The sequence below is a fragment of the Nocardia sp. NPDC056000 genome (genome assembly GCF_042269265.1).
GTDB lineage: Bacteria > Actinomycetota > Actinomycetes > Mycobacteriales > Mycobacteriaceae > Nocardia.
Map to the genome: position 1 here is coordinate 88,644 of NZ_JBHJXS010000013.1, position 57,087 is coordinate 145,730.

Below are 57,087 nucleotides of genomic sequence, written 5' to 3' on the forward strand. Positions count from 1 at the left end.
CCCCATACTCAGCCTCCGGGGGCCCCCCCCAACCTCTGTGGGGGCCCCCCCCACCACTGTATCCAATCCGCAGTGATATCCGTCCGCGCTAACTGCCGACCGGATGCAGGCCGTGGGCCGCCGCGACTTCCGGCGAGTACAGCTCCCCCGCATCGGCGGTGAGCCCCTGCGCCAGACCGTGATCGGCATCGCAGGCCGCGCGCCACCCGCGATCCGCGATGGCGTGCACATACGGCAGCGTGGCATTGGTGAGCGCCACCGTGGCGGTGTGCGGTACCGCGCCGGGCATATTCGCGACGCAGTAGAACAGTGAATTCGCCACCGGGAAGGTGGGTTTCGCATGGGTGGTGGGATGTGAGCTCTGGAAGCATCCGCCCTGATCGATGGCGATATCCACCAATACCGAACCGGGCCGCATGAGCGCGACGAGGCTGTCCGGCACCAGCTTCGGCGCGCGAGCGCCCGGCACCAGCACCGAACCGATCACCAGATCGGCGGCGGGAACGGCCTTTTCGACCTCGGCGGCATTGGAGCCGATGGTGGTGATCCGCCCGGCGAAGCGCGCGTCGAGCTCACGCAATCGCGCGATATTGGTGTCCAGCACCGTGACTCGCGCCCCCATGCCGACCGCGACGCTCGCGGCATTGACCCCGGCGACCCCGCCGCCCAGTACCACCACATCGGCGGGCCGCACCCCGGGAACCCCGCCGAGCAGCACCCCTTCCCCGCCCTGCGGTGCCATCAGCTGATACGCCCCGACCTGGGTGCCGAGTTTGCCCGCGACCTCGCTCATGGGCGCGAGCAGGGGCAGCGACCCGTCCGCCGCGCGCACCGTCTCATAGGCGATGGCGGTGATTCCGGAGTTCAGAATCGCCTCGGTGCATTCCCGCGACGCCGCCAGATGCAGGAAGGTGAACAGCGTCTGCCCGCGCCGCATGCGCGAATACTCCTGGGCGATCGGCTCTTTCACCTTCAGGATGAGATCGGCGGCCGCCCAGATCTCATCCGCGGTTGGCAGGGTGCGCGCACCGAACCCGAGGTAATCGGCGTCCGGGAAACCGGAGCCGATTCCGGCCCCGGTTTCGATCAGCACCTCGTGTCCGCCGCGCACCAGCTCCCCGGCTCCGGCCGGGGTCAGCGCCACCCGGAATTCCTGCTCCTTGACTTCCTTCGGTACCCCGATTCGCATACCGCCATCGTGTCGCACGTACGGCCTCACCTGCGTGAACGCCACGAAGCGAATCGGCTAGCGGGCGGCCAGGGTGAGGGTTTCGCCCGGGGTGGGAATCCGGAGCTGATCCGCGCGGCCCGCGTAGGCGAAATTGCGGGCGAGGTAGTCCAGCGATTCGGAGAAGTGACCCCAGCCCTCACCGTGCACCGGCACGATGACCGCATCGCCGAGCGCCTTGGCGGCACGAACCGCACTGCGCCCGTTGAGGGTGACATCGCTGTCCCCGAAGCGATCCACATTGGCCGCGCCCACGAACAGGATCGCCGTATCGATCCGCCCGATGCGATCGGCGATCTGCTGCACCAGGTCCACCGACGCGTTGTCGCCGGAGACGTAGACGGTGGGCAGACCCTCACCCTGGAGGACGAATCCGGTCACGACCCCGGAGAACGCTTCCGCGCCTTCGGGCCCGTGCAGTGCGGGCACACCGGTCACGGTGACGTCGCCGATCCGCACCGATTCCCAATTCGCCAGTCCCTGAACGCCTTCCAGGCGTCCGGCGGCATCGTTGGTGGACAGCACCCGCGCCACGGTGCCGAGGAATTCGCGCCCGGAGTTGTCCAGGTTGTCGGCGTGCTGATCGTGCGAGAGCAGCACCACGTCCACCGGCCCGACCTGCTCGACGGGGATGGCGGGACCGGTGAGCTTGTGCAGCGTGATCGGCCCGGGGTAGTCGCCGGGCGCGTCGAACGTCGGATCGGTCAACCAGGTGAGGTTGCCGTAGCGCAACCGCACGGTGGGTCCACCGATGTGCAGGATGTCGATGGTGGCGGTGGTGTTTTCGATCGTGTTCGTCATGAGAACGAGCTTGCTCCGCATGGACAGAGCACAACAGTGGCCCGGAGGCCGCTTATCGATAAGATCGGGCCATGCGTTCCGTTGCGGTGCTGGCGTTCGAGGGCATCAGCCCGTTCCACCTGTCGGTGCCGACCCTGGTGTTCGGCCGGGTCGGCGCGGGCGGCGACTCGTCGTACCGGGTGGACGTCTGCGCGGAACAACCCGGAATCCTCTCCACCCCAGCGGGTTTCGACATCATCGTGCAGCACGGCCTGGACACCCTGGAGCGTGCGGAGACGATCATCGTGCCGAGCTGGGAGCGGGATCGGCAGTTGACGGATCCGACCCGGGACGCGCTGCGCCGCGCGCACGCCAATGGCTCCCGCATCGTCGGCCTGTGCCTGGGCGCGTGGGCCATCGCCGCGAGCGGTCTGGCCGACGGCCGGGAGATCACCACGCACTGGTCCGCCGCCGACGAATTGGCCCGCGCCTATCCGGCCGTGCGGGTGCGCGCGGACAGCCTGTGGTCCGATCACGGTGATCTGATCACCTCCGCCGGCGTGGCCGCGGCCCTGGACTGCTGCCTGCATCTGGTGCGCACCGATCTCGGCAGCCGCCGGGCCACCGAACTGGCCCGCGCCCTGGTGCTGGCCCCGCACCGCAGCGGTTCCCAGGCCCAGTACATTCCGGTGGCCGTGCCCGAGGCGATGGATGACGATCCGCTCGAGCACGCCATGGTCTGGGCGCGAACACATCTCGACGAGCCGGTCGACCTGGACACCTGGGCCCGCACCGCCCTCATGTCCCGCCGCACCTTCACCCGCCGCTTCCGCGATCGCACCGGTTCCAGCCCGCAGCAGTGGTTGCTGCAACAGCGCCTGGACCGTGCCCGCCTGTTGCTGGAGTCCACCGACGACACCATGGATCGCATTGCCGCGGAGTCCGGTCTGGGCACCGCGGTCAATCTGCGCCACCATTTCCATCGCCAGTTGGGCACCAGCCCGGCGACCCACCGGACACAGTTCCGGCGGGCGGCGGTAGCTTCCTGATCATGAAGATTCAGCTCGGCGATAACGCGCCCCAGATCGACGAGAGCGCGTGGATCGCGCCCAATGCCACCGTGATCGGCCGGGTGAAGCTGGAAGCCGATGTGAGCGTGTGGTACTCGGCCGTGCTGCGCGGCGATCTCGAGGACATCTCCGTCGGCAAGGGTTCGAATATCCAGGACGGCTCGGTGCTGCATGCCGATCCCGGCTTCCCGTGCACGGTCGGGGCGGGGGTTTCGGTGGGGCACAATGCGATTCTGCACGGCTGCACCGTTGGCGATGATGTGCTGGTCGGCATGGGTGCGACGGTGCTCAACGGCGCGGTGATCGGCGCGGGCAGCCTGATCGCGGCGAACGCGCTGATTCCCGAGGGTGCGCAGATCCCGCCCGGGTCGTTGGTGGCGGGTGTGCCGGGCAAGGTGCGGCGTGAATTGGGTGAGGCCGAGCTGGATCGCATTCGGCTGAATGCGGCCGTGTACCTGCACAACACGAGCCTGCACCGCAACGGTCAAGAGGTGTGACTACAGGGGGTGTGTGATACCCCCCACACTGAACAAGCGACCATATGGCCCGCTGTTAGCATTCGTCGAAGCGTTCCCGGCGGCCCGGGCTGTGCCGCCGCTTGCCGGGTGCGTGCTGTGCGCTAGCAGGAGGTTTCATACGGTGTTGTACGAGCAGAACGGTATACACCGACGGCCGATCAGCGTGGCCGATATCGCGGCCCAGCCGGGTGGCATCGAGGCATTACAGCGGCGAGTACACGAATTGCGTTCCAATGGAATCGATTTCGCCGCCAATGCGATCGAGCGCGAGATGAGCGCACTGAACGTCCAGTGACTGGACAGTAGGTTCACGGCGAGCGCCCGGTTGGCGTACCGCGATGCGATAATGCGGGTTGATCTTTCCCGCCACAGCCGTGGTCCCCGCAATGTCGCGGATGCCAACCGAATCGACTGGAGACTCGATGCCGTCCGTGCCCGCCATCCTGCAACGCATTCTGGAAAAGCCGCGGGCAGAAGGCGAACAGCTGCTGGAGAGCGCGCTCTCGGCCTTCCTGGATTTCGGCATCAAGCGAACCAGTATGGGCGAGATAGCGCGTCGCGCGGGCATCAGCCCGGCGACGCTGTACCGCCGCTTCGAATCCAAGAACGATCTGGTGGAGGCGGTGAGCGTGCGCGAGGCGCAGCAGTTCATCGCCGAGATAGATCAGCGGGTACGCGAGGTCTCGCACAATGGCCAGGCCGGTGAGGAACAGCTGGTCGAGATTTTCGTCGCCTTCATCACCAATCTGGCCAATAACAAACTGCTGCAACGCCTGCTGCGCACCGAACCCGATGTGATCCTGCCTCGGCTCACCACCGAGGCCGGGCCGGTGCTGGCGGTCGGGCGCACCTATCTGGCCGAGAAGCTGCGCGGGCTACAGGAATCGGGCAGTGTCCCGGATTTCGACGCCGATCTGGTCGCCGAAGTCCTTGCCCGCCTGGGCCAGTCGCTGGCGCTCACCCCGGACGGGCTCATCCCGCTCGGCGATGAGCGCGCCGCGCGCGAGTTCGCACGGCGCACCATCCTGCCGATGATCGGCGTACAACCCGCCTGAAATCACCCGGCCCGCACCGGTTTCGCGGTGGATCTGCCCGCGAACCGGCGCATGATCGGCACATCCACCAGGTGGTAGAGCAGCGCGCCCAGCGCGAGCGAGACCACCAGGCTCAGCAGTGAGAATCCGGCCCAGCCGAGGATGCCGAACCGCTTGCCGCCGATGAGATATCGGGTGATCACCACCATCACCGGCAACTGCACCAGGTAGAACGCGAAGGTGATGTTTCCCAGCCATACCAGCCGGGGATGCGAGGTGATCCCCTTGATGCCGTGCATATCCCGCGCGCCGAGGGTGGCGACCACCGCGGTCATGGGTGCGAGCATGAGCGCGGACATCTTGTAGTTGACCGGCACCACCCAGGTGGCGGCGTAGGAGAGCGCCAGCACCAGCAGCGGCACCGTCAATCTCGTAGTGCGCCAGCGTCCTTCGAGCACCATGCGCGCGGCCAGCACGCCCAGGTAGAACTCCGGCAGTCGCGAGGCCGGGAAGGTGTAGCTCAGCCAGTACGACGGTGAGACCGGGATATCGGGCTGGGCGAACCAGGCGGGTGAGGAGTGCAGTTCGTAGTACGGCGAGGTGTCACCCGGAACCAGCCGGGGCACAAAGATATTCGCGATCCCCTTGGGCCCGTCGGCCCACAGGTAGCACGCGGTGTGCAGCGCCAGCACGAACAGCACCAGCAGGCCCATCGCGAGCAGCAGTCGCCGCGAGGGAATCCGCCGGATCAGCGGCAGCGCCAGCGGGAAGCTCAGATAGAACAGCACCTCGGCCGCCAGCGACCAGGACGGCACATTGAGCCCGCCGACCATGGTCCACTTGGGCACCCAGGTGTGGATCAGCAGCAGATTCGGCGCCCACACCACCAGTCGATGCAGCGGAACCCCCGCCGCCACAATGAATGCCGCCGCCCCCAGCAGATGCGTGGGGTAGATCTTCAGCACCCGTCGCCGGTAGAACCCGCGCACCGAATTCCCGGGCCGGAACGACCAGTAGATGATGAACCCGGACAGTACGAAGAAGAAGGTGACGCCCGCCGCGCCCAGCTGCATCGGAAACCATTGGTGGATGGTCCGGAACAGTTCGGACTTCTGGAACGGATATACCGGCAGGAATACCAGCGCGTGCACGGTGAATACGGCGCAGGCCGCCCACCAGCGCGCACCGGTCAGCGATGGCAGCGCCGGGCGCTCCCGATTCGCCCGGGCCGCAACGGTTTCCGATGCGTCACCGGACGTCGCGGCCGGTGGCTGCGCCGCGCTGGCCGATGGTGGTGCGGACGCCGCCCGGGCGACCACGTCCTCCGCGCCCGCGGCGAGTTCCGGTGAGGTGGTCATCGGCCGTACCTCTCGTAGACCGCGTTCGCGACGACCGCGTCACCGTGGGCGGAGGGATGGAACGGCAGGCCGCCGATATCGGTGCGATAGTCCAGCACCCCGTTCAACCACGGGTCGGCCGAACACAATCCGTGGCCCAGTGTCGGGGTGCGGGTGTCGAGGAAGTCGATGCCCAGCAGGGCGGCCGCTTCGCGCTGTGCCCGATCGATGCGATCGAGGTATTCGATGGCGGCCTCGCCGCGCGGCTGTATGAAGGGTGCGACGCCGAAGAGGTTGATGCACAACGTGTTCTGCCCGGAGGGGAACAGTTCCGGATAGCCGACCAGCACGATGCGCGCGTTCGGCGCGTAGTACTTGATGTAGGTGACCACATTGCTGATGCGCTGGGCGAAGACGGCGCCCGAGACGCCGCGGTAGTCGGTCATCCGGCCCTGTTCGGCCGCTTCCGGACCACACCCGTCGATCAGATTGAGAATGCATTTCTGCAGCGACCACCACATGATCATGTCGGTGTCGCCCCAGCGATCGTTGAGCCCGATCTGCATGGTCACCAGTTTGGTGCGCGGCCCGAAAGCCCCTGCCTTATCGGCTTTTTGGGCCTCCATGGCGAGGGTGTAGCCGGGTGGGGTGTCGATCGAGGCCCCCGGACAGGATGCGTCCAGATAGTCGGCGGGCCGCATGAGCCCGACCAACTGCTGTGGCCAGGAGGTATCGCTGTGCACGCATTTGGCCTCCTCGGAGAGGAAGTCCCATTTATTGGCGGTGTATGAATCACCGAGTACCACAAGCTCTTTGCCCTCGGGCGCGGGATCGGCCGTCGCGAACCCGGTCCCGGTGACGACGGCGGTTGCCGCCATGGCGACGGCGCACAGCCAGCGCCCACTCCTGCCGAACAATTCCAGCTCCCTCAGTATCCGGCGCGCGGTTCGAACCCGGGCACGGCCAGGGTGGGGGGCGCGGGCTTCTCGACGGTTTGGGCGGGCAACTGCTGCACCGGTTTCGGCGCGGGCGCGACGGGTTCGGGCGCGGGCGGCTGCGCGGGTACGACGGGTTGCGCGACCGGCGCTTCGGTCGGCGCGGGCGCGGGCACGGCGGTACTCGCGGGTGCCGCGGTGCTCGCGGCCGCCGCGCTGGTCACCGGCGCCGCGCTGGTCACCGGGGCCACCGCGGTCGAGGTTTCCCCGGCCGATTCGCCCGAATCGGCGCTGCCGCCGCAGGCGACCGCCCCGCCGATCACTGTGAACGCACCGATCACGGCCGCGATCGCGCGGAGGGTTGATCGGACTGGGGCATGAGACTTCATGGCAGACCCTCGAATCATGAACTGAAGTGTTCGCTATTCACTTGCGCGGAAGTGTACAAACCCCCCGACCCCACCCCACCCCGATTCGCCCAAACCCCGCGCCCCCAGTTCCGTGGGCATCGCCACCAAGGCCGTGTACTCGATCCTTTTCCGTCCCGAGCCGAGGTCCTCGGGCCAGCCGGAGGCCGCGGTGCGCGATGCGATGGCCGCGCCCTAACTCCGTTCGATGGTCTCGGGCTCGCAGGGCTCGGACACCGCATTCGCGGCGTTCCGGTGTTGCCGCCACTTCCAGTAGCCGAACGCGAGTAGTGCCAGGACCGGGATGATGATGGCGAGGCCGGAGTCGATTTCCCTGGCGATCACCGTGAATGACTGTCCTACCAGGTAGCCCGCCAGCACCAGGGCCGCTCCCCACAGCAGCGCGCCCGCGAAACTGGCGGCGAGGAAGCGTGTGTACGGCATCGCGGACATGCCGACCAATTGCGGGAGCATGGTCCGGAAGAAGGCGCTGAACCGGCCCAGGACGATTGCCCAGCCGCCGCGGCGTTGCAGGAAATCTCCCGCCCTGTCGAAATTCTTGCGATAGCGGCGCAGGATCTCCCACTCCAATACCCGCGCGCCGTAGATCTTTCCGATGGTGAATCCGATACTCGCGCCGACCACCGCCGACAGCACCACCAATGCCAGCGTGACGCCCAGATTCAAATGTCCCTGGCTCGCGGCCACCCCGGCCAGAATGGCGGCGGTATCGCCGGGCACCAGCAGCCCGAATACCATCGCCTCCTCGGCGAATACCAGCAGCCCGATCACCAGGTAGGTCCACACCGGTGAGAATCCGAGTATTCGCTGCACGAGCGAGTCCATGCCACGACGCTATCGGTCCGCCCACTCCGATTCGGTAGGACACTCCTCCACCACTGAAAGACGCCGGTAGCGGATCCCTACTTCCCCTACCGGCGTCCTCTTGTCAGCGGCTGACGCCGCGGCAAGTCAGATATTGCCTACCGTTGCGGCGGCGCTACCCGTTGCACCGGCGGCAATGGCGCTACCGGAGCAGAGCCCCGCGAACAGAAGTGCCAGGAGCATTACGAAACCTTTCGAGCAGTGCGTGAATTTCGGAGTGTCTGATGAGGACTCTCGAAAAGTACTGCCCCGCAAGCGAACATCCGATACCCTGAGCGATTCTCCCGGTAACCTCCATGACGATCCCCAGTAATCTCTCAGGCCCCGGTTCGTCGATTCTGTGCTAGGTCGAGAACGGCGAACCCGCACCCTCGGCGCGGGTGCCGCTCTTGCGGCCGGTCGCGGCGAGCGGCAGCGCGATATCCTCGAGCGAGCGGCCTTCCGCGTCCACCGCCAGCGCCCGGGCCACCAGCCCGCCCGTGATCATGACCGCGGCGCCCAGCAGATAACCGATGGCCAGGCGGCCCGGATAGGAGCCGTCACCGATCAGCGCACCGTAGATGACCGGGCCGAGCGCGCCGAAACACTGTGCGATGGCGAAGAATACGGCGATCGCCTTGGCGCGCACCTCGAGCGGGAAGATCTCGCTCACGGTGAGGTAGGCGGCGCTGGCGCCGGCGGAGGCGAAGAAGAAGATGACGCACCAGCAGATGGTCTGGGTGATGGCGTTGAGGACGTCGGCGTAGAACAGTCCCGCCGAAATGGCCAGCAGCACGCCCGAGAGCAGATAGGTGCCCGAGATCATGGCGCGTCTGCCGATGGTGTCGAAGAGGTGTCCGATGGTCAACGGCCCCAAGAGATTTCCCACCGCGAAGGCGATCAGGTAGATCGGGGTGGATTCGGACGGGACACCGTAGAACTTGCCGAGTACCAGCGTGTAGGTGAAGAAGATCGAGTTGTACAGGAAGGACTGGCTGATCATCAGCGTGGCCCCGAGAATGGCGCGGCGCGGATATTCGCTGAACAGCACCCGGGTCAGCGCGACGAAGCCGATCTGGGTGGCCGGTTTGACCTCCATGGCCTTGGATTCGTCCACTGCCGGAAGCGTTTTCCCGGCGGCCTCGACCTCGTGTTCGATTTCGGCGATGGATTTCTCGGCGGCTTCCGCGCGGCCGTGCATGATCTGCCAGCGCGGGCTTTCCGGCAGATGCCGCCGCACCAGCAGAATCACCAATCCGAGTACCGGGCCGATCAGGAATCCCAGCCGCCAGCCCAGTGACAGGCTCATATGGTTGAGCAGAATGTAGGTGCCGATGGTGCCGATAATCGCTCCGGCCCAATAGGTTCCATTGACGGCGATATCGACCCGGCCGCGATATCGCGCCGGAATCAATTCGTCGATGGCGGAATTGATGGCCGCGTATTCACCGCCGATGCCCATTCCGGCGATGAAGCGCGTCAAGTACAGGAACGCCACCCAGCCCGCCCCGTTGCCCAGGGTGAAGGCGGTGAGCCCGCTGCCGATCAGATAGATCGCGAGGGTCACCATGAAGAGATTGCGCCGCCCCAGCCGATCGGACAGATGCCCGAACAGCAACGCCCCCACCACTTCTCCGGCGAGGTATATCGTCGCGATCAAACCGACCGCCGCCGAGGACATATTGAGCGTTTCGGGTTTGGTCAGCGTATCGGCGACCGCGCTGGCGACGGTGATCTCCAGCCCGTCCAGCACCCACGCCACGCCGAGCGCCACCACCAGCCGGGTATGAAACCTGGACCACGGCAACCGGTCTATCCGCGCCGGTACCAGTGTCCGCACCACCCCGTCCGCCACCTGAGCCATCCCGACCTCCAAGTCCGAACCCCGCAGAATCCCGACTACCCGGCCCAGGCCAGCGCAAACACCACACTGTCAATGACCGCACACCCGGGTGATCAGTAGCAGGCCAGACCTTACAGCCGTGACCGCCGACAACCCGGCAATCCCGCTGCGGCGGATGCGAACCGGTCAGTCGCGGGCGCGCACCTCGAGGATTTGCAGAGCGCGGCCGATCGGCCCCTGTTCGTCGTGCAGCACGGTGGAGCACATGCCGACGCCGTCCGGTCCGATGGAGGTGGCGACCGACAGTCCGATCCACTCGCTCACCGGGAGACGGAACAGATCCACGGTGAGATCGGTGTTGAGGAAGGTGTACTTCGCCGGATCGAGTTGCGCGCCAATACCATTGGCGAGATCGGCGACCGCGAACACGGTGCCCAGCGGCGTCACCGGCTCACCGTCGACGACCGCGCTGTGCGAGCGCACCCAAACATGGCGCGCCCCACCGGAATCCGGCAGCGCGCGAATATCGACGGTCCGTACATAGCCCACATCCCAGCCCGCCGGAATGTCCCAGCCGATCTGCGCGGCGGGCGGAATCGGCGGTAGCGGGGCGTCTGCGGTCAGCGCGACGCTCGCGGTATCGGTGGTCGCGATGCGCCAGGCGCTCGCCTTGGCGACCACCCGCCGGGTGCCGTCGGGCAGCAGCGCCGCGAGCTCGGCGGCCACCAGTTCGATGCGCTTGCCGGGCCGCTCCACCCAGGCCCGCACATCGATCTCCGCGACCGGAATCGGCCCGAGGATTTCCATGGTCAGCCGGGTGACCCGCATACCCTCGCGGGACGCGCACCGCTCCACCGCCCGAGCCAGCAGGGCCGAGGGCGGCGCACCGTGCTGCATGGTGTGCGCCCAGACGCTCACCGTGGATTCGGTGGCCAGGTACCGTTCGTACCCGCCCTCGACGGCTCCGACCGGTACGAAGTACGCGGGTGTTGCCACTCGATCGCCGGTCTCCGCCGCATCGGTCCGGGTCGTCTCGCTCACTTGGCTCACCGAGCCAAACTACCAACCCGTTCGATTCGCTAATCACCCCTGGCGGTCGGGCGCGGGCGCACCCGTGATCTCAGTCCAGCGGTTTGGGTGTGCCGCGCTGTTCGGCGGCGGTTTCCAGGTAAGCGCCGAGCTCGGATTGCAGTACGCGATCCAGGGCCTGCGCGAGGCTGGTCTGCACCGCGGTGACACCCAATTCACGCAGGTGGTTGAGCATCTTGGTGAGCGCGGCGACCTCGGCGTCGGTATCGGGCAGCCAGCCGGGACCGTGGTCGGCGACGATCTGATCCTTCGCCGAGACGACCATGAGCCGGGCGATGTCCTCCACGCGCTTGACCACCGCGGCGTAGACGTCGATCAATCCGGTGAGCCCGTACCCGTAGCCGTGCAGTGCGGCGAAGGTCGCCAGCAGTTCGGGCTGGGTGAATTCGATGGTTTCCTCGTGCAGCCGGGCCAGCCCGACTTCGGCGAGGCGGTCCAGTTCCTCGGCGGTGACGGGCGCGGTATCGCCCTCGCCGAGGAAACTGTCCATGAGTTCGCGCGGAACCTCCAGGGGCTCTTCGGGTTTGCCCCAGGTGGCGGTGACGGCCTGCTGGAGTCCGAGCACTTCGGACAGATCCTTGCCGGTCTCCCAGCTGGTGATGAAATCGCCGATGTGCGCGGTGGTGAACCCGCGTTGCAGCAGCGCGTCGATGATCTTGAGCCGCGCCAGATGCGAATCGTCGTAGATCAGGGCGCGGCCCGCTCGCCGCGTGGGCGTGGTGAGCAGGCCGCGTTCCTGATAGGCGCGCACATTGCGGCTGGTGGTCCCGGCGGCGCGGGCGAGATCATCGATGCGGTAGTCCGCCATCCTGGTCTCGCCCTCCCCGTTTCCCGATAGCCGGTCCATGTCGTGTCGACATTAGCCGAGCGAGACGGCGATTCCACGGTCGGCACCCGGGGCGCGCGCGGCGTCCCTGGGGGTGAGGACGTAATCGCCGAGTTCGACGCGGGCGAGCTGTCGCACGTACTGGGTGCCGAAGCCCGGATACATGGTGGCGTTGAAGCCGTCCTCGGTGAGATACCAGCTGCTGCAACCGGAATTCCAGGTGGTGGACTCCAATCGCCGCTGAATCCCCGCGTTGTACGCGTCCTGCCGATCGCGCCGCACCTCGAGCATGCGCAGATCGCGGTCGAGCAGCAGGCCGATGGCATCGGTCAGATATTCGATCTGCGCCTCCATGTAGACCAGCGCCGAATTGTGCCCCGGCCCGGAGTTGGGGCCGAAGGTCAGGAACAGATTCGGATAGCCCTCGACCGCCACGCTCTTGAAAGCGTATGCGCCCCTGCTCCATTCGTCCCCGAGCACGCGTCCGTCGCGGCCGGTGATCGGAATCGGCGCACCCGCCTTGGAGATATCGAATCCGGTGGCGAAGACGATGGCGTCGAATTGGTGCTCGATGCCCTCGGCGGTGCGAATCCCCTTCGGGGACAGCTGCGCGATGGGCCAGGTGACCAGCTTGCAGTTGTCCTTCTGCAAGGCCGGGTAGTAGTCATTGCTGATCAGCAGTCGCTTGCAGCCCGCCCGGAAATCCGGGGTGAGCTGACGCCGCATCCACGGATCACTCACCTGGGATCGCAAGTGCAGCAGTGCGACCCGCTCCACCACCCGGGTGAGCGGGGTATTCCACACCACGCCCAGCGCCACCGATTCATGGCCCCAGAACCAGGCGTCGCGCGCCAGCTTCTGTGTGATCGGGGCCTGCCGGTACAGCTGCCGGGTCACCGCATTGGTGCGCCGATTCACCCGCGGCAGCACCCAGCCGGGCGTGCGCTGGAAGACCTTCACCGAGGCGGCCTTGTCCACCAGCTCCGGAATGATCTGCACCGCACTGGCTCCGGTGCCGACGACGGCGACCTTCTTTCCGGTGAAGTCGTAGTCGTGATCCCAGCGCGCGCTGTGGATCTTGTGACCCTCATAGTCGTCGATGCCCGGGATATTCGGCAGGCTGGCATTGGAGAGCGGGCCCGAGGCCACGACCACGCTGCGCGCCTTCACCTTTCGCCGCCCCTTGGTGAACGACAGTTCCCACAGCCCGGTCATCTCGTCGAATTCCAGACCGGTGACGGTGTGCTCGAACCGAATGCTGGGTCCGATGCCGAACTCCGCCACCATGGATTCGATATAGCCGAGGATCTCACCGCTGCCGGAGTAGGTGTGCGACCAATCCGGGTTGGGCGCGAACGCGTACGAGTACAGCCGCGACGGAATATCGCACGCCGCACCGGGATAGGTGTTGTCCCGCCAGGTGCCGCCCACCCGGGTATCCCGCTCGAAGATCGCGAAATCCGTGATCCCCTTCTGCCGCAACCTGATAGCCGCGCCGATACCCGCGAATCCGGCACCGATGATCGCCACATCCAGTGGCTTGCTCGCCGCGCTCATGCGACGGGCTCGTAGGTGAGTTCCTTGGACCAGGTCGGCTGGGCTCCGAGGAAGCGTTCGGGAATGCGCGAGGTCACCTTGACCATCGCATCGGCGAACAGGTGGTACGGATGGTCGCGGTTGATCACCCAGTTGGCGTGCATTTTCACGATTCGGTACATGGGCACGCGATTGGCGATCGGCGCGCGCTCACCGACCGAGCGGAAGCGGCGCATGGCGGCGTACAGCTTCTCCTCGTCCACGCCCATTTCGACGATATTGTCGCGCATCTTGTTCAGCAGCGGCACATAGCTGAGCACGCCGACGATGAACGACGGTTTGGCCCAGCCGCCCACCAGATCGATGGCGAGCTTGCGCGCGGTGGAATGCCCGAGCAACTCCATCACCGCGTAATCGGTTGCCAGATGCCGGGATTCGTCGGCATTGATCTTCTTGAAGACCTCCTGCGCGACCGGATCGTCGATTTCATCGGTGATGAACTTGATCAGCGCGCCGTCCAGGGCGACCTCGAGCATGGGAATCACGGTGCCCAGGAACGAGAGCGACATATCGTCGGCATGCTTGTCCAGGAAGTCGATCACCAGCTTGACATTGATATTCGGCTCCGGGATCTCGTCCCCGTCGAGCATGCCCCACCGGCGCATCAGCGCCAGTTCGGCATTGGCGTGCCGCTGCTCCTCGGCATGGAAGTACTTGTAGATCTGCTTGAGCGTCTCGGTCGGGGCCTTCTGCGCCATGGCCGCGAATCCGCGTGCGCCGACATTCTCGATCCACATGAGATCGGCCATGAACGGTTTGAGTTTGGCGTGCAGCTCGGGCTCGATGAGCTCGGCTCCCGGTGCGTCCCATTCGATATCGGCCAGCGCCCACTGCTTGGACGCGATCTTGCCGAGCATATTGTCGAAGTCGAAAGGCATGTCAGACTCCTGTCTTCACGGGTGCGGCGACCGAATCGTTCTGCGGCAGAACGCGGTTCAGTACGCCGAGGGCATGGGTGTATACGGCCGGGAAGGTGCGCTTGAGCAGCCAGACCGCGTGCGCGTCCAGCTGCGGCAGCACATAGAGGCGGCCGTGATCGTGGGCGTCGAGGGTGGTGCGGGCGACGCGTTCGGGCGAGAAACCGGTCCAGCGCATCAGCTCGTCCGCGAGTCGTGAAGAGGCCGAACCGATTCGGCCGTCCCGCACCACATTGGTCTTGACGAAGGTCGGGCACAGTACGGTGACCGCGATACCGCTACCGGAGAGTTCGGCGGCCAGGGTTTCGGACAGGGACATGACCCCGGCCTTGGACACGTTGTAGACGGCCATCCCCGGCGCGGCGGCGAAGCCCGCGGCGGAGGCGACATTGATGATGCCGCCGTGCCCGGCGGTGCGCAGCAGCGGTGCGAAGACCTCGCAGCCGTGCACCACACCCCACAGGTTGATGCCGAGCGCCCATTCCCAGTCGTCGAATCCGATGCCGCCCACCGGCTTTCCGCCGATACCGACACCGGCGTTATTGATCACCAGGGTGGGCGGTCCGCCGAAGACCAGTTGGGCGTGGGTGGCCAGACTCTCCACATCCTCGCGCCGGGACACATCGCAGAACACCGCGTGCGCGGCGCGGCCGTGCGTGCGCCGAATCAATTCGACCGTCTCGTCGGCGCGATCCTTGTCGATATCGGCGCAGAGCACTTCACCACCGCGAGAGGCGATTTCGAGCGCGAAGGCGCGCCCGATACCGCTGCCCGCGCCGGTGACCACGGCCTTGGCATCGTGTGTGCGGCGCGGGCCGAAGACCGGCAGCACACCGTCGAGGATTCCCATGATCAGCTCGCTTTCGCCTGGAGTCGCGCCTGTTCCAGCGCGGCGTGAATGAACTGCCGGGTGCGCCGCAGCGCGTCCGCCGCCTCGGGCACCAGCAGCGGCAGCGCCTGGAAGACGTGAATGCGACCCGGCCAGAGTTCGAGTTCGCAGCTCACCCCGGCGGCCGTGGCCATGGCGTGCAGATGCCGCGCGTCATCGGCGAGCATCTCCCCCGCACTGGATTGCACCAGCAGCGGCGGCAGTTTCGCACCGTCCGGGATGGTCAACCGCAGACGCGGCGAATCCTGCCGCTGCCCTTCGGTATAGAGCTCGATCAGACGGCGGCCCACCGGTGCGGGTGCCATGGGATCCGCGAGCTTGCGATCCCGGACCTCGGCGAGGGTCAGCGTGAGATCCATGACCGGGGAGTACATGAAAACGCCCGCGGGCTGCGCGATTTCGCCGCGCAGATTCTGCAGCAGCAGATCCAGCGCCAGATGTCCGCCCGCCGAATCCCCGCCGATCACCAGATCCTGTGCGCGGTAACCATTGTCGAGCAGCCACCGGTATCCGGCCTCGACATCGTCGGCCGCGGCCGGGAACCGATGTTCGGGCGCGAGCCGGTAGTCGATCAGAAAGACCGGCAGCCCGGTGATTTTCGACAGCCGCGAGGCCAGCCCGCGATGTGTGCGCGCCGAGCACACCACATAGCCGCTGCCGTGAATGTAGTAGATGGCCCTATCGCCCTGGGTAACCCCGGCCGCGCGGACCCATTCGCCGCGCACCGCGCCCGATCGCACCGGGGTGACTCGGGTGCCCGGCAATACCGGCCCGAAGGCCGCCATCACCCCGGCGATCAGTCCGCGTCCCGCCGCGATGCCCACCCGATTGGGTGGCAGCAGTCCATTGATCCGTCGCAGGCCGACCACCGACGCCGATGCCGCCAGCCGCGCTTGTCGCGAGGCCGCCACGGGTACCACCGCCGATCCGAAGGTCGCCATTGACCCTGTTCTCGTCATGTCGCAAGAATCATCCACCAATGCGCCAGTTGTCAATGGCACATTCGGAACAGGCTTTTATCGACTTGGAAACAACCAGCTCAGGGCATAGAAAAAGCGGAGCCCGGGTCGGGAAGACCCGGGCTCCGCTCTCGACTAGACGGGCTTTACGCCTCGATTTCGCTGCGGTCACCGCTCCACAGCGTGTGGAACTTGCCGGGGCCGTCGATGCGCTCGTAGGTGTGCGCACCGAAGAAGTCACGCTGACCCTGGGTCAGCGCGGCCGGGAGACGCTCGGCGCGCAGCGCGTCGTAGTACGACAGCGAGGACGCGAACGCCGGAACCGGAATGCCGAGCAGGGTCGCGGTGGCGACCACCCGCCGCCAGCTGTCGATGGCCGTCTCGATGGCCTCGCGGAAGTACGGGGCCAGGATCAGGCTCGGCAGCTCCGGGTTCTCGTCGTACGCCTCCTTGATGCGGTTCAGGAAGCGGGCGCGAATGATGCAGCCGCCGCGCCAGATGGTGGCCAGATCGCCGGGATGCAGATCCCAATTGTATTCGGCGCTACCGGCTTCGATCTGATCGAAGCCCTGCGCGTACGCCACGATCTTGGAGGCGTACAGCGCCTGCCGGATGGCCTCGGTGAATTCGGCTACGTCCGTGGGCTTTTCGGCGAGCTGACCCGAGGCCAGGCCGACGGCGGCCTTGCGCTGGGCGCGCGAGCCGGACAGCGCGCGGGCGAACACCGCCTCGGCGATACCGGTGACGGGCACACCGAGATCCAGGGCGGACTTGACCGTCCAGCGGCCGGTGCCCTTCTGCTCGGCGGCATCGACGATGACGTCCACGAGCGGCTTACCGGTCTTGGCGTCGACCTGGTTGAGCACCTCGGCGGTGATCTCCACCAGGTAGCTCTCCAGTTCACCGGAGTTCCAGTCGGTGAACACATCCGCGATCTGCTTGGCATCGAAGCCGAGGGCGTCGCGGAACAGGTTGTACGCCTCGCCGATGAGCTGCATATCGGCGTATTCGATGCCGTTGTGCACCATCTTGACGAAGTGACCGGAGCCGTCCGGTCCGATATGGGTGCAGCACGGCGTGCCATCGACCTGTGCCGCAATGGATTCCAGCATCGGGCCGAGCGATTCGTAGGATTCCTTCGGCCCGCCGGGCATGATGGCCGGACCGTTCAGCGCGCCCTCCTCACCACCGGAGATGCCCGCGCCGACGAAGTTCAGCCCGCGCGCGGCCATGGCCGCCTCGCGCCGAATGGTGTCGGTGTACAGCGCGTTACCGCCGTCGATGATGATGTCGCCGGGCTCCATGGCCGCGGCCAGTTCCTCGATGACGGCATCGGTGGGGTCGCCCGCCTTGACCATGATGAGCACGCGGCGCGGCTTCTCCAGGGCGGCGACGAATTCCTCGACGGTCTCGGTGCGCACGAAATCGCCGTCGCCGCCGTGCGCCTCGAGCAGGGCGTCGGTCTTGCCGATGCTGCGGTTGTGCAGAGCGACCGTGTAGCCGTTGCGTGCGAAGTTGCGGGCGATATTGCTACCCATGACCGCGAGTCCGGTGACGCCGATCTGGGCGCGCGCTGTAGAGGTCGCCATGAAACAGCCTCTCTCCATTCGACAGATGTAGTTGCGTGGCCGCACGAACCGGGTTCGTCGGCGGCACCCCGAAAACGTGCGGAACGCCTGACCTTTTCTACCGCACGCCCGATTCGCCATTCAGCGCGGATACGGGCGACCGCGCCGAGGGTCAGCCCGGCGCGGGCAGCTCGAAGCCGACTTCCGCTCCGCCGCCGGGATTGTCGGCCGCGAAGACGGTGCCGCCGTGCGCGGTGACGATGTCGTGCACGATGGCCAGGCCCAGTCCGGAGCCGGGGGTGGCCCGGGTGCGATCGGCCCGGTAGAAGCGGTCGAACACCGCGCGCTGGGCGGCCGGATCGATACCGGGACCGTGATCGCGCACACTCACCCGGGTGCGATGAATCACCAGTTCGACATCGGTATCGGCCGGGCTGTACTTGGTGGCGTTGTCGAGCAGATTGTCGACGCAGCGGGCCAGGGCGTGAGGTCCCGCGGTCACCGTGGCCGGATCGTCCAGGCGCACGGTGATGGTGCGCTCGGTGCGGCGGCGGAAGCGCTGTGCGCACTCCTCGGCGAGTTCGGCGAGACTCACCTCGCTCGCGGGTTCGGCGGTGTGCTGATCGGTGGCCAGTTCCACGAGTTCGGCGACGAGCGCGTCCAGCGCCTTGGCCTCCTGGACGAGGGTGGTGAGCACCTTGGCCTCATCCTCGGGACCGAGCCGGCCGCGGGCGCGCTGGAGCAGTTCGGCGCTGCCGCGCACCGAGGTCAGCGGTGTGCGCAGTTCATGACTGGCGTCCTCGACCAGCCGCTGCTGCTGTGCGCGTGAGACGCGCAGTGCGGCGAGCATGGAATTGAAGTTCCGGGTGAGCTCACCGACCTCGTCGTGGCCCGCGTCGGGAAGCACGGTGGACAGATCCCGGGTGGTCGTAATCCTTTGCGTCGCATCGGCGAGACGGCGCATGGGACGCAGTATGCGGCCGATGGCCAGCCAGCTGATCAGCGCCGCCGCCACGACCGCTATCGAGGTGAGCGAGGCTGTGCTCCACAGGAACTCGTTGTCGACGCGGGTGACCTCGTCATAGTTCTGGCCCACCATGACCGCACCGCCACCGGCTCGGCCGTGGGTGAGCACCCCGTAGGTGGTATCGCCGATATCGACATTGGTCTCATTGCTGCCCTTGCCCGCGCGGGCGATCTCCCGATCCAAGTCATTGACCGGCAAGGGATTCCGCCCCGGGGTGAGCGGCTTGACGGTCCCGTCCGGGAGCAGCAGCTGTTCGGTCATATCCGGCCGCTCGGGCAGTTCCGCACCCGAATCCAGCAGGGCCAGCACCACATCCGCCCGATCGGCGAGTCCGCGATCGACCTGCGCCGCGACCAGCGGTGACACACTGCGGTACGCCATGACCAGGGTGGTCAGAATGGCGGCCACCGTCACGATGACCGCCACCAGGGTGAGCCGGGCCCGCAACATCACGCGGTCTTGACGGTGTAGCCGACATTGCGGACGGTCTGGATGAGCCGGGGCTCGCCGCCCTCCTCGGTCTTGCGGCGCAGGTAGCCGATATACACATCCAGCGAACGGGATTCGGTGTCGAAGTCGAAACCCCAGATGTGCTCGTAGATCTGGCCGCGGGACAGCACCACCCGCTGATTGCGCAGCAGTAGTTCCAGCACATCGAATTCGGTGCGGGTCAGATCGAGAAGTCGTGTCCCCCGGTGCACTTCGCGCGTCGCGGGATCGAGGGTCAGATCGGCGGCGGTGAGCAACGCGGACGCGGGCTCATCGGGTGCGCTGCGGCGCAGCAGCGCCCGCAGCCGGGCCAGCAGTTCCTCGGTGTCGAACGGTTTGGCCAGATAGTCGTCGGCTCCGGCGTCCAGGCCCGCGACCCGGTCGCCGACCTGATGCCGTGCGGTGAGCACCAGGATCGGCAGCCGGTCGCCCTTGCGGCGCAGTGCCCGGCACAGGGAGAGCCCGTCCATGCGGGGCATCGCCACATCCACCACCGCCAGATCGGGGCGATCGGCCTCCAGCGTCGCGAGCGCGGTCAGGCCGTCGTCGGCCAGCAGCACCCGGTAGCCCTCGAACCGCAGGAGCTGGTCCAGGGTGCTGCGTACATTCGGATCGTCCTCGACCACGAGCACCGTCGCGCTAGTCATCGGCTCAGTCTGGTCGGCGGTGGTCGCGGTCATGGATTCCGGCCTGTCAGTTCGTGACCGGGGCCACGGCGATGGGCGGGACCGCCGCGATGCAGGCGGTGTCGCCGGGCTTGCCGTTGCGGACGAAATCGGCGATCACACCGACCACGCAGCCGCTGGGCTCCAGGTCCGGGACGTGCCCGGTGTTCGGCACCGAGATGAAGGTGGCGTCGGCGAACTTGGCTGCCACGAGCTTGCCGTTGGCATCCGGGGTGATGGCGTCGAGATCACCGGAGATGACCAGGACGGGCACATTCGGCAGGGCGGTGCGCACCTGATCGGGGCGCTGGTGATCCTTGATACCGGGCCAGTTGATGCACGCGTCACCGCCGTCGCGCTGTCCGGCGGCGAAGCCCTGCGGGCTGAACGCGCCGAACGCACCGGGGGTACCCGCCTGGGCAAGTGCATCGCGGTACTGCTGTTCGCGCTGCGGCAGCGCGGCGTCCCGGGACCACAGCGGCGCGTAGTCGTTGCAGGCCACGGTGATGTAGAGGCCGATGTTCTCGTAGCCGTCCTCGGCCGTGGTCAGTTTGGTGAATTCGATGAGGCCGCTGTCATCGCCGCGCACGGCCGCGTGCAGGGCGGCGGGCAGCATGCCCAGCGGGGTCATGGCCTGCGGGTCCGCGCCGATATTGCTGGTGGCGGATTCGAACACCAGGCTGGCGAGCTTGGCCTCGTCGAGCTGGATGACGCCCTTGCCCTGGACGGTGAGCGGCTTGTCCCGCAGGCGAGCGGCCACGGCGGTCAGGTCGTTGACGGCGGTATTGCCGTCGCACACCCGGCTGCGCTCGCAGATGCGTTGCAGTGCAAGGGAAACCGCCTGGGCATTGGGCCGCTGCATCGAATCGGTGTCATGCGGGTACGCACCCGAGAGCACCATCGACTGCACATGCTCGGGATGCCGCTGGGCGTAGATCGGCAGCAGGTACGTGCCGTAGGAGATGCCGTACGGAATCACCTTGTCGATGCCGAGCTGCGCACGGACCGCGTCGAAGTCGTCGACGGTCGCGGCCGAGGTGTAGCCCTCCGCCTTCGGGCCGAGCTCCTGGGCACAGCGCGCGACCGCCTGCCGCTGTTGTTCACGGGTGCCCAGCTGGTATTCGTCCTCGCTCACACCGCATTTCACCGGATTGGACACTCCGGTTCCGCGCGGGTCGATCAGCAATACGTCGTACTGATTCAGCAGTCCGGCCGCCACCTTGGACGCGTCCTCGGCATGCCCGATCATCGGCACGCCCGGCCCGCCCGGGTTCGGCAGGATGGTGCCCGCCGCCGCACCGCCCGCGCTGTGCTTGATGCGGGCGTACCCGACATCGATGGTGCCCAGATCGGGTTTGCCCTCGACCAGCGGTCGTTGCACCACACCGCAATCCACCGCGTAGCCCTCGACGGTCGGGCACCACGGCGTGGCCGCGGTGGCTTCCCGCGCATCGCCGCAGCCGGTGACCAATCCGGCCAGTACGGCCGCTGCCAGCCCGAATCCCATTATCGATCGCACTCCGGCGCGCATACCGGGCTCCCTCCGCACTCTCACCCGGTGTGTCCGGGCGACTGAGGTAATCGTGCGGGCCCTCCCGCAAAGCCTTTTCAAACAAACGTCAAAGCGAGGTAAGAATCCACGGCGGGTGACGCGTAGCCTGTGAACGTGCCTCTCGACCACGGTGATCCCGGTGACGCCCCCTCGACTCCTCCGCCGCTGACGGCGGTGCTGAACGAACAGCGGCCGTCCCCGGCCGAGGAGACCAGAAGCGTTGTGGCGGCGACGAATACCGCGACCTTGGCCTCCCTGAGCAGCGATGGCGGGCCGTGGGCGTCCTTCGTCACCTACGGGCTGCTCGACGGGCAGCCGGTGCTGTGCGTATCGCGCCTGGCCGAGCACGGGCGCAATCTCGCCGGTGATCCGCGCGCCAGCCTGTCGATCGTGACGCCCGATCTGCCGACCGATCCGCTGGCCGGTTCCCGGGTGACCCTGGCGGGCCGGGTCGAACAGCCGACGGGCGAGGAGGCCGCCGCCGCACGTGAAGCACATCTGGCCGCCGTGCCGTCGGCCAAGTACTACATAGACTTCAGCGATTTCACCGTCTGGGTGCTGCGCGTGGAGCGGGTGCGCTGGGTCGGCGGTTACGGTCGCATGGATTCCGCGAGCAGCGCGGACTACGCCGCCGCGCGCCCCGATCCGATTGTGTCCGTTGCCGGTCGGGCCATCACGCATCTCAACGACGATCACGCGGACGCGCTGCTGGATATGGCCAAGGCGCGCGGCGGCTATCCCGATGCCACCGCCGCGGTCTGCGAGCGCGCCGACCGCTACGGCCTCGATCTGCGCGTCACCACCCCGCGCGGCATCGCGGTGACCCGCGTCGGCTACGTCGCGCCCATCGATACGATCGGTGAACTGCGTTCGGCGACAGTCGAATTGACGCGGCTGTCGCGCGAGGGGTGATCAGCTCAGATCGTTGATGCAGTAACCCTCCGGGCCGATGGTGGTCTTGAACAGCATCGGCTGGGTGACCCCGGACGAATTCGTCACCGGCACAGTGACATCGACATCGGAGATGCCGGTGGGCTGGGTGCTGAACTCACCGAATCCGGTGGTGCCGGTGAGCCTTCCGGGATTGTTCGACAGCACCGATCCGGGGCACACCAGCGGGTACTTGCCCTCGATATCGTTCACGTCGACCGGTTTGCCGACCCAGCGGGACAGGTAGCGCTGCACGGTATATCGCGCATCGGCCTCATTGAAGGTGTTGACGGTGCCGTTCGCGGCGACGCGCGGGCAGGCGTAGCCGGAGCCGATCTCACTGCGCTTGGCGCTGACGGTCAGCGCCGGTCCGGTCCAGATCGCGGCGAATTGCCCGTCGACGCCCGGCTGCGCGACCGCCGCGAGGATTCCGTCCTTGTCGGCGTACATATTTCGCGCGTTCTGCGGTTCGATGGTCCAGCATTTGCGCACCAGCTGATCCATATCGCCCGCCAGCAGGTTCCGAATGAACGGCCGCAAGGCCCTGGCCGCGGCCTGATAGCCGGGAACCTCGCCGATCGTCACCTCCGGATCGGCCGCGACGCTCGACTGCACCGATGAGGCGGACGAATTCTGTTGCGGTAGTGCGGCTATCGACTGCGAGGTCTGCGAGGAATGTCCTGAATGCTCATCCGATCCCCCGCAACCGGTCAGCAGCGCGGCCAGCGCGACGGCGGCCAGCCCGAACGAACCCAACGCTCCGCGTGTGCTCATCTCCCAGATGCTAATGCTTCGTCACCGACCGCGATGGGGGCATCGGGACCAAGAGCCATGCCGAATTGTGGACGGCCGTCCGGGGCGAAGGCCATCGGCTGGGCACGCACGCTCCGGCCCGCCCAGCCGGTGCCGGGATCGAGCCGGGCGTGATAGGTGATCCACTGCCGGTCACCGACGGTGAAGAAACCGTTGTGCCCGGGCGCGATCGAGCCGGGGCCGCCGGGCAGGATGGGACCGCCGGATTTGGTCCACGCGGCCGGATTCATCGGATCGCCGCCCGCGGCCAGGCGCAGCAGCCCAAGCCGGTAGCTGTCATCGAAACTGGCGTTGGCGGAGAAGGTTACGTAGAGGGTGCCGTCCGGAGCGAACAGCGGCTGCGGCGCTTCATTGATGAGCAGATTCGCGTCATTGGGGATGGTCTCCCAGTCGGCGGTGGGGGTCGAGATCACCACGGATTCACCGATGGGCGTCAGCGGATCCGACATACGGATGGCGCAGATCTGCTGTACGAGTTCGTTTTCCGGGTCCAGGCAGGACCACAGGAAATAGCCCTGCTTCTTATAGGGCAGGTAGACCCCGTCGATGGCGACCCCGCCGGGCAGATCCATGGGGCCGAGGTAGTCGTACGGACCGGCCGGATCATCGCCGGCCGAGCGCAGCGCGTACATCCGGTGCGACTGATGGCTGTCGTTCTCCTGGCCCGCGTAGTAGATCCACCAGCGATCGCCGATGTGCTGCAATTCGGGAGCCCAGATCTTGGTGCACGCGGGGGCCGGACAATCCGGATGCCGCCATACCACCGCCGGTTCGGCGTCACCCAATCCGCCGAGGGTGTCCGAGCTGCGGATGACGATATTGTCGCCGTTGTAGAAATCGCCCTGCACCAGGTGGAATCGCCCCTGGTAGTAGGCGATGCTCGGATCCGCGCCCGCACCCAGGATGGGATTGGTGAACTCCTCGCGATGCGGACCGTAGGCCGCAGCATGGGTCGGCGATAACACCGGGCCGAGGATCGCGACGCAGATCAGTCCCGCCATTGCCCGCCAGCCCGCCACGACCACCTCCAGCACCTATGAAGAATCCAGTTTCCGGCTTCGCGGTGGCAAGATCGGTGATTCCCGGACAGTCCGGCGTTTCGCCCAGGAGGATTCATGACGGTCGACGGCCCGCGCATCGTTGTCGTCATGGGCGTATCCGGGTCCGGTAAGTCGACCGTGGCCGCAAAGCTGGCGGACACCCTGGGCTGGGAATTGCTCGAGGGTGATGATCTGCATCCGGCGGCCAATATCGCGAAGATGGCGGCCGGTCATCCGCTCGACGACGCCGACCGGCAACCGTGGCTGGAGGCCATCGCCGCGTGGATGTCCGAGCGGATCGCAGCGGGGCGTTCGGGTGTGGTCACCTGTTCGGCGCTCAAGCATTCGTACCGGGACACCCTGCGCGGTGCGATCATCGATCATCCGGAAGGCCGGGTCACCTTCCTGCTGCTGTCCGGCACCCGGGAACTGCTCGAAGAGCGCATGACCGCGCGCACCGGCCACTTCATGCCACCCGGCCTGCTCGACTCCCAGCTCGCGACCTTGGAGCTCCCCGGCCCGGACGAGGACTTCGTCACCGTCGAAATCGGCCCGCCCCCAGCGGAAGTCGCGGACGCGGCGCTGGCGGCCCTGCGAAAATAGCTGGGCAGCACCCGGTTTTCGCCGATACAGTGCCCGAATGACACGTTTGAATCAGATTGTCGCCGTGGAGAAAGGGATCAAGTCCCGAACCTTTTCCGAGCTCACCGAGGCACATCACCAGCTGGGCAAGAATCCGCTGCTGAGCGGAATCTCGCGGACCTACCGCCCCAAGGATGAGGAAGGCGAGCAGTTGCCGCCGGAATCGACTCGCGTGCAGGTGAAGTCGGAAGAGGTGCTCAAGACCACGGCGGAGATTCTGACCAAACTCTTCGATGTCGTCGCCACCAAGGATTGGGCGAACTGCACGGCCACCGCCGATGTGGTGGTGGACGGCCGCACCCTGGTCAAGGACGCCCCGGTAACCTATCTGCTCTTCCTGGAGAAGCAGCTGGTCGACCTGCACACCTTCGTGCGCAAACTCCCCGTGCTGGACGCGGCCGAATCGTGGGAGTACGACACCGCCGCCGACTGCTACGCCACCGAACCGGTGAATACCGTGCGCACCAAGAAGATTCCGCGCAACCACGTGAAAGCCGAAGCGACGGAGAAGCATCCGGCGCAGGTCGAGGTGTATCACGAGGATGTGGTGGTGGGTTACTGGCGCACCATCAAGTTCTCCGGCGCGCTGCCCGCCAAGCGCGTCAACGATCTCACCGAACGCGTCGAAAAGCTGCAGCACGCGGTGAAATTCGCGCGCGAGGAGGCCAATAACGCCGAGATCACCCAGCGCAAGCCGGGTGCGGAGGTCTTCGGATATTTGTTTGGCTGACCGGCCGTAGCCCGCTAGTGTCGGTGGTGCGCAAGAGCGCAAGCTGAATCAGAAGTTCAATGTGACTGGCACACCGGCACAGTGGGGGTTCGAATCCTCCTCCCGCCACTCGCGGCGGGATAGCCCAATCGGCAGAGGCACCGCGCCATCAAACTCACGTTATCGCTCCAGTTTCAGCATTTCCGCCGAACGTCGAATCGAAGGAACGGACCGGGATCCAGAGGTTGCGGGTTCAACTCCCGCCGGCTCAGCCACCAATGGGCCGTAGCTCAATCGCAGAGCGCTGGACAATTTCAAGCTCATTCCGTTCTTAAACGTGTCGATGTGTCGCAAATCGGCGGACACCGAGGCCCCGGGGCAGGCTAGTCCCCGGGGCTTCCCCATATCCGGAGTAGGTTGCCGCCGGTACATCTCACCGCCCGAGACTTAGGTTTGCCTTACCTTATGGCCGTGTGTAACCTCGGCGCGGCAATGATGAACATAGACACTTCGGATAATCAGTCGATCGCCATCATCGGTATCGGAGTTCGCGTACCGCTGGCACGCACCGCTCCCGCTCTGTGGGACAACCTGATCGCGGGCGCCACCGCCATTCGGCGCTTCAGCGCCGCGGAGCTCACCGCCGCCGGGGTGCCCCGGGCGCAGTTCGAGCACCCGAGTTATGTCCCCTACGGCACCGAACTCGCGGGCATCGCGGACTTCGACGCGGAGTTCTTCGGCTTCTCCCCGCGCGAGGCCAAGGTCACCGATCCGCAGCAGCGCATCTTCCTGCAGACCGCCTGGGAGGCCATGGAGGACGCGGGCGTGACGCCCGCGCGCACGCCCCGCATCGGGGTGTTCGCCGCCACCACCATGAGCACCTATATGCTGCGGAATCTCCAGCGCAACAGCGAATTCCGGCCCGATGGCCTGGATTACCAGACGCTCATCGGCAATGACAAGGATTTCATCGCCACCCGGGTGGCATTCAAACTCGGTCTCACCGGACCGGCGCTGACGGTCCAATCCGCCTGTTCCAGTTCGCTGGTCGCGATTCATCAGGCGGTGCGGTCATTGCGCGCCGGGGAAAGCGATGTCGCACTGGCCGGTGGCGTCAGCATCGTCACTCCGCAGCTCGCCGGATATCACTACGAAGAGGGCGGGATTCATTCCCGCGACGGACAGTGCAGGCCCTTCGACAAGGACGCCTCCGGCACCGTACGCGGCAATGGCTGCGGAATCATTGTGCTCAAACGGCTTTCGGACGCGGTGGCGGACGGGGATCGCATTCACGCGGTGCTGGCCGGATCGGCGATCAATAACGACGGCTCGGACAAGATGGGCTTCACCGCACCCGGCATCGCGGGACAGGCGGCCGTGATCGGGGCCGCGCTCACCGACGCCGGAATCGCGGCGAGCGAGATCGGATACGTCGAAACCCACGGCACCGGAACGGCATTGGGTGATCCGCTGGAGTTCCGGGCGCTGTCGCGGGCACACACCGCCGCCGGTGGGCCCGCACCGGACTGCCTGCTCGGCAGCATCAAGGCCAACCTCGGGCACCTGGATGTGGCGGCGGGCGTACTGGGCGTGATCAAGACCGCCCTCATCCTGAGCAATCAGACGGTGCCGCCGCAGCTCGGCTTCGAGACTGCCAATCCGCATGTGCCGCTGGGGCGTTCGGCCTACGACATCAACACCGAGCCGGTGGCACGCGAGTTGCGCGCCGCCGCGGTGAGCTCCTTCGGCCTCGGCGGCACCAATGCGCACTGTGTCCTCACCCCCGCGCCACAACTCGCCGAACGGCCCGAACCCGAAGCGCGGCCCTACCGGATCACGGTGACCGCGCGCGATCGGAATGCGCTGACGCGGCTGTGCGAAGTACTCGCCGGTGCACTGCGCGGCCGGTCGATCCGCATCGACGACCTCGCCCACACCCTGGCCGAGGGACGCACCGCCTTCGCCGAAAAGCTGGAATTCGCGGCGCATTCCAGCGCCGAAGCGGCGGACATCCTGGATCGCCACCGCGGCGATTCGGCCCCGGCCAACCCGAATCTCGCCGATCTCCCCGCCGCGCGCGGTCGCAAGATCAGCCTGCCCGGCTATCCATTCGACGCCACCCCGCACTGGGTCGACCCGGATCCGGCTACCTCCGACGGCGTCGCGTCCGCCGCCGAATCCGCATCTGCTGCGGCCACGTCGGCTTCCGCCCTCGCCGGGGCGGCCGTCGATCCGGACCGGCTGGCGGCATTCGTGCTGGAGACCGCGCGGCAGCTGCTGGGTGACGAGGCACTGCAACTCGATTCGGATTTCTACGCCTCGGGCGGCCAGTCCATGACCCTGGTGCGACTGGTCAGCACGGTGCGCGACACCTACGAACTCCCGCTGGGGCTCGAAGGATTCGAGCGACTGCGCACCATCGAGCAACTGGTACAGCACATTCGGCTGGTATTCGAGAACCCGGGTCAGGCCGCTCCCGCCGTTGTCACCATCACCCCGGGCGACGGACCCGCGCTGTTCCTGGTGCCGCCCGCCGGTGGCACCAACTTCTGCTACCAGGCGCTGGCCACCCATCTGCCCGGTACGCATCCGATCATCGCCTTCACCGCCGCACCGGCCACCGATGAGCTGACGGTGCGAGAGTTGGCCGCCCGCAATATCTCCGAGATGCGCCGCATTCAACCCGAGGGCCCGTACCGGGTCGGCGGCTACTCCTTCGGCGGCAATGTCGCCTTCGAGATGGCCATTCAATTGGAGGCGGCGGGCCACGAGGTCGCCGATGTGGTCATCTTCGATTCGAATCCGCCGGAGGCCTACGTCGGCGGCGGCTTCGACGACAGCGAATTCTTCAAGGCCCTGGTGCAGATGGTCACCACCGCGTTCCCGGGCATCGAGGTGAGCGATGACCAGATCCCGACCTCGATGGCGGAACTGCCCGCGCTCATGCGGCAGTATCCCGAGGTCGCCGCGTTCACCGAACACGATGCCATTCGCTTCGCGCACCTGTGGCGGCAGAACCACGATTCGATCAAACGGCATTACCCGGATCGCAAATACGGTGGCACGCTGACGATTCTGCGCGCCACCACGGCATTCGTGGCCGATCAGGAGACGCTGCGCATCCGGCAGGTCGGCAAGGACGTCTGGCGCGGGCACGCCACCGGGGCCGTGCGCATGGTCGACGTACCCGGCAACCACTACACCATTTTCACCGATGCCACCCTGATCCCGCAGGTCGCGGCGGCACTACAGCCGCTGCTCGGCTGAGCCAGGAGATATCCGAATGACCGTGCGCGGCCGCCGCCTGTCCCCCACCCAGCACACCCTGTACTCGCAACAGCGATTGTTCCCGGAGGATCCCGCCTACAACGTGGGATTCCTGTACCGGGTGAGCGGGGACCTCGATTCCGAGCAACTGCGCCGGGCCGGGGAATTGATGGCGGCGCGCGCCGTCCCGCTCAACGAGTACTTCGTCGAACGGGACGGGACGGTCAGCGCGGAATACGATCCGGACAACCACTACCGGGTCGAATTGGATCGCCGAACCGGTGACGCCGCAGCACAATTGACGGCGGAGATCTCGGCGGAGCTGGATCGGCCGATCCCGATGGATCGGTGGCCGCTGTATTCGGCGCGCATGGTCCAGGACGACACCTCGACCTACGTGGTGCTCATCGCCTCGCATATGGTCGCCGACGCGCTCACCTTCTACAACCTCATCACCGATCTCGGAAAGCTCTACGGGGACCTGGATTTCGTACCGCCGGGCGGGGAACTGCTACCGCTGCCACCGGCCACCGATCCGGAACGGGCACGGACCGCCGTCACCTACTTCCGTTCGAATTTCGGTGCGCTGGAGACTCTTTCGACACCGGACTGGGAAGCCGACCGGCAGCGGGACGGACAGCTCCCCGGCGAGCACGTGACCATGTACCTCGGCCCCGAGCTGAGCGCAGGCGTACACGCGGCGACCAAAGAACTGAAGGCGGGCAAGGTCGCGTTCTTCCTGGCCGTACATCTGCTGGTACTCGGCTGCCTCACCGCCTCATCCCGCGTGACGACCGCGTTTCCACTCGCGAACCGGCGTCGGGATCGAAAACTGCTGCGGGCGTACGGATATCATGTCAATACGCTGCCGCTCTCCATCGACCTCGACGAGTACGAGACCTTCGATCAACTGTGCGCGGGCGTACAGGAGCGGATCGACGCCCTGGTCGCATTCGAGGACATCAGCCTCGGCGCGCACGCTCGGGAGATCTTCGACCATCCGGCGGCCGCCGTATCCCGCCCATCCAGCAGCTTCACCTTCTACCGGCAGAAACTGTCGCTGCGCATCCCCGGCTGCGAATTCACCCCCATTCCCCTCCCGCGCGCACGCCTCATCTGTCCCTTCGTGGCGAATGTGGAACAGCATGATCGGGGCTACACCTACTACATCCAATCCAGCTCCCGGGTAGCGGATTCGCGCCCGCAGGATGTGCTGCGCGCGGTACTCACCCATATCGCCGGACAGCCGCGCACGCGGCTCGACGCGGTGCCGTGGCTCGGTGCGCGCGAACTCGCGGAACTGCGCGAACAAGCCGGTACCCGGGTGGAACCTCCGGCACACCAGACGATTACGCACGCCTTCGAGGAACAGGCGCGGCGGACCCCGGAGGCCGTCGCGGTCTCCTACGAGGGCGTCACGCTCACCTATGCCGAGCTGAATCACCGGGCCGACCGCCTGGCGGCATGGATCGACGCCGAACTCCCCGGCGGTTTCACCGGCATCGCCATGCAGCGCTCACCGGAGCTGATCACCACGATTCTTGCGGTACTCAAGGCCGGTCGCGCCTACGTCCCGATCGACCCCTCCGCACCCGCGCAACGCGTGGAAGCCATTGCGTCGCAGTTCGATTCACTACACGTGCTGACCGACTCGACCGACCTACCCGCGGTCGCCGCACTGCGCTGCCACGATGTCCACGCGGCCGGACGCGCCGCAGCGGCCAACCCCGCACCCGCCCAACCGACGACCGTGCGAACCGCGGCCTCGCGCACCGGGGCCGGTCAGGGGCGCGCGAATTCCGCCGCGAGTCCGGCGTACGTCATCTTCACCTCGGGATCCACCGGGACGCCCAAGGGTGTCGTGGTGACCCATGCGAATGTGCTGCGCCTGTTCACCGCGACCGCCCGGGAGATCGACTTCGGCGCGGATGACGTGTGGTCGCTCTTCCATTCGTACGCCTTCGATTTCGCGGTCTGGGAGATGTTCGGCGCGCTGCTGCACGGTGGCAGGCTGGAGATCGTCCCGGAGTGGACCCGGCGCTCACCCGCCGATTTCGCGGTCTTCCTGGCCGAGCGCGGGGTCACCGTGCTCAGTCAGACGCCGTCGGCCTTCCGCACGCTGAGCGCCGCGCTCACGCCCGCGCTCGCGGACGAACTGGCCGTGCGCACCGTCGTATTCGGCGGTGAGGCACTGCGATTCGAGACCCTCGCGCCTTGGGTCGAGCGGTACGGGCACCGCGCCGAACTGATCAATATGTACGGCATCACCGAGACAACCGTGCACGCCACCGCGCATCGCGTCACACCGGGTGATCTGAAGTCCCAGCGGCCCAGCGTGATCGGCCGCGCCCTGGACGATCTGCGCATCACCCTGGTCGATACCGCACTCCGCCCGGTCCCGGACGGGGTGGCCGGTGAGATCCTGATCGCCGGTCCCGGCGTCTCGAACGGCTACCTGAACCAGCCGGAGCTGACCGCCGAGCGTTTCCCACGCCCGCCGTTCGCCGACGAGATCCACTACCGCTCCGGGGATCTGGCCCGCCGCGAGGCCGACGGCACGCTCATCTACCTGGGCCGGATGGATCGCCAGATCCAACTGCGCGGCGTGCGAATCGAACTGGGCGAGGTCGAGGCAGCGCTGCTGGCCCACCCGGCCGTCCGGGAATGCGCCGTGCGCCTGGATGAGCGGCGGCCCGACACCCCCGAGCTGGTCGCATTCCTCACCGAATCCACCGCGACCGATGCGGAACTGCGCCTGCACCTGCGCGATCGACTGCCCGCCGCCATGCGGCCGACCCGATTCGTGCGCACGGAACAGCTGCCGCTGACCGTCAACGGCAAGCTGGACGACGCCCGGCTGCCCTGGCCGGAACTGATCGAGCCGGACAACAACGCCACCGAGATCACCGCCGCCGCGCCGTCCACTCCTGCCGAAATGGTGCGCAATGCCTGGTCGAAGGTGCTGGGCCGCACCGATTTCAGTGATGCCGAATCCTTCTTCGACGCGGGCGGCACCTCGATCCAACTGGTCCAGCTCCTGGAGGAGCTGCGCGCCGGTTGCCCGAACCCGGAACACCTCGAGATGGTCGACCTGTTCGAGTTCACCACGGTGCAGGCGCAAGCCGCGCATCTGGCCACGCTCCTCTGACCTGCGCGAACAACTGATTCCACGCAAACCTGCGGCAAAACGAGAACACGTTCTATATGCTGACGCGTGATCGGCCGGGTACGAGCCGAAGCTGTGACCGGCAGGCCCCGCCGCCGGTGCGCGCCGCGACATGCGGCGCGCTTATTTCCTGAATAGCGCATAAGGCGCTGAATAATGCCTTTTCATGCCTTTGTTCAGCTTTCCGAAAGACCGATCAACGAAGTGACATGACATATTTTCACTAGTTTTCCAGAAACCCTGGACGAGCGTCCAGCTGTCCGGTTTACTCATCCTTCAGGCGGCCTGTCACGGCAATTCGAGACGGGCCGCTCATCGATGAGGATATTGGTTCCGGGATGTGCCGGAACCGCTGGAAGGAAACATGCTTCAGACTTCACGATTGGCCGCCGGAATTGCGGCCTCCACCTTGATCGTCGCCGGTGCGGGCGTTGCCCTTGGCACCGGAGTGGCCACCGCCGATACCGCTACCTGCTCGGTGACCAGCCATGACACCAAGAAGGACATCAGCACCGTCGGCATCACGCATGTGTACGACAAGACGGCCAGCGCGGAACAGATCGGCGTCGGTACGACCGTCACCTACACCATTGTGGTCGGTACGACCAGTATCGGTAACCCGTACGTAAATACCATTACCGATTACCCGCCCACCGGTTTCGCCGCTCCTGTCAAGACCACGATTACCGCGTACCACGCGATCGGCGGTCAGAAGGAAGAAACCGTCACGCCCGAGCCGAATGCGGGCGGCTGGAAGGTGACCAGCACCGGCTGGTTCGTCAATTCCGGTAACCCGGTCACCATGAAGATCACCTACAACGTCCCGGCCAGCGTCAAGCAGGGCCAGATGATCACCAGCGGTGGCATCGGCGTGGCCGGCACGGTCGGTGTCGGCGCCAACTTCCCGAACCTGACCGCGTGCTTCACCGCGCGGGCGGCGAATCCGGGCGAGTCGGTGCAGGGCAGCCTGAGCAATAACGGTCTCGGTTCGTCCGACGGCCAGCTCAGCTCGACCGGTTCGGTCACCGACATCCTGTCCGGTGTGCTGAAGAACGTCATTCCGGGCAGCTGATTGCTCCCCGGCCGCGGCCGGTGCGGTGCGACCGCACCGGCCACGGTCCGGGTACCATCCGGAATCACGTTATCCGCCAATCTTTTTCGAGGACGAAGTTCTTGCTCGCGCGTAAATCAGCGGTACTCTTCGCCGCTTCCGCAGTCGCCCTGTCCTTGTTGTCGGGCCTGCCGGGCCCGGTTGCCGTGGCGCAGCCCGAACCGGCCGTCTCGCATTTGGACCACATCGACCGGCCCGGACAGCGCCAGCAGGTCTTCTACGTCTATTCCGCGGCCATGGATCGCATTATCCCGCTGCAGATCCTGACCGCTTTCGATCAGAGCGAACCGCGCCCCACCCTGTATCTGCTCAATGGCGCGGGCGGCGGCGAGGATCTCGCCAGCTGGTACAACCAGACCGATATCGTGCAGTTCCTCGGTGAGAAGAACGTGAATGTGGTGACCCCTTCGGTCGGCGCGTTCTCGTATTACACCGATTGGCAGCGCGATGATCCCAAGCTCGGCCGCAATAAGTGGGAAACCTTTCTGACCCGCGAACTCCCGCCGATCATCGATGCGCAACTGGGCGCCTCCGGCGTGAATGCGATTGCCGGAGTGTCGATGTCCGCGACCTCGGTGCTGTACATGGCGGGCGCGGCCCCCGATCTCTATCGCGCGGTCGGCTCCTTCAGCGGTTGCGCCTCCACCCTCGATTCGGCCGGGCGCACCTATATCGATCTGGTGCTGGCCCGCGCGGGCGCGAGCCCGAAGAACATGTGGGGCGAGAACGGCGATCCGGCCTGGCGCGATCATGACGCCGTGCTGAACGCGGAACGCCTGCGCGGCAAGGCGATCTACCTCTCCAGTGCCACCGGACTGCCCGGTGAGGCCGAGCAGATCCTGCCGCCGTATTCGGTCGGGCAGGTCATGACCAAGGCCAATCAGATGGTGCTGGGCGGACTCATCGAGGCCGCCACCAATACCTGCACGCACCAATTGGCCGACCGGCTGGCCGAACTCGGCATTCCGGCCCAGCTCGAATACCGCGCCGCCGGATCACACACCTGGCATTACTGGGAACAGGATCTGCACAAGTCCTGGCCCATGTTCGCCGCCGCGCTCGGCATCTCCTGAGCGCCGGTCCATTTCGCGGCGCTAGTCGAAGACCCGGCCGGTGAGCTGACCGCCCGACCGCTCCCGCACCAGACAGAGCTGTCGCGGCCGCGCGGTGAAGGTCTGCTCATCGCCGGGATACAGCGCCAGCGTCATCAGATCGGCGTGCTCGCGGGTACTGCGGCGGGCGAATTCGGCCGCGCAATCGGTTCCGGAGCGGATCGACATCAGGCTCGCCCCCGGCCACGCGATGGACGCGTCGAAGGTGTGGATGACCTCGGCCCGATGCGATTCCCGGCACGGCACCACCGTGATCCGGTCGGCGCTCGTGTACGCCTGGGTCACCGAATCCTTGGACTGCGGCGCGGGATTCGCCATCGGCGGCAGCTGATCGACGCAGTATCCGGTGCGCAATTCATCGACCGGCAGCGATTGCGACCGCACCACATCGGCGGGTGCGCTGCCCGAACCGTCCTGGCGAATCACCCACACCACGATCCCGGCGAGTATCGCCAGGGTCAGGACCGTCACCACCGCTATGAGCACGCCACGCGGCGACATCCGAGCGGACTCCATCGAACCTCCCGGTAGAGCGGTTGCCGATGAGATTTTGACACGACTGAGCGAATATCACGCGACTTGATGGCAATCAAACAGCAAGCGCCGTCCGGACTGGCTGGTTTCTTGGTATGTTCGCCCCGGCGCGCCCACCGCAGGCCGACCTTCGTCATCGTCGGCCGATCTCAGCCCGCAGCGGCGAGCGCATATGCCGAAGTGTTGCCGCCCCAGGTTCAGCGGGGCTGAACTGCCAACAACGTACGGTCCGAGCAAGGAGTGATGCGCCTTGTCCTTTGGAACAACACGAACTTTCAAGACGGCCTGTGCCGCCGTGGCCGCGGTCCTGGCCACCGCGACGGGGGTGCTGCTCAGCGGTGCGCCACAGGCGGCCGCGGCGCCCGGCGGCTGCCCGGATCTGAATGTCATTGCCGTACCCGGCACCTGGGAGACCACGCGGGACGATTCGGAACCCACCGGAATGCTGACCATGGTCACCCGCGGGCTACCCGGCAATGTGAAGACCAGCTACGTCGGCTACGCCGCCACCGCGCTGCCGTGGGAGGGCGAGGTGTACGGGCGCTCCAAACGGGAGGCCGTCACCAATGCCCGCGCCATCATCGCCGATGTCGCGGCCCGATGCAGCGCAACGCGTTTCGCGCTGATCGGGTACAGCCAGGGCGCGGACGCGGCGGGTGATCTGGCCGCCGAGATCGGTACCGGGCACGGCGTGGTGTCCCCCGATCGAGTGGTCGGGGTCGGGTTGATCTCGGATCCGCGCCGTTCCCCCACCGATGCCCTGATCGGGCCGCCGGTACCGGGGACGGGTGCGGGCGGGGCACGCATCGGCGGGTTCGGCTGGTTGAGCCAGAATGTGCGAACCTTCTGCGCTGCGGGCGATTTGTACTGTTCGGTGCCGGTCGATGACATCGCCGGGCGATTCGCCGGATTCATGACCCAGCTGTCCGCACCGGATCCCCTGCAGATCGGCAACTACCTGCTGACCACGCAGTCGATCCTGGCCGAGGCACTGCTGCCGGGCTGGTCGGCCATCATGGCCGCGCCGGCGGACAATCCGGCCGGGGAGCAGTGGACGCGGCAGGTGCAGCAGTTCCTCACCTCCGGAATTCACCAGTCGTATCCGCGCTACGTGGTCGACAACAATGGGGCCACCGCCACGGCGTGGCTGCACAATTGGCTCGTGGATATGGCCACGACGGACTGATTTCGGCACCCGGCGCGGGGCCCGGCACCGATCGCGGTGCCGGGCCCCGCTGTCGATTCGGGTCAGCTCGCGATGCGCGCCCGCTGCCCCAAATGCGCGGGCATGCTGGAGTATCCGCGCAGCGTGAACAGCGGTCGCCTGCTCGGTTCGGCGGTGAGGGTCAGATCCGGGAACCGTTCGAAGAGCGCGCGCAAGGCGTGAATACCCTCCATCCGCGCCAGGCTGGCGCCGAGACAGGCGTGCACGCCGCTGGAGAAGGACAGATGATCCTTGGCATTGGAACGGGTGACATCGAAGGCGTTCGGATTCTCGAATACCGCCGGATCGCGATTGGCCCCGCCCAGTGACATCACCACCAGACTGCCCTTCTTCAACGGGACCCCGGCGATCTCGGTGTCGCGCAGGGCGAGTCGCGCCGCCGCCTGGATCGGGGCCTCGAATCGGAGCATCTCCTCCACGGCGTTCGGCCACAGTTCCGGCTCATCGCGCAGGATCGCCAGCTGATCGGGATTCGAAAGCAGGTGCACCACACCGTTTCCGATCAGATTTACCGCGGTCTCGAAGCCCGCGCCCATCAACAGCGTGGCAGCCGATTTGAGTTCACCGTCGGTAAGATCGCCCGCGCTCACCAGCGCGCTCAGAATGTCCTCGCGGGGTTCATCGCGCAGCCGGGCGATGTGCTCGTCCAGATATCCGTCCATACCGCGCATGGACACCACGGCATTGCGCCACTGCCGCCAGGAGATTCCGATATCGAGCATCGGGCTCACCACATCACCCCAGGCCAGGAAGGTGTCCCGGGATTCGTCCGGGAACCCGAGCATTTCGGAGATGATGGCGATCGGCACGTGCGCGGCGAAATCGTGGATGAGATCGGCGGATCCGTCCGAGGGCAGCGCGTCGAGCAATTCCGTCGTCACCGATTCCACCCGATCGCGCAAACGCCCGATCGCCCTGGGCGTGAACGCCTTCGACACCGATTTGCGCAACCGGGTGTGCTCGGGCGGATCGCTGATCAGCATGGACGGCTTCTCCACCGGATTGGGTGGAATCGGGGCTCGATCGGCGATCCGGCGCACCACCCCCGTGCGCTCGAACCCGGTGATCCCGTACACCCCCCAATCACCGTCCCGCAGAATCCCCCGGCTCACCTCGTAATCCGCGGTGCCCCAGGCGATCGGACTCGGCACCAGCCGCCCGCGCTCCCGCAACCGCTCGATCGGCGGAAACGGATCCCGCAGCCCCGCAACACTTCCCATCAAATCCGCCAGCGGATCATCGCGCAATGTCTGCATACGAATCCCGTATCGCGGCGCACCCTGCTCCACCAGCCACCGCACCCAGTACCGTGCACCGATCATCACCGTCTCCTCATCATCGGATGACCTATCCGGCAATGGAAACCTATTGCGCCGCAAAAGATTCCGGAATCAGTCGCACCGGAACCCTTCGCGAAAACGCAAGACGAGGAAACTGGGGGCAGGCTCGATCAGGCGGGGCTGCCGTTCATCGCGGCCAAGCCCGCCCGATCCTGTTCTCCCAGTTGGGGATACGTCGGGTACTCGATGCCGGAGATGAACTGCACGGTGCGCACCACCTGGCAGGAGTAGCCGAATTCGTTGTCGTACCAGAGGTAGAGGATCGCGGTGTCGCCGTCGACGATGGCGGCATTGGCGTCCACGATCGAGGCCGCGCGCGAGCCGATGAAATCGCTGGAGACCACATCGGTGGCGGCGGTGTAGTCGAGGTTGCGGCTCAGCGGGCCGGACAGCGAGACCTGGCGCAGGTAGTCCAGCACCTCGGCCTTGGTGGTCTCGCGCTTCAACTGCAGGTTCAAGATGGCGACCGAAACATCCGGCGTGGGAACGCGAATGGAGTTTCCGGTGATCTTGGCCTTGAAGTCCGGCATGGCCTTGGCCACCGCGGAGGCCGCGCCGGTTTCGGTCATCACCAGGTTGAACGGCGCGGAACGGCCGCGGCGATCGGCCTTGTGGAAGTTGTCCAGCAGGTTCTGATCATTGGTGAACGAGTGCACCGTCTCGACATGTCCACGCACGATGCCGAATTCGTCATCCATCGCCTTGAGCGGTGGCACGATCGCATTGGTGGTGCAGGAGGCGCAGGAGAAGATCCGTTGCGACACATCCTGTTCGCGATGGTTGACCCCGTGCACGATATTGGGGACATCGCCCTTACCGGGCGCGGTCAGCACGACCTTCGCGATACCGGGGCGCAGATGCTGCTCCAGGCCCTCGCGGTCGCGCCAGCGGCCGGTGTTGTCGATCAGGATGGCGTCATTGATGCCGAACTCGGTGTAGTCGATGGTCTTCGGGTCATCGCTGTAGATGAACCTGATGACGCTGCCGTTGGCGATGATGGTGTCATTCGCGGCATCGACCTTGATGGTGCCGTTGAACTGCCCGTGCACCGAATCCCGGCGCAGCAGCGAGGCGCGCTTCACCAGATCGTCGGCGCTGCCCCGGCGCACCACCACCGCACGCAGATTCAGGCCGTTGCCCGAACCGGTCTTCTCCACCAGCAGCCGGGTGACCAGCCGCCCGATCCGGCCGAAGCCGTACAGCACCACATCGCGCGGGCCCTGCGGTTCGGCCTTGTTGCCGCCGATGACATCAGCCAGCACGTCGGCGGTGAACTCGGCGACCCCGAGTCCGCGCGCATCGGCGCGATAGGCCATGACCAACCGGCCCAGATCGATCTTGCTCGGCCCCAGGTCCAGGGCGCTCAGCACCTCGAGGAACGGCAGCGTCTCCTCGATCGAAAGCTCCTCGCCCTCGATCTGCCGGGCGAATCGGTGCGTGCGCAGAATGCTGATCACCGACTTGTTCACCAGCGACCGGCTGTGCAGGAGGATGGTCACCCCCTTCTCGCGATACAGCTTGCCGATGATCGGGATCATCGCCTCCGCCGAAGCCTCGTGAGCGTTCCAGCGGTCAAGATGGTCGGTAGTCAACACAAAGTCCTAGGGGTCGCCTCGAGATCTATACGAAAACGATGCTAACCAGCCCAAAACCATCACAATCCCCGGCTACCCCACTGTGAGACCTGCGTCATTGCGCGCCGCCCGGTGGTGGCCGCCCGAACGCGGTCGACCAGGATGGCTGCGAGACAAATCGAGCACAGGGAGATAACCGACAATGCAACTCATCGGCGTAATCGGTGGCGGCACCATGGGTGCCGGCATCGCCGAAGTGGCCGCCCGCGCGGGTGGCGAAGTTCTGGTGCTGGAGCGGGACGCGGCGGCGGCCGACGCGGCGATCGAGCGTATCGAGAAGTCGCTGGCGCGCGCGGTGAAGTCCGGGCGTCTGGAGCAGGATGCCGCCGACGCGGCGCGGGCGCGCATCACCCTCACCGTCTCGATCGACGACTTCGCCGATCGGGAACTGGTGATCGAGGCAGCGCCGGAGATCGAATCGCTCAAGGCCGATTTCTTCACCAAGCTCGACGCCATCGTCTCCCCGGAGACCATTCTGGCCACCAACACCTCCTCCATCCCGGTCATCCGGATCGCCAACGCGACCTCGAATCCGGGCCGCGTGGTCGGCGTGCACTTCTTCAACCCGGTGCCGGTGCTGCCGCTGGTCGAGATCGTGGTGACGCTCAAGACCGATCGCGCCGTCGCGGACGCGGTCACCGCGTACGCGCGCGAGGTGCTGGGCAAGCGCACCATCGAATCCAAGGATCAGGCCGGATTCATCGTCAACGCGCTGCTGATTCCCTACCTGTGCAATGCGATTCGCATGTACGAGACCGGTTTCGCCAGCGCCGAGGATATCGACGAGGGCATGGTCAGCGGCTGCGCACACCCCATGGGCCCGCTGCGCCTGACCGACACCGTCGGCCTCGACGTCACCCTCGCGGTCGCCGAATCCCTCTACGCCGAATTCGGTGAACCGCAGTACGCGCCCCCGGTGCTGTTGCGCCGCATGGTCGAAGCCGGATACCTGGGCCGCAAGACCGGCCGCGGCTTCTACACCTACTGAGATCTGCCCGGGCCGCTCACCTGCTGTGAGCGGCCCGGTGGCTCCGAATCCGGCTGTCGCGGTGCATGATCTGAGGATCATGTTCAGCACCGCGTTTCTCCAGTACTCCGGCACGGGTCCGATGCGCCATGAGGAGGCGCTGCTCTCGGAAGGGTTGCGGCGGCGCGGGATTCCGGTGCGGTACTACACGATCAAGCAGATCCATCGCCGGAAACTGCCATTGGGGCCGGATGTGCTGATCGCCGGTGATATGGACGCGATGCACGGGGCGTTGCGGCAGTTGGGGATTCCGATTCCCGCGCCCGACGACTATCCGGAACGCCTGCGCGAATTCCTGCGGCGAGAGGTGTGGACGTCGACCCTGGGTGAGGTCGAGCGGTCGCTGGAAATCGGTTCCTTACCACCGACATTCGTCAAACCCGCCGAGCGGCGCAAAAGCTTCACCGGTGCGGTGTGTTACTCGGAGCGGGATATCTCGGACTTCGGCCCGGTCAGCCGACGCCAGCGGGTGTGGTGCTCCCAGGTCGTCTCCTGGATCGCGGAATACCGTGTCTACGTTGCTGATCGGCGTGTGCTCGCGGTCGATCGGTACAGCGGTGATGAATCGGTTCTGTTGGATATGAGCGTGGTCGAGGCAGCGATCGCGGCCTATCACCCGGTCGCGCCGAGCGCGTACGGCATCGACTTCGGCGTGCTCGCGAACCGGGAGACGGCTCTGGTCGAAGCCAATGACGGGTATGCGCTCGGCGCGTACGCCATCGCCGCTGACGATTACACCGAACTGATCATGCGGCGGTGGCGTCAACTACTCGAATCCGCCCGGGGCTGAACAGGTTCGGGGCTCAGGCGATATCGGCGACCAGTACGCCGAAACGGCCGCCCGCTACCCGCGCCGGAAGCGGGAGGTCGGGACCGGCCTGCCCGGGTTCGACAATGCGCGGGTTGGTGATTCGGATGGTGCGGAATTGGGATTGCACATCGGCCTCACCCGCCGCCAGCACGTTCCGGACCCAATCGGTGACACCGTGACCGAGCACCACCGTGAACTTGCCCTTCGAGCGGAAGGCGTTGACGGGAGTCGTGTACGGCTTCCCGGATTTGCGTCCGGCGTGGTGGATCACCGCGAATGTGGGGAGGTAGGGCGCAGCGCGGCGCATGACCGGGTTCATGTATTTGACCTGCAGCCGGTCGAACCAGGCCGGGAACATCGATGCTCCGAGATCGGGTGTACTCATACCGCTCCTTCAATCTGTCTCGGACAGACTAGATCCCGCGAGGGGCATTCCACATCCGCTCACGGGTGGTCTTCGGCGGTCCCGGCGGCGAAGTGGCGGCGATAGCGCTCCGGTGTGGTGGACAGACGGCGGGTGAAGACGCGATGCAGGGTCTCGCCGTGCCGATAGCCCACGGCCCGCGCGATGGCGGTAATGGTGAGTTCGGTGGATTCCAGCAGGCGGCGGCCCGCCTCGATGCGCAGGTCCTCCACGAATGCCGCCGGGGTGCTTCCGGTTTCGAGCCGGAAGGCGCGCGCGAAATGCCGTTCGCTCATACCGGCGCGCTCGGCGAGCATCGCCACCGACAGATCCGCGTCGAGATGGTCGGGCAGCCACTGCTGCACCGCGCGAATCGCCGGGGTGCGGGCGGGCTGGGCGCGCAATTGCGCACTGAATTGCGCCTGGCCGCCGGATCGCCGCGTGAAGACGACGAATGCCCGCGCGATCTCCTGCGCCAGTTCGCGCCCGTGATCATCCTCGACCAGTGCGAGCGCGAGATCGATTCCGGCGGAAACACCCGCCGAGGTCCATCGATTGCGATCGTGCACGAAGATCCGATCCGGCTCCACGGTCACCCGCGGATAGGTCCGCGCCAACCGCTCGGTCGTACCCCAGTGCGTGGTGGCCCGATACCCGTCCAGCAACCCCGCCGCCGCGAGCAGCAGCGCACCCGAACACACCGAGGTCACCCGCCGGGATTTCCGTGCCAGCGCGGGCAATTCGCACACCACCTCGGCGGACACCGGCCCGGAGATCCAGCCGCCGACCACCACCAGCGTGTCGATCTCCGCCGCCGAGGCGGCCAGCTCGTGCAGCGAATGCTCGACCGCGAGGGTCAATCCCCCGGCCGCCTTGATCGCCCGGCCGCCCGGCGAAGCCGTGATCAGCCGGTATTCCTCGCGTTCGACCAGCGCGTTGACGAAGACGAAAACATCCATCGGCCCGGCCAATTCGACCAACTGCATGCCCTCGTAGACAACGAAGACAACGGTCCGCGGCTCGCCCATCCCGCCATCATCGCAGTCCGGACGCCCGTCCGCCACGGTCAGCGGGTGACCGTGACGGCCGTCGAATTCCACCTCACCCGACGCGGTCGAACCCGGCATCCCGGGCAGGCGTCGCGTATCGCTCCAGGAATGGAAGCAACACCGCGGCAACACGATCAGGGAACTGGGCATGCGGGTAATGCCCGCCGTTCTCGACCATCACGACCCGCCCGACGCCCTCCGGCATAGCCGCCACAATGGCGTTCGCCTCGGCCTCGGGATCCGCGAAATCCGGATCCGCCGCCCCCATGATCACCAGTGCCGGACACCGGACATCGGCCAACCGGGCATGCGCGTCCGCAGGCGTGGTCCGCCCGGTCTTCGCGAACTCCTCCCACCGCTCGGGCCGCCGCAGCACACCCTCCAAATCCACGAGATATCCCTCGTAATCAGCCGGTTTCGTCGGATACGCGAGATCCAGATACCGCCGCCACCAAGTAAGCGACTTCAGCATCGAGGTGAGCCCGAGACGCACCATCCCCCGCCGATACCGACGGCTGGTAACCATCGCCCCAACATGAAAGTCCTGAGTCAACGTAAACGGCCCGATCTCGACAATCCCCGACACCAGCCCCGGTTCCCGCGCCGCCGCAATGGTCGCCGACCCACCCGAAAGCGAATGCCCCACAATCACCGCAGGCCCCCCGAAATGCCGAATCACCCCCAGCAAATCCCCCGCCACATCGGCCCGGCTGATCGCCGCCTCCCCCGTCACAGAAGGCCAGTCAACACTCGACTCCCCATGCCCCCTCATATCCACATTCACCACCCGATACCCCGCCCCGGCCACTGCCCCAACCAAATGCCGAAAGTCCTGCCGCACAGTCCCCATCCCATGCGACAACACCACCAACGGCCCCTCCCCCACCACATCACAAGCCAGCGTCCCGTACTCGAGTTCCACATACTCGGTCATCATCATTCCCTTCCAGCAATGGCCGCCTCCGCGACCTGCTGAAAGTGAACGCCGAAACCTCCCCCGAGCCGATGCCCGAGTCCGAATCAGTCAGTCGCCCGTCCGTTTTCATCAGCCACTGACCATTTGGACATAGCGCTCCCGCCATGGTCGAGCAGCCTTCAGCGGACCGAGCGGATCAGTCCGACGGCCTCGGCCATGTCGTAACAAGAGATCAACAACTCCAACATCTCCTCGATCGCCCGGGGCGGGTCCCACGCCGTCAGCCCATTGTCGAGTACCACCTGGTCACACCATGTAGACAGTCACGAACCACCTCATCCCCGGCGAGACGAATGGCTGTTCATCGGCGACGAGCTCGCCGGTCGTCGTCAGACGATCGCATCACCGAATCCGTTGGGGCGCATGCTTGGATGGCGGGGTGAGTGATGAGTGTTTTCGGGTGATCGAGGCTGTTGCGATGGCGGAGGTCATGCCGCGGTGGGCGTTGCGGTTTCCGCAGTTCGACACTGTGGTGGGGTATTCGGATTTGGGGCATGTGTTTCTGGCGAAGCGGAGTAGCGGGGAGCACGGGGTGCTTTATCCGTATCGGGATGCCGCGAAGAACTATGGGGTGTTCGGGAGTACCGGGGAATTCGTTGACACCATTGTTCGTGATGAGTACTTCACGAAGGTGATCATGCTGGCCGAGCATGCGGCGGCGATCCGGGAGCGGCTCGGGGAGCTCGGGCCGGGGCAGGTGTATTTCCCTGTTCCGTACCCGTTTCTCGGTGGCACCGAGGATGTGCACACCTATGAGAGCGGCGATGTGTGGGTTTTTCTGGATATCGTCGGGCAGTTCATGGGGCAGGAGGCCGCACCGGCCGCGCGGCGGTGGCCGTGGTCTCGGCGTAAATGAGCAGTGCCCGAAAACCCAAGTGTGGCCTGGGTTTTCGGGCGCGGAACCCCGGGGTCAGCGGGTGGCGATGATGGCGGAGCCGTGGCCGAAGAGGCCCTGGTTTACCGCTATGCCGGCGCGGGGGTTGTCTACCTGGCGGCCGTCGGCTTGGCCGCGGAGTTGCCAGGTTAGTTCGCAGATTTGGGCGATGGCTTGGGCGGGGATGGCTTCGCCGAAGCAGGCCAGGCCGCCGCTGGGGTTGACGGGGATGCGGCCGCCGAGAGTTGTTGCGCCGCTGCGCAATAGTTCTTCGGCTTCGCCGGGCTTGCAGAGGCCGATGTCCTCGTACCAGTCCAGTTCGAGGGCGGTGGAGAGGTCGTAGACCTCGGCGAAGGACAGGTCCTCGGGGCCGATGCCCGCCTCTTCGTAGGCCGCGGCGGCGATGGCGGAGCGGAAGGTATTGCCCGAGGGCTCCACCGCCACAGCGGAATCGGTGGCGAAATCCGGAAGGTCCAGCACGGTCTTCGGGAAGGTGGGGGTGACCGTGGACAGTGCGCTGATACGCACCGGGTCGGCGATGCCGTGGCTGCGGGCGTAGTCCATGGACGTCAGCACGAGGGCCGCGCCGCCGTCACTGGTGGCGCAGATGTCCAAGAGCCGCAACGGATCCGACACGATGGCCGAGGCGGCGATCTCCTCCGCGGTGACTTCCTTGCGGTAGCGGGCGTAGGGGTTGTTCAGCCCGTGCTTGGCGTTCTTCACCTTGACCGCGGCGAAATCGTCCAGCGTCGCACCGTGCAATGCCATGCGGCGGCGGGCGTACAGCGCGAAGTAGATCGGATTGGTCGCACCCAGCAGATGGAAGCGCAGCCAATCCGGATCATCGCGGCGCTCACCGCCGACCGGCTGGAAGAACCCCTTCGGCGTGGTGTCCGCGCCGATCACCAGCGCCACATCGGTCAGCCCGGCCAGAATCTGCGCACGCGCGTTGGCGATGGCCTGCGCACCCGAGGCACACGCGGCGTAACTGCTGGAGATGCGCGCACCCGACCAGCCCAGCGCCTGCGCGAACGTCGCGCCCGCGACGAATCCGGGATACCCGTTGCGAATGGTGTCCGCACCCGCGATGTAACCGACATCGAGGTGGTTCACCCCCGCGTCCGCCAAAGCCGCACGCGCCGCGACCAACCCGTATTCGACGAAGTTGCGTCCCCATTTGCCCCACTGGTGCATACCCGCACCGAGGACGGCGATATCGCGATCGTTGTCAGTCATTGACCGGCCTCCACATCCACACCGTGTGCTCCGCTTCCTCGTCCTCGTACAGCACGCCCACGGTCAATTCGACCGGCATGCCGACGGCGAGATCGTCCACGCTGAGCCCGCGCACCACCTGCCCGAGAATCACCAGCTTCTCGACCTCGAGCTCCACCGCCGCGACCACATACGGTTCGAACGGATCGGCGGAGACATAGGGCGGCGGCGGCTTGTACCGGGCGTCCGCGTACGACCAGATGCGGCCGCGGGTGGAGAACAGGTATTCGGCGAGCTCGGAACCGTCATGCGGTCCGGTGCACTGCGGATTGCGGCAGGCCAGCGTGTTCTTCGGGAAGTACGGTGTGCCGCAGTCATTGCAGCGTGTTCCCACGAGCCGCGTCACACCGTCATCCGTGGTGAACCAGTCGGCCACGGCGGGGCGTTGTTCTTTCTGCACAACCCGACCGTATAGGAACACGTTCTACTTTGGGGACGAAATCCGCTCCGGCCGCGCTCCCCCGGAGGTACGGTGGACGCGGATTGAGGAGTATCACACCGCGATGGGCACCAAAGCTATTGACCCGCAGTCGATCCGCAATGTCACGATCATCGGCGACCCGAATGAGACGGCATGCGTGGCACACCGCCTGCACCGCGATTCCGGCGATCGGGGCACCATCCGCTGGCCCGCGGACCAGGCCGAGTACACGATCCGCATCACCGAACTGTCCAGCCGCACCCCCAACGCCGAGCTGGAACGCTCGATCCGGGTGGCCGACGGCCTGATCGCGGTCGTCAACGCCGCGACCCGCCGCGATCCGCGCCTGGAAACCGTGCTGCGCATCGCCGATGACCATCAGGTCGCCAGACTCTGCCTGATCAACGGACTCGACCAGCCCGGCGCGGATTTCGACCGCTGGGTGCACACCATCGCCGACATCCACGGCGCGACACCGCTGGCCCTGCACGTCCCGCTCGGTGTCGGCGCGGAGTTCCAGGACATCATCGACCTGTTCCCGATGTGGGCCGATTCCACCGAGATCCCCGCCGAACAACTGCATCGGCGCATCCGCCGCCGCACGCGCATCGGCGATGTGGTGCCCATCCTGTGCGACGCCCCGGGCAATGCCCCGCTGCTGGACGCCATCGTCCGCTACCTGCCGTCGCCCATGGATGTCTGCCAGCCCGAGCACGCCCTCGACTACTGAATCGTTCAGCACACCTAAACCGCTGTTGCGCAACCGATCATTGTTCGCACATCACCCGTCCCGAATCCTTGGAAACGCGGTTTTCAAGTGAGATGAGGAACGAGCCCCCGTGCAGAAGATCTATTACGCGGCACACACATACATGATCGTCGGCGTCATCAGCGGCCTGGTCTACCGCGAAATCACCAAATGGCAGGACTTCACCGGCGACACCCAGCTCGCCGTGGTGCACACCCATCTGCTGGCCCTGGGCATGCTGTTCCACCTCATCGTGCTGGCGCTGGAGAAGGCGTTCGGCCCGAGCGACGGAAAACTGTTCGACTGGTTCTTCCGGATCTACAACGCCGGTCTCGTCCTGACGGTCACGATGATGACCGTCCACGGCATACAAACCGTCTTCGGCGCGCACACGAGCGCCGCGATCTCCGGCCTGGCGGGCCTCGGGCACATCACCCTCACCATCGGTTTGATCCTGTTCTTCATCAACCTCGGCAAACAGGTCTCCGGTGCGACAGCACGCCCCGACACCGCATCGCAACTGCACGATCAGCCCGCCTGATCTCGAAGAAGAGAGTCGAAAATGCTTGCCATCACCCAGGATTCGTTCGGCGGACCCGAGGTATTGAAGCTCGCCGAGGTATCCCGCCCCGAGCCGGGACCGGCCGAGGTGCTCATCCGAGTGCATGCGATCGGCGTCAATCCGACCGACTCGTGGCATCGAGCCAGCGGCGGACTCGCGGGCAGCGAGACGCCGATTCGCCTGGGCTGGGACGTATCCGGGGTCGTCGAATCCGTCGGCCCCGGCGTCACCATCTTCCAGCCCGGTGACGAGGTATTCGGCCTGCCCCGGCATCCGCATCCGGCGGGCACGTACGCGCAATACGTGACTTCCCCTGCGCGACATGTGATCCGCAAGCCGTCGGTACTCACTCATACCGAGGCGGCGGCACTACCGCTGGCCGCGCTCACCGCATGGCAGGCGCTGGTGGACACCGCCGACCTGCGACCCGGGCAGCGCGTTCTGATCCATGCCGCGGCGGGCGGCGTCGGTCACCTGGCGGTCCAAATCGCCAAGGCGCGTGGCGCATACGTGATCGGCACGGCCAGATCGGCCAAACACGATCTCGTGCTCGGACTCGGGGCAGATGAGGTAATCGACTACACCGCAGTCGATTTCACCACTATCGCCCGCGATATCGACGTGGTCCTGGATACCATCGGCGGCGAATACGGCCCCCGTTCGCTGACAACCCTGCGGCCGGGCGGCATCCTGGTCGCGCTGGCCTCCCCCGCCGAGGCATACCTGGCCGAGCAGGCGCGCCCGCTCGGCTCGCGCGCCGCGTTCATGATCGTCGAAGCCGATCGGGCGGGTCTGCGTGAAATCGCCGCCCTCGTCGAAAACGGTTCGCTGCGACCGCATATCGATACGGTCCTGCCGCTCGAATGGGCCGCCGAAGCACACGCACTCGGCAATAGCGGCCGCACCTCCGGCAAGATCGTCCTCACCGTCGACTGATCGTCCGGCAGCCACGTCGAGGGGAACGGACCACCGGCGCACGCATACCCGGCGACCACATCGGATCGCCCGTGCAGCGTGCCGATACCGCCGGACCAGCACCGCGCTGGCTATCATCGCCGCATGTCGCCGCGACCGCAGAGCCATCGCGCCGCGGGCGCGGCACGACGCGCACTGCTGCTGGACGCCGCCATCGAGGTGATCGCCGAGGGCGGGGTCAAGGCGGCGACTCATCGGGCCATCGCCGCGCGCGCGGGCGTACCGCTCTCCTCGACCAGTTATTTCTTCACCTCGATCGACGAATTGATCGCGGCCGCAATGGATGTGGCGGCGACCCGGCTGATCGGCAATATCCGGCAGCTGGCATTGGAACCGACATCGCGGGAATCCGCACCGCAGGTGATCGACCGCTACCTGGATCTCTTGATCGGCGATGCCGCGCAGACCGGAGCGACCGGCGCGGAAAAGCTTTCACAGCTGACGCTGTATTTGCAGTGCCGCCACGATCCGGCGCTACGCCCGATCGCGCAGCGGTTGATCACCACCTACGAAGAGGTAACCGAGTCATTGCTCGAGAGTCTCGGAGTGCCCGATGCACATTTCCGAGCGCGCGTGACCATGGCGTTCATCGACGGTGCGGCATTGCAGAATGCGGCGTGGCCGCGCGGTATCGAGGATCTCGACTTCTTCCGGCGGGCGATCAAAGCGCTCATAAATAGCACCACCGAACAGGACTGATACCGCACTTCCCCAGGTCGGATCGGTGTGATCAGCGCGACCCACAAACATCGGACATTTGTCCGATGTCTTGGTAAAGTCGCTGGTGAATCGCTACGAGAAGAAGGAACATCAACGGAAAGGCATTCTCATGAAGATCGCGATCATCCAGCACCTGCCCGAACTCGACTACCCCATCAAGGAACGCCTCGAGCGCGCCTGCACCCGGATCGAATCCCTGGCCGATCAGAACATCGACCTGATCATGCTGCCGGAGGAATGGCTCGACGGCGCTTTCATGGACGACATTCAGTTCGCCGAACAGCACACCCTCGACGGCTGGGCCTTCACCCGCATCGGCGAATCCGTCCGCCGCGTCGGCGCGTACGTCCACGCGGGCACCTTCCAGGTGAAGAACGACGACGGCGGACTCCCCTTCAACACCGCGATCTTCTTCGCCCCCAACGGTGAAATCCGCACCCGCTACGACAAGATCCACCTGCACGGCAAGTCCTACGCCACGGTCTCCCCCGAAGACAAAGCGCGCTACCTGGGCGGGGCCAGCGAAGTCCACAAAGCCGAACCCCAAACCAACGGAAGCAAACTCGTCGTCCAGACGGTGACCCTCCCGCACAGCGGCCGCGACGTCACCTTCGGCTTCAACACCTGCGCCGACATCACCTACGGCGAACAGCAACGCGCGCTGGTCGACATGGGCGCGGACGTCCTACTCCTATCGGCCGCCTGGCCCACCGAATACGCCCACGCCTGGGACCTGCTCCCCGCCACCCGCGCCCTGGAGAACTGCGTCTTCGTCCTGGCCGCCAACAACCGCGGCCAACAGGAAGCCCTCGAGCTCTACGGCAACAGCATGGTCATCAATCCCTTCGGCAAGGTGATCGCCCGCGCCGGGAAGACCGACGAGATTCTCATCGCCGAACTCGACCTCGACGAGGTCAAGGCCGCGAACATCATCGGCGGATTCAAACAGGACCGCGCGGTGGCGGAAAGCTTCGCGGGCAAAATCTGAAGTCACCCGTCCGTCCCTGTCGAAATCAGCCATGCCCGTTCGTATAGGGGTAAGCCCGGTGCTGTGCCGGGCCTTCGGAAGGAGCGGATATGAGCGGCATTGTCGCGGTGGTCAGCGTGACCCTGGATGGGGTCATGCAGGGCCCGGGCCGGGCGGATGAGGACACTCGGGACGGATTCGAGGCAGGCGGATGGGCCGGAGGTTTCGCCGATGCGGTGCAGGGGCGGGTCATCGGGGAGCACATGGCCGCCAGGGAGCGGGCGCTGCTGTTCGGGCGGCGAACCTATGCGGATTTCTACGGGTATTGGCCGGAGCAGCGGGACAATCCGTTCACCGATGTGCTGAACAAGGCCGAGAAATTCGTGGTTTCCCGCACGCTGAGCGAACCGCTCCCTTGGCAGCATTCGACATTGCTCTGGGGTGATGCCGTGACCGCGGTGCGGCAGTTGCGGGCCGCGCGGCCGGAATTGGATCTGGTGGTGCTGGGCAGCGGGGCGCTACTGCGTTCGCTCATGGGTGCGGGGATGATCGACGAGTATCTGCTTCAGATCCATCCGCTGGTACTGGGGACGGGGCAGCGGTTGTTCGACGGTGTCGATCTGGGCGAGCTGCGGCTGGTCGAGAGTGTCACCACGACAACCGGTGTCATCATCGCCACGTACCGGCCCACGGCGGAGGAGTCGCGGTGAAACAGTATCTGCTCGGCATCTATCAGCCCGATGACACCGATCCACCGGACAATCTCGACGAGATCATGCGTGATCTCGAGGCGCTCAACGACGAGATGCGGGACGCCGGAGCCTGGGTGTTCGCGGCCGGTCTGCATGCGGCCAGCACCGCAACCGTATTGCGGGCCAACGGTTCCGAGGTGCTGATCACCGACGGGCCGTATGCCGAGGGCAAGGAGCATATCGGCGGGTTCACCATTATCCGGGCGGCCGATCTCGATGAGGCGCTGGCATGGGGACGCCGACTGGCCCGCGTGGTGACGCTGCCGATCGAGGTGCGCCCGCTCCAGGACGGCTGAAATGAGTTCCGCCGCGGTCGATATCGCGATGATCGAGACGGTGTTCACAGAACACTACGGTCGCGCCGTCGCCAGCCTGATCCGCGTCTTCGGCGATGTCGATATCGCCGAGGACGCGGTGCAGGACGCGTTCACCACCGCCGTATCACGGTGGCCCACAGCGGGATTGCCGCCGAGCCCGCCCGGCTGGATCATCACCACCGCACGCAATCGCGCGGTCGACCGGCTGCGGCGGGAAACCGCCGGACACGATAAATACGCCCAGGCCGCACTCCTGCACGAACGCGATGAACCGGTCGAGACCGATGTGGTGCCCGACGATCGCCTGCGCCTGATCTTCACCTGCTGTCACCCCGCATTGGCCCCGGCCACCCAGGTGGCGCTCACGCTCCGGCTCCTGGGCGGCCTGTCCACAGCCGAACTGGCGCGCGCCTTCCTGGTACCGGAATCGACCATGGCGCAGCGCATTACCCGCGCCAAAGGCAAGATTCGCGACGCCCGCATCCCCTACCGGGTGCCCGCGCCCGCCGAATTGCCCGCACGCCTCGATTCGGTGCTGGCGGTGCTGTACCTGATCTTCACCGAAGGCCACACGGCAACCTCCGGCGAGAAGCTGACCCGCGCCGATCTGTGCGCCGAAGCCATCCGCCTTACCCGCGTACTTGTGGAGATCCTGCCCGGCGAACCGGAAGTCTGGGGCCTGCTCGCCCTCATGCTCCTCAGCGATTCCCGCCGCGCAGCGCGCACCACCCCGGACGGTTCGCTGGTCCCGCTGCCGAAACAGGACCGCTCCCAATGGAATCGGGCACAGATCGAGGAGGGTCAGGCACTGGTGCGAAAATGCCTGCGCCACAACGATCCTGGGCCCTACCAGCTACAAGCCGCGATCAACGCCGTACACGCCGACGCCCTCGACCCCGCCGATACCGACTGGGCCCAGATCCTGCATCTCTACGACCATCTCTCCGCTCTCGCCCCCAGCCCGATCGTCGCCCTCAACCGAGCCGTCGCCCTGGCGGAAGTACACGGACCGAGATCAGCGCTCGATGTCCTCGATGAACTGAATCTCCAGCAGCACTACCTCTTCCACGCCATTCGCGCCGACCTACTCCGCAGACTCGGCAACGACGCTGAGGCCGCACACGCCTACGATGCGGCCATCGACCGCACTCGCAATGACGCCGAACGAGCCTTTCTGACCACTCAGCGCGATGCGCTCGCCACGCCACCTGGTGAGTGACACCGCCTTCAGAGGACACCGTGCCGAGGCGGTGGCGTGCCATTGAGGATGTAGCGCCCGATGTGCTGGATCTTCCACCGCACCGGGTCGTGCAGGGTGTGGGTGCGGGCATTGCGCCAATGCCGGTGCAGGTTCAGCGAATCCAGGGCCGAGCGGGTGCCTGCCACCTCGAACAGGGCGTTGGTGACGTCCAGTGCGGCGCGGTCGGCGGCGGATTTCGCGGTGGCCACGGCGATGGACGCGGCGGCGGCGCTGTCCTCGTCTAGGGCGGCGGCCGCCTCGTCTATGGTGCGGCCCGCGACCGCCAGCAGGGCCTCGGCGGCGCGTACCGTGACCTCCAGTTCGCCGAAACGCTGCACCGTCAACGGATCCTCGTGGGCGTGCTCCACACCGGCTTCGAACCACGGACGGCTGCGGGTGCGCACGAAATCGACTGCCTCGACGAGCGCCGCGCGGGCGATACCGGCGTCGATCGCCGTATGCAGCACCTGGGCGCGAGCGCCGTACAGTTGCGGTCCGGTGAAGGTGAGATGGTGCGGGACAACGTGATCCGCCGGTACACGGACGCCGTCCAGTTTCACGGTGCCGCTCGCGGTGGTGCGCTGGCCCATACCGTCCCAGTCGTCGACGACGGTCAGACCCGCGGCATCGGCGGGGACGAAGGCCACCTCGATCCGGTCCTCGTCATTCTTGGCCAGCACCGGAATCCACTGCGCGAAAAGAGCTCCGGTGGAATAGGACTTCACACCGTCGAGCACATACCCGCCCTCCGGATGCGCCCGCAGCCTAGTTCGGTAGTCCTGCACATGTTTGGTGCCGAGCTCGGACTGCGCGTTGCCGAATCGCCTACCCGCCAGCACTTCCGCGAAGAGCAGCCGCCGCAGCGATTCGGTTCCGTTCTGCCGCAGCGCGTTCACGTACACGAAGTGACTGTGCGGAATCTGCGCGATATTGGGATCACCGGCCGCAAGCAGCCGGAATACCTCCGTCACAACCGAAGTCGGCAGATCCGCGCCGCCGAATTCGCGCGGCACCGTGATGCCGAGCAGACCGCTGCCCGACAGCTCATCCAATTCCGCCGACGGCAGTTGCCGTCGGGCGTCCCGCTCGCTCGCACCGGCGGCGAATCGGGCGGACAGTCGCGCCGCGACCGCCAATGCCTCGGCGGCGTCGGCGATCACGGGCACGGTCAACGGTCGATCGGCGATCTCGGTCATCGCACCCACCGGGCAGTTTCGGTCATTGCTGGTCCTTCCGACGTGGTGGGTTGCGATCCGACGGGTTTCCGGCCGCTATGCGGTGGCGAGACTGCTTGTGAAGGTTGAACGATCGAATCGTCCGGCCGGTTCGAAGCGGGCCAACAGTGCGTCCGCGTTCTCCCCGGTCACCTCGGTGATGAACCTGCCCGCGGCGTCGAGGGAATCGATGCCCAGGAACGGCTGCGGGCGATGCAACAGGCCGACCAGCGCCGAGGCGAAGCGCGGCTCCACCGCGGCCGCCGCGAACAGGGTGTTCCCGATCTCCGCGAGTTCGGGATCACCCAGGAACAGCCGGGTCACCCGATTCGCCGCATCACCGCGCGCCGCTAGGAATGAGCGGTACTGCCGCCCGATCCACTCCTCGTCGAACGGTCCGTCGTGTACGGCCGCCGCCGCGACCAGCCGCTGCGCCTGAATCAAACCGCTCTGCGCGCCCTGGCCCGCGATCGGATCGTAGGCGGCGGAGGTATCGCCGAGCGAGGCCACCGGATGACCACTCCCGGTATGCCCCACCCCGGCCCGAACCACCGGGCGCACAGCGCCTTTCAGCCACGAATGCGGATCCTCGGCGATGACCTGCGTGGCCTGCACCTCGGGCAGATCCCAATCGATGTAGTCGCGGTACAGCTCTCGCACGATCCGCAGCGCGGAGTCCGCGGAATCGGCTGCGGCGAAACGCTTCTCCCAGTCGCTGCCGGGCCGCGCCCAGCCCAGGAAGGCCCAGCTGGGTCCGGCGTCCTTGTGCAGGTACGGCCCCCACCAGCCCTCACCCTGCTCGGCGAAGATGGAGAAGCCGCTGCGCGCGCCGCCCGCGCGGCTGCGATGCGCGAATACGCTGTCGTCGTGGTCGAGCCCGGTGACCGTGACCGTGAGCAGTGAGCGCTGCGGAGCGCTGTAGGGCGTGCGGGACTCGTCCACCGGAAACAACTCCGAGAGCCCGCCGCGACCGGTCGCGACCAGGGTGAGGTCCACTCCGGCGGCAATGCTGCCGAGCTTCTCCGGCGTCACCTGCTGAACGATGAACCGGCCGCCACGCTCGGCGAAGGCGGTCAACCGTTCATCGGCCTTGAGCCGGGTATCGACGGCCACACCGACATAGCCGTCGAAATGCCCGTCGAACGCGATGAGTTCCTCACGCTCGGGTCCGGCGATCCGCACGGTCAGACCGGTGTGCCGGGGCGCGCGGGCGGTGTAGGTGTCCAGTCCGAGCGCGGATTCGGCCTGCTGCGTCTCGCCGAATTCCAGCGCGGTGCCGGTGGCGGGGACGTCATCGCGCAGCGCGCGCTGATCCCTATCGCTGTAGAGCGTCACATCGAAACCGGCGTCGAGCAGGCCCAGTGCCGCGGTGACACCGGTCTGACCGGCTCCGATCACGGCGGCCGAGCGGGTGGATTTGCGCTGAGAGGTCATGAGCGGATCTCGCTTCCGGTCAATACTGCGGCGGGGGTCGAATCGGGATCGAGCGATGAATCAGGTACGGGGACATCGGATCCCGGACGGGACTCGCTATCGGGCAGCGCGGTCGACGCCGCACCGCCGAGGCGATAACTCGCACCCCGATGCTCGGGCGGCAGCCGATCCCCGGCCTCGAACAGCGCGTTGCGCAGGGTGCCCGGGACGTACTCATCGGCGTACGCTCCGCGTGCGGTCAGCACCGGAACGACATGGCGCACAATGTCTTCGAAACTGCCCGGGGTGATGGCATAGGCCAGGTTGAAACCGTCCAGATCGGTATCGTCGACCCACGCCTGGAGTTGATCGGCGATCGTCTCGCCGGAGCCCACGAAAACCGGTCCCATACCGCCGATTCCGGCCCAGCGGCCGATATCGCGGACCGTCCACTCCCGGCCGTCATCGTCGAATTCCTGGAACGCGGCCACGGCGGACTGGATGGCGTTGCTCTCCACCTGGCCGATGGGAGCGTCCAGGTCATAGGTGGACAGGTCGATGCCCATCCAGCCCGACATGAATACCAGGCCGCCCTCCACACTGGCGTAGGACAGGTACTCCTGGTGTTTGCGGTGCGCGGCCTCATCGGTCTCCGCGGTGATGATGGTGGCCAGGGCGTAGATGCGGGCGGCGTTGCGGTCCCGACCGGCGGCTTCCAGCGCGTCACGAATACGGGAGACCGTCTGCGCCAGCACACGTTTGGACGGTCCGGCCACGAAGATTGCCTCGGCGTTCTCGGCCGCGAAGCGCACACCTCGCGGTGACGCGCCCGCCTGATAGATCACCGGTGTCCGCTGCGGCGACGGTTCGGACAGATGGATGCCCGGGACCGTGTAGTGCTTACCGCGGTGCCCGATATGGTGCACCTTCGCCGGATCCACGTAGACGCCGCGAACGGCATCGCGCACCACCGCATCGTCTTCCCAGGAGCCCTCCCACAGCTTGTAGAGCACCTCCAGGTATTCATCGGCCTGGTTGTAGCGCTCATCGTGATCGAGCTGATCGTCCGCGCCGAAATTCCTTGCGGCAGAGGGCAGATAGCCGGTAACGACATTCCAGCCGACGCGCCCGCCGGTCAGATGATCGAGGGTGGATAGGCGGCGTGCGAACGGATAGGGATGCTCGAATCCGGTTCCGGTGGTGATGCCGAAGCCGAGGTGTTCGGTCACCGCCGCCATCGCCGAGACCAGCAGCAGCGGATCGGCGACCGGGATCTGCGCGCCCTGACGCAGCGCCGCGATGTCATTGCCGCCGTACACGTCATAGGTGCCGAGCACATCGGCGATGAAGATGCCGTCGAATCGCCCGCGCTCCAACAGCTTCGCCAACTCGGTCCAGTACGCGAGATCGGTGTAGCGATGCGACTGATCCTCGGGATGCCGCCACAGGCCCGGGGATTGGTGCGCCACGCAGTTCATATCGAAGGCGTTGAAGCGGATTCGGCGTGTCATGATGCCGCCTCGGGGGTTCGTTCGCCCGCGCTCCAAGCGAAGGGCAGATCCGTGCCGTTGAGCAGGTGATCGCCGATCGCGCGGGCCTTCTGAATCGCCGGATTGTGCACCGAGATGGTGCGGGCATTGCGCCAGTGCCGGTCCAGGCGCAACCGCTCCGAAACCGCTGACGCACCACCGACTTCGAAGAGCAGGGTGGTCGCGGGCAGCACCAGGTCGATCACCGCGAGCTGTGCGCGAGCGGACGCGAGTTCGGCTGCCACCACGAGACTTTCGTCCTGCGCTCGATCGTTCAACACCTCGTCGAGCGCATCGGCGACCGCGAGCACGCTGGCCTCGGCGGCGAAGGCGGCGGCGGACAGGCGGCCGATCACCTGCTGCACCAGCGGATCCCGGCGGGGCAGGTCGGCGACCGAATGCGTATAGCCGCGGGTGCGAGCGGCCACCCACTCCCGAGCGTCCCGCTCCGCCCGCCGGGCGATCCCGGCCAGCACCGCAAGCTGAACCAATTGCAGATAGGCCGTCGCATAGGTGGGTCCGGGCGCACCGTATCCGGGACCGAGCACATTGTCCTCGGTCACCAGCACATCGGTGAATTCCGTTGTCCCACTGGCGGTGAGCCGCTGCCCGAAGCCGTCCCAATCATCGGACTGGCGCACGCCCTCGGCATTCGCCTCCACCAGCACGCCGACCCGCTCGCCGTCCCGATCCGCCGC

Annotated in this window: 54 protein-coding genes (1 of these 54 cut by a window edge); 23 read left to right on the forward strand and 31 right to left on the reverse strand. The window is 66.3% G+C overall.

Annotation, left to right across the window (positions count from 1 at the left end):
- Positions 1–88 precede the first annotated feature (88 nt).
- Both ald and ACFC4D_RS33900 read right to left on the reverse strand, forming a co-directional pair.
- The gene (ald, locus tag ACFC4D_RS33895; RefSeq protein ID WP_376069288.1) at positions 89–1,189 is read right to left on the reverse strand and encodes an alanine dehydrogenase; all 1,101 of its coding nucleotides are present in this window, start codon (positions 1,187–1,189) and stop codon (positions 89–91) included.
- A gap of 57 nt (positions 1,190–1,246) precedes the next feature.
- Positions 1,247–2,029: an MBL fold metallo-hydrolase gene (locus ACFC4D_RS33900; protein ID WP_376069291.1), complete on the reverse strand. Its 783-nt coding sequence runs from the start codon at positions 2,027–2,029 to the stop codon at positions 1,247–1,249.
- A gap of 71 nt (positions 2,030–2,100) precedes the next feature.
- Here ACFC4D_RS33900 and ACFC4D_RS33905 point away from each other — a divergent pair, with 71 nt between their 5' ends.
- The 4 genes from ACFC4D_RS33905 (at position 2,101) to ACFC4D_RS33920 (ending at position 4,651) form a co-directional block, all read left to right on the forward strand.
- Entirely contained in the window at positions 2,101–3,057 is a 957-nt protein-coding gene (locus ACFC4D_RS33905; RefSeq protein WP_376069293.1) for a GlxA family transcriptional regulator, read from the forward strand.
- A gap of 2 nt (positions 3,058–3,059) precedes the next feature.
- Positions 3,060–3,575 carry a gamma carbonic anhydrase family protein gene (locus ACFC4D_RS33910; RefSeq protein WP_364638095.1) on the forward strand — a complete coding sequence of 172 codons (516 nt, stop codon included), beginning with the start codon at positions 3,060–3,062 and terminating at the stop codon, positions 3,573–3,575.
- Between the two features lie 142 nt (positions 3,576–3,717).
- Positions 3,718–3,891, forward strand: a complete 174-nt coding sequence (locus ACFC4D_RS33915) for a hypothetical protein (RefSeq protein WP_364638098.1) — start codon at positions 3,718–3,720, stop codon at positions 3,889–3,891.
- 127 nt (positions 3,892–4,018) lie between these two features.
- Positions 4,019–4,651 (forward strand): TetR/AcrR family transcriptional regulator, encoded by a 633-nt coding sequence (locus ACFC4D_RS33920; RefSeq protein ID WP_364638101.1) that lies wholly within the window; start codon positions 4,019–4,021, stop codon positions 4,649–4,651.
- Positions 4,652–4,653: 2 nt separating this feature from the next.
- Here ACFC4D_RS33920 and ACFC4D_RS33925 read toward each other — a convergent pair whose 3' ends face one another.
- The 15 genes from ACFC4D_RS33925 to ACFC4D_RS33995 all read right to left on the reverse strand — a co-directional run bounded on the left by ACFC4D_RS33925 (position 4,654) and on the right by ACFC4D_RS33995 (position 21,572).
- Positions 4,654–5,988, reverse strand: a complete 1,335-nt coding sequence (locus ACFC4D_RS33925; protein ID WP_376069296.1) for an acyltransferase family protein — start codon at positions 5,986–5,988, stop codon at positions 4,654–4,656.
- The gene (locus ACFC4D_RS33930; protein ID WP_376069298.1) at positions 5,985–6,884 is read right to left on the reverse strand and encodes an SGNH/GDSL hydrolase family protein; all 900 of its coding nucleotides are present in this window, start codon (positions 6,882–6,884) and stop codon (positions 5,985–5,987) included. The genes ACFC4D_RS33925 and ACFC4D_RS33930 overlap by 4 nt, the downstream gene beginning before the upstream one ends.
- An 11-nt stretch (positions 6,885–6,895) precedes the next feature.
- A complete protein-coding gene (locus tag ACFC4D_RS33935; RefSeq protein WP_375968326.1) occupies positions 6,896–7,291 on the reverse strand; it encodes a hypothetical protein in 396 nt (131 codons plus the stop codon).
- Positions 7,292–7,504: 213 nt separating this feature from the next.
- Positions 7,505–8,155: a DedA family protein gene (locus tag ACFC4D_RS33940; RefSeq protein ID WP_376069301.1), complete on the reverse strand. Its 651-nt coding sequence runs from the start codon at positions 8,153–8,155 to the stop codon at positions 7,505–7,507.
- A gap of 382 nt (positions 8,156–8,537) precedes the next feature.
- Complete coding sequence (locus ACFC4D_RS33945) at positions 8,538–10,037, reverse strand: MFS transporter (protein WP_376069304.1); 1,500 nt, start codon at positions 10,035–10,037, stop codon at positions 8,538–8,540.
- 165 nt (positions 10,038–10,202) lie between these two features.
- Positions 10,203–11,012 carry a thioesterase family protein gene (locus ACFC4D_RS33950; protein WP_376069779.1) on the reverse strand — a complete coding sequence of 270 codons (810 nt, stop codon included), beginning with the start codon at positions 11,010–11,012 and terminating at the stop codon, positions 10,203–10,205.
- 124 nt (positions 11,013–11,136) lie between these two features.
- Positions 11,137–11,952, reverse strand: a complete 816-nt coding sequence (locus ACFC4D_RS33955; RefSeq protein WP_376069307.1) for a MerR family transcriptional regulator — start codon at positions 11,950–11,952, stop codon at positions 11,137–11,139.
- Between the two features lie 12 nt (positions 11,953–11,964).
- The gene (locus ACFC4D_RS33960; RefSeq protein ID WP_376069310.1) at positions 11,965–13,488 is read right to left on the reverse strand and encodes a flavin-containing monooxygenase; all 1,524 of its coding nucleotides are present in this window, start codon (positions 13,486–13,488) and stop codon (positions 11,965–11,967) included.
- Positions 13,485–14,405, reverse strand: a complete 921-nt coding sequence (locus tag ACFC4D_RS33965) for a ferritin-like domain-containing protein (protein WP_364638125.1) — start codon at positions 14,403–14,405, stop codon at positions 13,485–13,487. Before ACFC4D_RS33965 ends, ACFC4D_RS33960 begins: the two co-directional genes overlap by 4 nt.
- Position 14,406: 1 nt before the next feature.
- Complete coding sequence (locus ACFC4D_RS33970; protein WP_375968332.1) at positions 14,407–15,294, reverse strand: SDR family NAD(P)-dependent oxidoreductase; 888 nt, start codon at positions 15,292–15,294, stop codon at positions 14,407–14,409.
- 2 nt (positions 15,295–15,296) lie between these two features.
- Complete coding sequence (locus ACFC4D_RS33975) at positions 15,297–16,292, reverse strand: alpha/beta hydrolase (protein WP_376069313.1); 996 nt, start codon at positions 16,290–16,292, stop codon at positions 15,297–15,299.
- A gap of 146 nt (positions 16,293–16,438) precedes the next feature.
- Positions 16,439–17,881, reverse strand: coding sequence for an NADP-dependent phosphogluconate dehydrogenase (gene gndA / locus ACFC4D_RS33980; RefSeq protein WP_364638134.1), 1,443 nt, complete (start codon positions 17,879–17,881; stop codon positions 16,439–16,441).
- Positions 17,882–18,032: 151 nt separating this feature from the next.
- Complete coding sequence (locus ACFC4D_RS33985) at positions 18,033–19,337, reverse strand: ATP-binding protein (RefSeq protein WP_375968610.1); 1,305 nt, start codon at positions 19,335–19,337, stop codon at positions 18,033–18,035.
- Positions 19,337–20,023 (reverse strand): response regulator transcription factor, encoded by a 687-nt coding sequence (locus tag ACFC4D_RS33990; RefSeq protein ID WP_375968334.1) that lies wholly within the window; start codon positions 20,021–20,023, stop codon positions 19,337–19,339. The genes ACFC4D_RS33985 and ACFC4D_RS33990 overlap by 1 nt, the downstream gene beginning before the upstream one ends.
- Positions 20,024–20,069: 46 nt before the next feature.
- A complete protein-coding gene (locus ACFC4D_RS33995) occupies positions 20,070–21,572 on the reverse strand; it encodes an alpha/beta fold hydrolase (protein ID WP_376069316.1) in 1,503 nt (500 codons plus the stop codon).
- 135 nt (positions 21,573–21,707) lie between these two features.
- Here ACFC4D_RS33995 and ACFC4D_RS34000 point away from each other — a divergent pair, with 135 nt between their 5' ends.
- Positions 21,708–22,505, forward strand: coding sequence for a HugZ family protein (locus ACFC4D_RS34000; protein ID WP_376069319.1), 798 nt, complete (start codon positions 21,708–21,710; stop codon positions 22,503–22,505).
- Here the strand turns inward: ACFC4D_RS34000 and ACFC4D_RS34005 are convergent, their stop codons facing one another.
- Together ACFC4D_RS34005 and ACFC4D_RS34010 are read right to left on the reverse strand one after the other, a co-directional pair.
- The gene (locus tag ACFC4D_RS34005; RefSeq protein WP_376069322.1) at positions 22,506–23,297 is read right to left on the reverse strand and encodes a hypothetical protein; all 792 of its coding nucleotides are present in this window, start codon (positions 23,295–23,297) and stop codon (positions 22,506–22,508) included.
- Entirely contained in the window at positions 23,294–24,370 is a 1,077-nt protein-coding gene (locus tag ACFC4D_RS34010) for a family 43 glycosylhydrolase (protein ID WP_376069325.1), read from the reverse strand. The genes ACFC4D_RS34005 and ACFC4D_RS34010 overlap by 4 nt, the downstream gene beginning before the upstream one ends.
- Positions 24,371–24,451: 81 nt before the next feature.
- On the opposite strand from ACFC4D_RS34010, the gene ACFC4D_RS34015 reads away from it, so the two are divergent.
- The 6 genes from ACFC4D_RS34015 (at position 24,452) to ACFC4D_RS34040 (ending at position 34,344) form a co-directional block, all read left to right on the forward strand.
- A complete protein-coding gene (locus ACFC4D_RS34015; RefSeq protein WP_376069328.1) occupies positions 24,452–24,979 on the forward strand; it encodes a gluconokinase in 528 nt (175 codons plus the stop codon).
- 37 nt (positions 24,980–25,016) lie between these two features.
- Positions 25,017–25,748 carry a hypothetical protein gene (locus ACFC4D_RS34020; protein ID WP_375968340.1) on the forward strand — a complete coding sequence of 244 codons (732 nt, stop codon included), beginning with the start codon at positions 25,017–25,019 and terminating at the stop codon, positions 25,746–25,748.
- A 474-nt stretch (positions 25,749–26,222) separates the two neighbouring features.
- Positions 26,223–28,994, forward strand: coding sequence for a beta-ketoacyl synthase N-terminal-like domain-containing protein (locus ACFC4D_RS34025; protein WP_376069331.1), 2,772 nt, complete (start codon positions 26,223–26,225; stop codon positions 28,992–28,994).
- 16 nt (positions 28,995–29,010) lie between these two features.
- A complete protein-coding gene (locus tag ACFC4D_RS34030; protein WP_376069333.1) occupies positions 29,011–32,142 on the forward strand; it encodes an amino acid adenylation domain-containing protein in 3,132 nt (1,043 codons plus the stop codon).
- 382 nt (positions 32,143–32,524) lie between these two features.
- On the forward strand, positions 32,525–33,232 hold the full coding sequence (locus ACFC4D_RS34035) for a hypothetical protein (RefSeq protein WP_375968344.1): 708 nt from the start codon (positions 32,525–32,527) through the stop codon (positions 33,230–33,232).
- Between the two features lie 101 nt (positions 33,233–33,333).
- Complete coding sequence (locus tag ACFC4D_RS34040; RefSeq protein ID WP_376069336.1) at positions 33,334–34,344, forward strand: alpha/beta hydrolase; 1,011 nt, start codon at positions 33,334–33,336, stop codon at positions 34,342–34,344.
- A gap of 21 nt (positions 34,345–34,365) precedes the next feature.
- On the opposite strand, the gene ACFC4D_RS34045 is transcribed toward ACFC4D_RS34040, so the two are convergent.
- A complete protein-coding gene (locus tag ACFC4D_RS34045) occupies positions 34,366–34,899 on the reverse strand; it encodes a hypothetical protein (RefSeq protein ID WP_376069338.1) in 534 nt (177 codons plus the stop codon).
- Between the two features lie 268 nt (positions 34,900–35,167).
- On the opposite strand from ACFC4D_RS34045, the gene ACFC4D_RS34050 reads away from it, so the two are divergent.
- Positions 35,168–36,103, forward strand: coding sequence for a cutinase family protein (locus tag ACFC4D_RS34050; protein ID WP_375968347.1), 936 nt, complete (start codon positions 35,168–35,170; stop codon positions 36,101–36,103).
- A 62-nt stretch (positions 36,104–36,165) separates the two neighbouring features.
- On the opposite strand, the gene ACFC4D_RS34055 is transcribed toward ACFC4D_RS34050, so the two are convergent.
- Positions 36,166–37,464, reverse strand: coding sequence for a cytochrome P450 (locus ACFC4D_RS34055; RefSeq protein WP_376069341.1), 1,299 nt, complete (start codon positions 37,462–37,464; stop codon positions 36,166–36,168).
- A 128-nt stretch (positions 37,465–37,592) separates the two neighbouring features.
- Positions 37,593–39,074, reverse strand: coding sequence for a glyceraldehyde-3-phosphate dehydrogenase (locus ACFC4D_RS34060; protein WP_375968348.1), 1,482 nt, complete (start codon positions 39,072–39,074; stop codon positions 37,593–37,595).
- Between the two features lie 184 nt (positions 39,075–39,258).
- Here ACFC4D_RS34060 and ACFC4D_RS34065 point away from each other — a divergent pair, with 184 nt between their 5' ends.
- Both ACFC4D_RS34065 and ACFC4D_RS34070 read left to right on the forward strand, forming a co-directional pair.
- Complete coding sequence (locus tag ACFC4D_RS34065; RefSeq protein WP_364638180.1) at positions 39,259–40,104, forward strand: 3-hydroxybutyryl-CoA dehydrogenase; 846 nt, start codon at positions 39,259–39,261, stop codon at positions 40,102–40,104.
- Positions 40,105–40,183: 79 nt separating this feature from the next.
- Entirely contained in the window at positions 40,184–40,933 is a 750-nt protein-coding gene (locus ACFC4D_RS34070) for an ATP-grasp domain-containing protein (protein ID WP_376069344.1), read from the forward strand.
- A gap of 13 nt (positions 40,934–40,946) precedes the next feature.
- Here the strand turns inward: ACFC4D_RS34070 and ACFC4D_RS34075 are convergent, their stop codons facing one another.
- Genes ACFC4D_RS34075 through ACFC4D_RS34085 form a run of 3 tightly spaced genes read right to left on the reverse strand, consistent with a single transcriptional unit; the run spans position 40,947 to position 43,328 of the window.
- Positions 40,947–41,339, reverse strand: a complete 393-nt coding sequence (locus tag ACFC4D_RS34075; protein WP_364638186.1) for a nitroreductase family deazaflavin-dependent oxidoreductase — start codon at positions 41,337–41,339, stop codon at positions 40,947–40,949.
- A 59-nt stretch (positions 41,340–41,398) separates the two neighbouring features.
- Positions 41,399–42,484, reverse strand: a complete 1,086-nt coding sequence (locus ACFC4D_RS34080; RefSeq protein WP_376069348.1) for a GlxA family transcriptional regulator — start codon at positions 42,482–42,484, stop codon at positions 41,399–41,401.
- A complete protein-coding gene (locus ACFC4D_RS34085; RefSeq protein WP_376069350.1) occupies positions 42,459–43,328 on the reverse strand; it encodes an alpha/beta fold hydrolase in 870 nt (289 codons plus the stop codon). Before ACFC4D_RS34085 ends, ACFC4D_RS34080 begins: the two co-directional genes overlap by 26 nt.
- Positions 43,329–43,782: 454 nt before the next feature.
- Between ACFC4D_RS34085 and ACFC4D_RS34090 the strand changes: the two genes are divergently transcribed.
- Entirely contained in the window at positions 43,783–44,238 is a 456-nt protein-coding gene (locus ACFC4D_RS34090) for a T6SS immunity protein Tdi1 domain-containing protein (protein ID WP_375968355.1), read from the forward strand.
- Positions 44,239–44,292: 54 nt separating this feature from the next.
- Here ACFC4D_RS34090 and ACFC4D_RS34095 read toward each other — a convergent pair whose 3' ends face one another.
- Both ACFC4D_RS34095 and ACFC4D_RS34100 read right to left on the reverse strand, forming a co-directional pair.
- The gene (locus tag ACFC4D_RS34095; protein ID WP_376069353.1) at positions 44,293–45,492 is read right to left on the reverse strand and encodes a lipid-transfer protein; all 1,200 of its coding nucleotides are present in this window, start codon (positions 45,490–45,492) and stop codon (positions 44,293–44,295) included.
- Positions 45,485–45,907, reverse strand: a complete 423-nt coding sequence (locus ACFC4D_RS34100) for an OB-fold domain-containing protein (RefSeq protein WP_364640349.1) — start codon at positions 45,905–45,907, stop codon at positions 45,485–45,487. The genes ACFC4D_RS34095 and ACFC4D_RS34100 overlap by 8 nt, the downstream gene beginning before the upstream one ends.
- Positions 45,908–46,034: 127 nt before the next feature.
- On the opposite strand from ACFC4D_RS34100, the gene ACFC4D_RS34105 reads away from it, so the two are divergent.
- The 8 genes from ACFC4D_RS34105 to ACFC4D_RS34140 all read left to right on the forward strand — a co-directional run bounded on the left by ACFC4D_RS34105 (position 46,035) and on the right by ACFC4D_RS34140 (position 52,212).
- Entirely contained in the window at positions 46,035–46,682 is a 648-nt protein-coding gene (locus ACFC4D_RS34105) for a GTP-binding protein (protein WP_376069356.1), read from the forward strand.
- Between the two features lie 109 nt (positions 46,683–46,791).
- Positions 46,792–47,241: a DUF2871 domain-containing protein gene (locus tag ACFC4D_RS34110; RefSeq protein ID WP_376069359.1), complete on the forward strand. Its 450-nt coding sequence runs from the start codon at positions 46,792–46,794 to the stop codon at positions 47,239–47,241.
- Between the two features lie 21 nt (positions 47,242–47,262).
- Complete coding sequence (locus ACFC4D_RS34115; protein WP_376069362.1) at positions 47,263–48,198, forward strand: NADP-dependent oxidoreductase; 936 nt, start codon at positions 47,263–47,265, stop codon at positions 48,196–48,198.
- Positions 48,199–48,321: 123 nt separating this feature from the next.
- Entirely contained in the window at positions 48,322–48,936 is a 615-nt protein-coding gene (locus tag ACFC4D_RS34120; RefSeq protein WP_376069364.1) for a TetR/AcrR family transcriptional regulator, read from the forward strand.
- A 58-nt stretch (positions 48,937–48,994) separates the two neighbouring features.
- The gene (locus ACFC4D_RS34125; protein ID WP_376069367.1) at positions 48,995–49,945 is read left to right on the forward strand and encodes a carbon-nitrogen hydrolase family protein; all 951 of its coding nucleotides are present in this window, start codon (positions 48,995–48,997) and stop codon (positions 49,943–49,945) included.
- An 89-nt stretch (positions 49,946–50,034) separates the two neighbouring features.
- Positions 50,035–50,634, forward strand: coding sequence for a dihydrofolate reductase family protein (locus tag ACFC4D_RS34130; RefSeq protein ID WP_376069370.1), 600 nt, complete (start codon positions 50,035–50,037; stop codon positions 50,632–50,634).
- Complete coding sequence (locus ACFC4D_RS34135) at positions 50,631–50,972, forward strand: YciI family protein (RefSeq protein WP_375968363.1); 342 nt, start codon at positions 50,631–50,633, stop codon at positions 50,970–50,972. Before ACFC4D_RS34130 ends, ACFC4D_RS34135 begins: the two co-directional genes overlap by 4 nt.
- 1 nt (position 50,973) lies before the next feature.
- Positions 50,974–52,212 (forward strand): RNA polymerase sigma factor, encoded by a 1,239-nt coding sequence (locus ACFC4D_RS34140; RefSeq protein WP_376069372.1) that lies wholly within the window; start codon positions 50,974–50,976, stop codon positions 52,210–52,212.
- Between the two features lie 8 nt (positions 52,213–52,220).
- Here the strand turns inward: ACFC4D_RS34140 and ACFC4D_RS34145 are convergent, their stop codons facing one another.
- The 4 genes from ACFC4D_RS34145 to ACFC4D_RS34160 form a co-directional block, all read right to left on the reverse strand.
- Positions 52,221–53,429 carry an SfnB family sulfur acquisition oxidoreductase gene (locus tag ACFC4D_RS34145; protein ID WP_376069375.1) on the reverse strand — a complete coding sequence of 403 codons (1,209 nt, stop codon included), beginning with the start codon at positions 53,427–53,429 and terminating at the stop codon, positions 52,221–52,223.
- A gap of 75 nt (positions 53,430–53,504) precedes the next feature.
- Positions 53,505–54,881, reverse strand: coding sequence for a styrene monooxygenase/indole monooxygenase family protein (locus ACFC4D_RS34150; RefSeq protein ID WP_376069378.1), 1,377 nt, complete (start codon positions 54,879–54,881; stop codon positions 53,505–53,507).
- A complete protein-coding gene (locus tag ACFC4D_RS34155) occupies positions 54,878–56,371 on the reverse strand; it encodes an LLM class flavin-dependent oxidoreductase (protein WP_376069381.1) in 1,494 nt (497 codons plus the stop codon). The genes ACFC4D_RS34150 and ACFC4D_RS34155 overlap by 4 nt, the downstream gene beginning before the upstream one ends.
- Positions 56,368–57,087 carry the 3' portion of an acyl-CoA dehydrogenase family protein gene (locus tag ACFC4D_RS34160; RefSeq protein ID WP_376069384.1) on the reverse strand. It continues 498 nt past the right edge of the window, so only the last 720 of its 1,218 coding nucleotides appear in the window; the start codon falls outside the window, past its right edge; the stop codon is at positions 56,368–56,370. Before ACFC4D_RS34160 ends, ACFC4D_RS34155 begins: the two co-directional genes overlap by 4 nt.

What these genes read in the sequence shown, in the direction of transcription:
- ACFC4D_RS34120 (WP_376069364.1), top strand. Translation starts at nt 48,322, where the DNA reads ATGTCGCCGCGACCGCAGAGCCATCGCGCCGCGGGCGCGGCACGACGC.
- ACFC4D_RS34075 (WP_364638186.1), bottom strand. Translation starts at nt 41,339, where the DNA reads ATGAGTACACCCGATCTCGGAGCATCGATGTTCCCGGCCTGGTTCGAC.
- ACFC4D_RS33985 (WP_375968610.1), bottom strand. Translation starts at nt 19,337, where the DNA reads ATGTTGCGGGCCCGGCTCACCCTGGTGGCGGTCATCGTGACGGTGGCC.
- ACFC4D_RS34140 (WP_376069372.1), top strand. Translation starts at nt 50,974, where the DNA reads ATGAGTTCCGCCGCGGTCGATATCGCGATGATCGAGACGGTGTTCACA.
- ACFC4D_RS34070 (WP_376069344.1), top strand. Translation starts at nt 40,184, where the DNA reads ATGTTCAGCACCGCGTTTCTCCAGTACTCCGGCACGGGTCCGATGCGC.
- ACFC4D_RS34035 (WP_375968344.1), top strand. Translation starts at nt 32,525, where the DNA reads ATGCTTCAGACTTCACGATTGGCCGCCGGAATTGCGGCCTCCACCTTG.
- ACFC4D_RS33940 (WP_376069301.1), bottom strand. Translation starts at nt 8,155, where the DNA reads ATGGACTCGCTCGTGCAGCGAATACTCGGATTCTCACCGGTGTGGACC.
- ACFC4D_RS34155 (WP_376069381.1), bottom strand. Translation starts at nt 56,371, where the DNA reads ATGACACGCCGAATCCGCTTCAACGCCTTCGATATGAACTGCGTGGCG.
- ACFC4D_RS34065 (WP_364638180.1), top strand. Translation starts at nt 39,259, where the DNA reads ATGCAACTCATCGGCGTAATCGGTGGCGGCACCATGGGTGCCGGCATC.
- ACFC4D_RS33995 (WP_376069316.1), bottom strand. Translation starts at nt 21,572, where the DNA reads ATGCGCGCCGGAGTGCGATCGATAATGGGATTCGGGCTGGCAGCGGCC.
- ACFC4D_RS33925 (WP_376069296.1), bottom strand. Translation starts at nt 5,988, where the DNA reads ATGACCACCTCACCGGAACTCGCCGCGGGCGCGGAGGACGTGGTCGCC.
- ACFC4D_RS33960 (WP_376069310.1), bottom strand. Translation starts at nt 13,488, where the DNA reads ATGAGCGCGGCGAGCAAGCCACTGGATGTGGCGATCATCGGTGCCGGA.
- ACFC4D_RS33970 (WP_375968332.1), bottom strand. Translation starts at nt 15,294, where the DNA reads ATGGGAATCCTCGACGGTGTGCTGCCGGTCTTCGGCCCGCGCCGCACA.
- ACFC4D_RS34115 (WP_376069362.1), top strand. Translation starts at nt 47,263, where the DNA reads ATGCTTGCCATCACCCAGGATTCGTTCGGCGGACCCGAGGTATTGAAG.
- ACFC4D_RS34045 (WP_376069338.1), bottom strand. Translation starts at nt 34,899, where the DNA reads ATGGAGTCCGCTCGGATGTCGCCGCGTGGCGTGCTCATAGCGGTGGTG.
- ACFC4D_RS34080 (WP_376069348.1), bottom strand. Translation starts at nt 42,484, where the DNA reads ATGCCGGGTTCGACCGCGTCGGGTGAGGTGGAATTCGACGGCCGTCAC.
- ACFC4D_RS34095 (WP_376069353.1), bottom strand. Translation starts at nt 45,492, where the DNA reads ATGACTGACAACGATCGCGATATCGCCGTCCTCGGTGCGGGTATGCAC.
- ACFC4D_RS34030 (WP_376069333.1), top strand. Translation starts at nt 29,011, where the DNA reads ATGACCGTGCGCGGCCGCCGCCTGTCCCCCACCCAGCACACCCTGTAC.
- ACFC4D_RS33900 (WP_376069291.1), bottom strand. Translation starts at nt 2,029, where the DNA reads ATGACGAACACGATCGAAAACACCACCGCCACCATCGACATCCTGCAC.
- ACFC4D_RS34150 (WP_376069378.1), bottom strand. Translation starts at nt 54,881, where the DNA reads ATGACCTCTCAGCGCAAATCCACCCGCTCGGCCGCCGTGATCGGAGCC.
- ACFC4D_RS33920 (WP_364638101.1), top strand. Translation starts at nt 4,019, where the DNA reads ATGCCGTCCGTGCCCGCCATCCTGCAACGCATTCTGGAAAAGCCGCGG.
- ACFC4D_RS33910 (WP_364638095.1), top strand. Translation starts at nt 3,060, where the DNA reads ATGAAGATTCAGCTCGGCGATAACGCGCCCCAGATCGACGAGAGCGCG.
- ACFC4D_RS34105 (WP_376069356.1), top strand. Translation starts at nt 46,035, where the DNA reads ATGGGCACCAAAGCTATTGACCCGCAGTCGATCCGCAATGTCACGATC.
- gndA (WP_364638134.1), bottom strand. Translation starts at nt 17,881, where the DNA reads ATGGCGACCTCTACAGCGCGCGCCCAGATCGGCGTCACCGGACTCGCG.
- ACFC4D_RS34145 (WP_376069375.1), bottom strand. Translation starts at nt 53,429, where the DNA reads ATGACCGAGATCGCCGATCGACCGTTGACCGTGCCCGTGATCGCCGAC.
- ACFC4D_RS33965 (WP_364638125.1), bottom strand. Translation starts at nt 14,405, where the DNA reads ATGCCTTTCGACTTCGACAATATGCTCGGCAAGATCGCGTCCAAGCAG.
- ACFC4D_RS33975 (WP_376069313.1), bottom strand. Translation starts at nt 16,292, where the DNA reads ATGACGAGAACAGGGTCAATGGCGACCTTCGGATCGGCGGTGGTACCC.
- ACFC4D_RS33955 (WP_376069307.1), bottom strand. Translation starts at nt 11,952, where the DNA reads ATGGACCGGCTATCGGGAAACGGGGAGGGCGAGACCAGGATGGCGGAC.
- ACFC4D_RS34055 (WP_376069341.1), bottom strand. Translation starts at nt 37,464, where the DNA reads ATGATCGGTGCACGGTACTGGGTGCGGTGGCTGGTGGAGCAGGGTGCG.
- ACFC4D_RS34130 (WP_376069370.1), top strand. Translation starts at nt 50,035, where the DNA reads ATGAGCGGCATTGTCGCGGTGGTCAGCGTGACCCTGGATGGGGTCATG.
- ACFC4D_RS34025 (WP_376069331.1), top strand. Translation starts at nt 26,223, where the DNA reads ATGAACATAGACACTTCGGATAATCAGTCGATCGCCATCATCGGTATC.
- ACFC4D_RS34005 (WP_376069322.1), bottom strand. Translation starts at nt 23,297, where the DNA reads ATGAGCACACGCGGAGCGTTGGGTTCGTTCGGGCTGGCCGCCGTCGCG.
- ACFC4D_RS33990 (WP_375968334.1), bottom strand. Translation starts at nt 20,023, where the DNA reads ATGACTAGCGCGACGGTGCTCGTGGTCGAGGACGATCCGAATGTACGC.
- ald (WP_376069288.1), bottom strand. Translation starts at nt 1,189, where the DNA reads ATGCGAATCGGGGTACCGAAGGAAGTCAAGGAGCAGGAATTCCGGGTG.
- ACFC4D_RS34015 (WP_376069328.1), top strand. Translation starts at nt 24,452, where the DNA reads ATGACGGTCGACGGCCCGCGCATCGTTGTCGTCATGGGCGTATCCGGG.
- ACFC4D_RS33935 (WP_375968326.1), bottom strand. Translation starts at nt 7,291, where the DNA reads ATGAAGTCTCATGCCCCAGTCCGATCAACCCTCCGCGCGATCGCGGCC.
- ACFC4D_RS33905 (WP_376069293.1), top strand. Translation starts at nt 2,101, where the DNA reads ATGCGTTCCGTTGCGGTGCTGGCGTTCGAGGGCATCAGCCCGTTCCAC.
- ACFC4D_RS33945 (WP_376069304.1), bottom strand. Translation starts at nt 10,037, where the DNA reads ATGGCTCAGGTGGCGGACGGGGTGGTGCGGACACTGGTACCGGCGCGG.
- ACFC4D_RS34020 (WP_375968340.1), top strand. Translation starts at nt 25,017, where the DNA reads ATGACACGTTTGAATCAGATTGTCGCCGTGGAGAAAGGGATCAAGTCC.